This window comes from Bradyrhizobium niftali (genome assembly GCF_004571025.1).
In the GTDB taxonomy this organism is placed as follows: Bacteria; Pseudomonadota; Alphaproteobacteria; order Rhizobiales; family Xanthobacteraceae; genus Bradyrhizobium; species Bradyrhizobium niftali.
In genome coordinates this window covers 110,634-167,238 of record NZ_SPQT01000012.1, presented here as the reverse complement: position 1 = coordinate 167,238, position 56,605 = coordinate 110,634, and the positions used below count along the sequence as shown (strand labels likewise).

Here is a 56,605-nt window from a genome sequence, read left to right as displayed (position 1 = left end):
GCACCCTGTTTCTGAAAGTTTCATCCTGCCTGAAGAGGATCGGATGATGGAGACGCGGCATGGGGAACGTCATCAACCTGAATCGTTTCCGGAAGCGCGCCGAGCGGGAAGCCTCGGCGAAGCAGGCGGACGCCAATCGGGCGAAGTTCGGCCGCACGAAGGCGGAGCGGTCGGCGGAGGAGACGCGCGCGGACAGGGCGAAGGAGCACCTGGATCAGCATCAGATCGATCGCGAGGAGCAGCCATGAAATCGCCCGTCGTGAAACGGTCGATCGTCGTCGCCGGTCACAAGACCAGCGTCAGCCTGGAAGAGGCGTTCTGGAACGGCATGAAGGAGATTTCGGGCCTGCGCAACATGACGCTGTCCGAGCTCGTCGGCGAGATCGACGGCAATCGCCAGCAGGGCAATCTGTCCTCGGCGATCCGCCTGTTCGTGCTGGACTACTTCAAGAGCCGCGCCATGGCCGCCCAGCCGGACAAGGTCCCGGCCCAGTAGCCGACGAGGCGTCTTTTCGACCCGCCAGGGCGGCCGCACTTTAAAATCACTCTAAGGTGCAGCTTCCGCCGACCGGCGCGCTTGACCTCAATGCCCTGCGTTGAAAATACAGGGCATGACCGACACCAATGATACGCGCCCTCACATGCCGCTGGGTCTGGCCCTGCGCGGCTATACCGGCGTCATCCAGCACCTGTCCGCCCGGGACACCGGTTCGGCGCTCTCGGACATCGAGCTCGAGAGCCGGCTGATCGAGCTCGGCTTCGTCGAGGGGGCCCGGGTCGAGGTCCTGCACGAGGGGCTGGTCGGGCGCGACCCCATCGCCGTGCGGGTCGACAGCATCACGATCGCGGTCCGCCGGCGCGAAGCCATGGCCATCATCGTCGCCTAGATAGCGACCGGACGCCGCATCCCGGACCAGTGATCCCATGGAATTACCCCTGCTGCATCTCGCCCTGGTCGGCACGCCAAACAGCGGCAAGACCTCGCTGTTCAATGCCCTGACCGGCAGCCGGCAGAAGGTCGCGAACTATCCGGGCGTCACCGTCGAGCGCAAGGAAGGCTTCTTCGTCACGCCCCAGGGACGCCAGGTCTCGGTGGTCGACCTGCCCGGCACCTATTCGCTGCGCGGCCGCAGCCCGGACGAGGAGATCACCCGCGACTTCGTGCTCGGCAAGGCCTCCGGCGAGACGGTGCCCGACCTCGTGCTGTGCGTGGCCGATTCCACCAATCTGCGCCTGACCATCCGCCTGTTGCTGGAGCTCAAGCGCACCGGCCGGCCGATGATCCTCGTGCTCAACATGTTCGACATCGCCACGCGCCGCGGCATCACTGTCGACGTCGAGCGGCTCGCCAAGGAGCTCGGCGTGCCCGTGGTCACCTCGATCGCGGTGCGCAAAGGCGGCACGGCCGATCTGTTGACGCTGACCGATGAGATCTCGGCCAGGCTCGCCGCCGAGCCGGCCGAGAACAACTGGCGCGCGCTCAGCGTGGCCGAATTGCGCTCCACCCAGCGCGAGGCCGACCGCATCATCGCCGATTGCGTCAGCCTCCCGAGCCGGCCCGACACCTGGACCGCGCGGATCGACGCGGTGGTGCTGCATCCCGTCGGCGGGCTGATCGTGCTGGCGCTGATCCTGTTCGTGATGTTCCAGGCGGTGTTCGCCTGGGCGCAGCCGCTGATGGACCTGCTCAAATCAGGCTTCGACGTGCTCGGCGAACTCGTACACGACACCCTGCCCGCCGGCCTGCTGCAGAGTTTTCTGCAGAACGGCGTAATCTCCGGCGTCGGCAGCGTCATAGTGTTCCTGCCGCAGATCATCCTCATCTTCCTGTTCATCCTGCTGCTGGAAGATTTCGGCTATATGGCGCGCGCCGCCTTCCTGATGGACCGCATCATGGGCGGCGCCGGCCTGCACGGCCGCGCCTTCATTCCGCTGCTGTCGAGCTTTGCCTGCGCCATTCCCGGCATCATGGCGACGCGCGTGATCGACAACAAGCGCGACCGGCTGACCACGATCCTGATCGCGCCGCTGATGACCTGCTCGGCGCGCATCCCGGTCTACACGCTGATCATCTCCGCCTTCATTCCGGCCAGGGACGTCTGGGGCTTCATCAACCTCCAGGGCCTCGTGATGTTCGGCCTCTACGTCGCCGGCATCACCAGCGCGCTTCTCGTCTCGTTCCTGATAAAATTCTTCATGCTGCGCGACTACGCGCCGGCGCCGTTCATGCTGGAGCTGCCGGACTACAAGATGCCGCGCCTGAAATCGATCGCGATCGGCGTCTACACGCGCGCGAAGATGTTTTTGCACCGCGCCGGCACCACGATCTTCTCGATGATGGTGCTGATCTGGTTCCTGGCCTCGTTCCCGCAGCCGCCTGCTGGCGCGACCGAACCCGCCATCAACTTCAGCCTAGCGGCGATCATTGGCAAGGCGCTCGAGCCGCTGCTCGCCCCAGTCGGCTTCAACTGGCAGATCGCGGTCGCGCTGATCCCCGGCATGGCGGCGCGCGAGGTCGCAGTCGCAGCGCTCGGCACCGTCTATGCGATCGAAGGCGGCAAGGAAGCGGCCGAGCAGATCGGCCAGGTGCTGGCGACGAAATGGTCGCTCGCGACCGCGCTGTCGATGCTGGCCTGGTACATCTTCGCCCCGCAATGCGCCTCGACGCTGGCCGTGATCCGGCGCGAGACTGGAAGCTGGCGATGGATGGCGGTGACCTTCACCTACATGCTGGTGCTGGCCTATGCCGCAAGCCTCGTGACCTACAACGTCGCGGTGGCGCTGGGAGCGGGATAGCCCCCTCGAAGCTAAAAACTGAGAAAACAACCCCATGCACAGTAGACCGGGGTCGTGAAATCAATAGCTTACGAATTATCCGAATTCGCTTGAGCCGTCGGGCAAACACCGGCATGATGGCATCATCGGGAAGCGTCCGCTAACGATTGATCGCGGCCCGCATCCTCGAACAAGTCCGCACAATTCACCCGCGCCTGGCCTTGCGACATCGCAGGAATTGATGCCGGACCTCCATCGTTTTCTTCGGCTTCCCATGAAAAGGCCCCGGTCGATGCCGGGGCCTGAGTTCACCGGGAAGACACACACTCAATAGCGAGCAGCGACCGGAGCACCGAAACCACCGAAGCGGTAGTTCAACCGAAGCGTAACCATGTCCACATCCTGGCTGATCCCGCTGCCGGTGAGCGTGAACCCGCCGGGCGTGACCAGGCCTGCGAAGCCGAAATTGTCGCGTCCCATCCAGAGATGGTCGTACTCGATACCGACCGACCAGTTCGGCGCAAAACCATATTCCCAGCCGACACCCAGGGCGCCGCCCCAGCGCGTGTGACCTGCCGAAGCCAGTCCGACGCCGGTGACGTTGTTGAATATATCGAATCGATTGCGGGTCACGGCGGCGCCGCCCTTCACGTAGAACAGCGAAGCGTTCCATGCCCAACCGAGCTGGGCCGTGAACAGCCCAATGCCGTCGGTCTTGCCTGTGGTCGAGATCAACGGATCGATCAGGCTGACGCGCGTGTGCTTGATATCGGCCCAATCGCCCTGAGCTTCCAGACCAAGCACAAACTGATTGGTTTGCCACCGGTACCCGATCTGTCCACCGACGAGACCACCGGAGCGATCGACGCAGCCATCTGCGACCGTCCCAGCAGGCGTTACGAAGTCGACGCAACCATGGCTTTGCCCCCAGCCACCGTTGGCCCCGATGTAGAATCCGCTCCAGTTGTAGATCGCCACCACTGGTGCCGGCGGCGGCGCCTTGACGGCCATGTCGGCCGCCATGGCCGGAGCCGCCATACTCAGTGCTACGAAGCCGATCGCAGCAGTCGAAAACTTCCTCATGGTCTCGTCCCCTTTTTTGCTCTTTCGTTTGAATTCGCCGTCTCGTCCAAAAATGAGCACCCATGCTGGGACTAGGGTGCATAAGGTTCGCGAATGTGAGAAACTTTACGCGGGCAGGAGTCTCGAAACCCGTATCAAAATGGCAACACCCAAGCGCCATCTCTATGCACCGTAGCGTGCTTAGTCGGTGCTCGACGCTTCTGGCGGAAGAGGGCGCCCATCGTCTCCGAGCCACGCATGGATATCTGACGCCGGAATGAGCCGCCTCGGAACGTGAGGATTGATCGTACCTGCAAAAACAGAGAGGCCTTCATCGAGCTTTGCGCGCGCGAACAACTTAGCTTCGTCCTCGGTCGCGAACGTCCGCGTCTCGCGCGGACTGCGCTGCCTCGGCAAAACGCCCCGCTGTCGAATTTCAAAGCTGACGTACCAGGTCGGGATCATCGCACCTGTCAACCTGTGAGCCTCGAAGTCGGGTTGTGGCGCGATCGTCATCCGCGTATTTGATGCAGATCAAACCCCGCGCGTCGCACCGGCGATCGGGAGGTCGAGTAAAACGTCGGCAGGACGGTATCGTCGGCGCAACAATCGATGCTCACTTCGAACGCGGCTAACCTCATTGGATCACTTCCGCACCAACAGACTGACCGCCGAGAAACTGCGCGACGATGATCTCGCAGACCTCGTCGCGCTCCATCTCGATGCCGAGGTGTCGCGCTATCTCGGCGGGGTGCGGGCGCCCGACGTCACGCAGACCTATCTCGCCGCCAACATGGCCCATTGGGACCAGCACGGCTTCGGGCTCTGGGCGCTGCGAACGAAAGACGGAGAATTCGCCGGACGGGCGGGCATCAGGCACATTCTCGTTGACGGCATCGACGAGATCGAGATTGCCTACACGTTCAAACGCGACCTCTGGGGCCAGGGACTTGCGAGCGAGATCGCGGCGGCGCTGACGCATATCGGGCTGTCGCAGCTTGCGCTGCCGTCGCTCATCGGCCTGGTGCTCGTCGGGAACGCTGCCTCCCGCCGCGTGCTGGAGAAATCGAACTACATTCTGGAAAAGAGCACGACGCATCACGGCGAGGACGTCGTGATCTACCGCATCAGGCGGTGAGCGACCCCAACGCTCAGCCGGTGCGCAGCCGAATGACCGATCGCGGCAGTGACGCCAGAAACAACACGGCGCAGACACACAGCAAGACGATGTCCTTGAACAGGAATTCGCCGGCCAAATTCCACGCCATGGGATCGGTTGAAAGGCTCCATGTGACGACGCCCGGCGTCGTGAAGAAGAACGACCATGTGATCGCGAAGGTCACCATGCCCATGAATGAACCGATAGCGGACAAGACCGGACTGAACGCGCCAGCCACCAGCAACGCCGCAATCACGAATTCAGCAACACCGAGAACATAGGCCTCTCCCCTCAGGCCGAATATCGACAGCCAGGAGATGAACGGACTGTTGCTGATGAACTGGGCGATGCCCTGCGCGGATTGCAGTGTGAACTTCTGCATTCCGAACGACACGAATATGATCACCATGACCCAGCGGAGAATGGCGAGCGGACGATAAGAACCGCCGCCATTCTCGGCGACGTTGAATCCCTTCATGCGACGATTTCTCCCCGGCTTGCACAGCATCTGTTGGTGAACGAAACGTTCGCTACAGGCCGTACGGAGGGGAGCGTCGGTCGTTACATTCGGAGCGAGGTTCCGCTCATCACAGCTGCGTGCAATGCGCGTGTCCGTGGCGAGCGAGCACTCTGGCACCGGGTCCGCAACGTTCACTGACAAATCAGTACGGGGGTTTTCGCGTGCGCCAGCACCTTGTTTGTCACACTACCGATGAGAAGCATGGAGAGTCCGCTGCGCCCATGGGATGACATAACGATGAGATCGCAACCTTTATTCTCGGCTGCTGCGATGATGGCTTGATGGGGTTGCCCGTCCTCCACTTGAATCAGTTCGCAGGAGACGCCAGCCTCCCTGGCCGCATTTGCCGCGCGATCCAACGCGCTCGTGGCCTGTTCCTTGCGCAGCTCGGCATATGTTGCGACCGCTTCACGGAACCGCCCTGTCATTTCTGAAAACGGCTCCACAACGAAGATGAGAGATACTTTGGCACCAAGGGATTTCGCCAGCGCCAACCCATGCGCCACTCCATGCTCCGCCAGCTCCGACCCATCTGTCGGAATGAGAATATGCCGGTACATGCTTCACCTCCCGCCGGTCTGGACGTATCGCCGCCTTCCGAAGGCAAGCTTGGCCCGCGTTTTGGATTCGATCTTGAGATAGATCAAACTCTCGGCCCAACGCGCCGTGACCCGGATGTCGGCGTTGGCGCACATCGGACGGGCGATGGCCCGTTGCGTCGTCGCACTATGGGCGAGAAGCCGCCGAGACTGACGCAGGACTCCTGTCGCCCGGCCACGCGGCCATGGCCGCCTTGGCTGCGCCTCTCAACTCCTCAGGCGTGGCGCCGTCCTTGGCCTGGATGGCCATCCCCTGGAAGACGCTGAGGTAGAACCGGCTCAGGGCATCGATGTCCGTCGCAGCGGGCAGCTCGCCATTGGCGACCGCCCCTTCGATCCGAGCGCGCAGATTGGCGAGCATGTCGAGGCGGACCTTTTTGATCGCGCGGGCGATTGTCGCCGGCCATTCGTCGCTGACGGCGCCCAGCACGGCCATGCAGCCGGCCGGCGCCGTGCGCGATTTCGGCAGGGTCTCGGTCGCCCCGATCAAGAGGTTCTCGACGCCGGCACGCGCGGTTTTTCCCTCCGTGAGCTTGTCCCACACGGGAGGTCCCTGGGTCAGCACGTAATGCTCGATCGCCGCAAGATAGAGCGCCTCCTTGCTCTCGAAGGCCGCATAGAGGCTCGGCGAGCGGACCCCCATGGCCTCGCAGAGGTCCTGCATCGAGGCCGCCTCGAACCCCTTGCGCCAGAACAGGAACATGGCGGCTTCGAGTGCCGCCTCGCGGTCAAATTCTCGTGGTCGTCCCGCCATCGCAGCTCTTTCTGTAATGATCAACACATAATTGGCTTGACGCGGCCGATCAAGTCTCCACATATTCTGTGTCGATCGTTACAGAATTGGAGAGATCAGATGACGCTGGCAGGAAAACGGGCCCTGGTGACGGGCGCAAGCAGGGGTATTGGTGCGGCCATTGCGAAAGCCCTCGCCGCCGAAGGCGCGGACGTAGCAATCACCTATGAGAAGTCCGCAGACAGCGCCGCCAGGGTGGTTGACGCCATCAAGGCCGGCGGACGCAAAGCCGTTGCGATCCAGGCCGACAGCGCGGATGTCGCCGCCGTCCAGGCCTCGGTCGAAAAGACCGTCGCGGCGCTGGGCGGGCTCGATATTCTGGTCAACAACGCCGGAATTCTTCGCCTGGGCGGCCTCAACGACATTTCGCTTGGAGATATCGATGCGCTGCTGAACGTCAACGTCCGTTCGCCGATCGTCGCGAGCAAAGCCGCGCTGCGCCACCTTGGCAAGGGCGGCCGCATCATCACCATCGGCAGCGATTTCGCCGACCGTGTGCCTTCGCCGGTGCTCGGCGTCTACGCGGCGTCGAAGTCGGCCCTTGCCGCGTTCACCAAGGCACTGGCGCGCGAGGTCGGCCCGAGGGACGTCACCGTCAACCTCATCCAGCCAGGCTCGATCGACACCGACATGAATCCTGCCAGCGGCCCGACAGCGGAGACGTTGAAGCAGTTCATGGCGCTCGGCCGGTACGGCGCGACGGATGACATCGCCAATGCGGTTGCGTTCCTGGCGAGCGCGAAGGCCAAATACATCACCGGCTCGACATTGACCGTTGACGGCGGTGCGAACGCGTAAAGTATTTTCGAGCTACGTCGCTCTTAGCGCGTCATGTGCCGACCGAAGAAGCAATGACGGCGCCCCAGACTTCGTCATTGCGAGCTTAGCGAAGCAATCCAGGCTCTTTCCGCGAAGTCGGTCTGGATTGCTTCGTCGCAAGGGCTCCTCGAAATGACGACGTGGAAGCAGCTCGTAGGGTAGGCAAAGCCACCGGGTCGCGCGGATGCGCGCCCGATGACAGGCTCCGCGTGCCCACCACGCCTCGCGACGAATGCAGATCGATGGTGGGCACGGCGCAAGTGCGCCTTTGCCCACCTACGAAGGGTTACCTGAAATACCCCAGCACGAGATCGATATCCGAGCTGCCCGCCACGGTGCCGTTCAGCTCGGCGTCGATGACGCGGCGGCAGGCTTCGATGGCGGCGTGGTCGCCGAGATCGTTGGCGGCTTCCAGCACGAGCCAGGCGGCGTCGACCGAGGCCTTGTCCGGAGCTCCGCCGCCGACATCGGGGGCGAAGGCGTTGTTGAGGTTCTTCTTGCGAACGGCGGTGCCGAATTGAGGCAACATTTGCAAATACTCCCCTGCCAATTCCGGGATGATGCTCGGTGAGCCTGCTCAGTGGACCTGCTTAGTGAGCTTGCTCAGTGGACTTGCTCAGTGGACTTTCTCAGTGGACTTGGAGTTCGGGCTGACGGCCCGCATCGGCACCCGCGCCGGTCTTGCGCGACTGGTAGAACTTCAGGATGCTGCGCGAGGTCTCGCTCTTGAGCCGGCCGAACTCGCGCTCATTGTCCTGGAGCTCACGCGCGGTGATCAGATGATCCTTGGCGCCGAGGAACAACAGCGACATCGTCGTGTCCCAGGAGAAGTTCAGCGCCTTGCACAGCACCAGGATCATTTCGCGGTTGCGGTCCATCAGCGCGCGCTCGATCACGTCGACCGGCAGCGCCGACAGCAGCGACAGGCCGATCTGCACCTCGTCGAAGCGGTGCTGGCGGGCATAGTTGGAGATCGAATCCTGGTTGAGGTTGCCCTGGCGGTACTGCGTCGTCACCACGCGCTTGGCGACGAAGTAGCTGCGCGAGGACGGGCCGAACTTGGATTGCAGGTCGCCGGTGACCTCGGTCACCGAGCTCTGGATCTGCGCCATCATCTCGGGGCGCTCGCTCTCGAGCCGGCGGCGGACGTCTTCCGATGCTTTCGAGATCAGCTGCTGGAAGATGTGGCGCGGCACGTCCTTGCGCAGGCCAAGCTGCTCGGCAAGAATCGAATCGCCCTCGGCGCGGCGGACCATGTGCAGCAGGCCCGAGCCAGAGAAGCGCGCGCCCTCGTTCTTGGCGACCGACGTCACGACCTCCTGGTCGCCGCGCTTGACCAGCACGTCGGTCACGGCCTCGCCGATCGACTGGCGCTGGGCAATCGCGAGCAGATGCGACTGGCTCTTGGTCAGGGCGCTCTCGACCAGCATCTTCTCGTCGATGCGGGTGGAGTCACGCAGCACCGGGCCGGCGACCGCGATCTCGTCGTCGAGAGCGAGCTGTTCGATGACGTTGAGCGGGGCGTGATCGCAGGCCGCCATCAATTCGGACAGCTGCGTCCGCGCGGCAACCTCGATCTCGTCGGCGAGCCGGCCGATGACCTCGCCGAACATGCTGATCTCGTCGTCGCTGTAGCGGCCGGTGATCAGGATGTCGGTCGCATGCCACAGCGCGCGTGCCCGGCTCTCGTCGGTGCCGCGCGCGATCGCGTCGTCCAGATCCTGTAGAAGCGATTTCGCCCCGTTCATGTCGATCACCCCAGTTCTTGGTCGTTCTTTGGCGAGCCATCCCGCCTGTGTTGGCGCGACGCCGAATTCCTCTGGCAACCGACACTAGGGATCAAACGCGAGAATCCGGTAAAGTCGGCAGATCAGTTTTGCAGACGAGAATTCATTCAAATGCGAGCGAATGGGTTTACCGGCGGGCAAGCGCTGCCCCGACGCCCGCGGTTGCGGCAGCACACGGGCTTATGGTTCGAGACGCGCCGTGAGGCGGCGCTCCTCACTATGAGGGTCTGGGATTTCACCGCGAAACAAGACCTCATCCTGTGAGGAGCTCGCCAACAGCGGGCGTCTCGAAGGATGCGCCGCGAGGAGACTGCCCGCAGGCTGTTCGAATGCGCGCCCTTACGGGTTCGACGGCGTCAGCACCAGCGGCGGCTTCGGCTTGGGCCTTGCGGGCGCAGGGCCCGGCGCCGGCCTCACCTCGATCGGCGGCGGCAAGGGCGCGACCTGCTGGCTTGCGAGCGGCGGGCTTGGCGCCGCGGGAGCGGCCTGCGGCGGCTTCGGCATCGGCGCGGCCTTTGGCTCGAGCTTGGCCTTGGGCGGCGCGCGGCGCGGATCGCGGCCGGGCATCGGCACGTCCTGCAGCGACGGCTCCGGCGCGGGGTCGGGCGAGACCAGCGTCGGCAGCGCCGCGGTCGCCGGCGGCGGCTCGCCGCGCTCGATGGCATCGAGCCGGCGCGTCTCGCGATCGATCGTGCGCACCGCGAGCCATGAGGACAGCGGCCCAAGATCGACGGTGCGATTGAGCTTGTCGGGGGGGCCCGCCGCGAACAACTGGATTTCCGGCGGTGCACCCGAGAGCCCGGTCATGATCGGCGTCAGGCTGGCGCGGATGTCGGCCTGGTCGGCGGGAATGTCGTAGCCGCCGGAGACGATGGCGCGGGCGTTCTTCGCCTCCAGCGGCGTGGCGCCAACGCGCAGCCGTCCGTCGCGGATCGTGAACGGGATCTGCGCCGAGGCGACCGCAATGGGACCCGCCGCCAGCGCGGGCTCGACGAGCTGCCGCAGCCTGTTGTCGTCGGCGACCTGGCCGCCGTCGCTGGCGCGGATGGCGATCTCGAAGGCACGCGGGTTGAGGCCACTGATTTCCGCAGACTCCAGCGTCACCGTGCCGTTGCCGGCGAGCGCGCCGGTCAACGCCGCGACGCTGCGGCCCTGGCTGGTCAGGGCCATCTGCACCGAGGCCCGTCCCTTGGGCAAAGCGAGATCGCGGTAGCGCAGCGTGGTCGCATCGACATTGCTGAGCTCGATACGGGCGTTCAGCGCAATGCCACCCGCGCCATTGCGCGCGTCAAAGCTCGCCGACATCTCGCCGCCGCCGACGCCGCCCTTCAGCGCATCGAGCGCGAGCGACTGGCCGTCGCTCCGGATCGTCCCGCCGAAGGGACGCAGCTCGACGCCGCCCGGCAGCGTGCCGCGCAACGCCTGAAAGGCGATGCGGCCGCGCCAGCCACCGAGGAGCCCCGCGCTCAGCGGCTCGCCGGCGTCGCGGCCCGCAGCGCCAATGGCCACCGCAAGCGTGGGCACAAGATCGAGCGAGTCGAGGCCGACTTCGCCGTCGACGCTCTTCTCCTGGTCGAGCGTCACCGCCAGACGGCCGCGCAGATGCGAGCCGGCCGCGCTGCTGTCGAGATCGTCGAAGGTCAGTCGATTGCCTGATAGCGCGACGCGGGACGACAGGCTGACGGTCCGCGCCGATTTGTCGGCCGGGCCGGTCCCGAACAGCGGCGCGAGGTTGACGTTGCGCACGCGCAGATTCACGGACGCCTTTGGCTCCGGCGCGGACAATTCGACGCTGCCCTGCGCGTCGGCGTCCAGCCCGCCGCCGCTCAGCTTTGCGTTCAATTGCAGCGGACGGCGCCAGGCGCCGCTTAACCGGCCTTCGAACTGCGAGGTGCCCTCGGCTGCGGCCACCATGCGGTCGAGACCGAGCAGGGCCAGCAGCGCGCCGGCCTGCGGGGTCGACAGTTTCGAATCGAGCGTGAAGTCGCTGTTGCGCAGGCGGTCGATGTCGATGCCGTTGACGGCCGCCACCGGCGTCTGTGCGGCCAGCGTCACGGTGGCCTTGAGCTGCGGCGCGTCGAGATCGAACACGGCGCGGGCGTCGCTGCGATCGGCATGCTCGGCGTTCTTGTCGAGGCTCAAATCGAGCTTCAGGCGGGTCGCACCGGGCAGCGGCGCGATGGCATCGAAGCGTGCGCGCACCGACGGCGCAAACGGCTCGATTAGCGCGGTGAGCTCGCGCAGCGAATTGGCCGAGGATTTCAGCGCGAGCTTGCCGGTGGCTTTGGTGCGGTCGAAGCTGCCGCTCGCCTCGGTGGTCACGCCGCTGGTCTGGCCGAACCGCAACTGCTCCAGCGACAGCGACGCCGGATTGTAGCCGAGCTTCGCCGCAAACGGCCGCAGCTCCTGGCCGGCGGAGATCGCACGGCCGACATCGAGCGAGAGCTTTGCCTCCTCCGGCCATTCGCCTTGCGGCCCGCCGAGCGCGCGGACAAAACTCGCGGCGGCGTCGAGATCGAGACGGTCGGCCTTGAGCTCGGCATCGATCCGCGAGCCCTTGCTCGCGCCGGTCTGAACGAAAGAAATTCGTCCCTCGACGGCGCCGCCTTCGATGTCGGCCTTCAGCCTGTCGATGGCGAGATGGTTGGCGGCAATCGTCACGTCGCCGGCAAGGCGCAGCGGCCGGGTGCTGCGGCGGTTGACCTCGTTGCGGCCCTGGAGCCAGGCCACCAGCGTATCAGGATCGGAGGATTCGACGCTGAGCCGGCCGCTGAAACTGTCGGCGCCGGGCGCCGCACCGTTCAGCGAGAGCTGCGTCATGCCGGGCGCGCGCAGCTCGAGCCGCTGGAACGTCCAGGACCGGCCATCGGTCTTGAGCTCGGCCGCAATGTTCTGGAGCGGACGGCCGCCCAGCATGATCTGGTCGGAGTTGAACTCGATCTGCGCCGGAATCGGCGCCTGCGGGATGACGGCAAGGCCGGCGCGCAGCGCCGGCAGGATGCGCAGCGGCTCGGCATCGTCCTTGCCGGCCAGCTTGTCGGCATCGAACTGGCGCGCCGACAGCACCGCGCGCAGCAGCGGCGAGGCGCCGAACTTGAGGTCGCCGACGCCGCCGGCTTTCAACGCGTTGTCCTCGGCGCCAAAGCTCGCGTCGATCTGGTCGAATTTGGCGCCGGCGGGATCGGCCTTGAGTTTTGCGGTGAGCTTCCAGGGCGTCGGCCCGGCCTCGCCTGCCTTCTTCGCCGCCGGCACCGCGATCGTCAGCGCGCCGTCGAATTTCGGCAGGCGGTTGTCGAAGGCGAGCACGCCTTCGAGATCGGCGAGGATGGCGCGCTGGCCGGGATCGATGTTGAGGTGGAGACGGGTGGCGCTGCCGTCAGCGCTCGGGCCGGAGGAGATGCGGAACGGGTAGCGCACCCCGGAGGCGGTGAAACTGCCGTCGCCCCGCACCGAGCCGGCCAGCGAGCGGACGTCGCCGGAGAAGGCGATGTCGCTCAGCTCCAGCGTCGCGCGGCTTGAGGCATCGTGCAGGGCGATGCGGCCGGTGAGATTGAGGCGCTCGATCGCCAGCGAAGCCAGATTGAAGGTGCCGCTCGCGGTGGAGGGCAAATCGACCCGTCCCCTGGCGTCGAGGCCGAGATCGACCGCCATGCCATTGACGGTCAGCTCGGTGGCGCGCCATTCGCCGCGCATCAGCGAGGAGAGGCTGAATTCGACGTCGAGCTTGTCGGCGCGCAGGCGGCCGGGATCGTTGTTGCCGCCGAGCGTGACCGAACGCAGCCGCAGCGTCGGCGCCGGCAGCAGCCGGGCGTCGAGCTCGCCCGCCACCCGCACCGGCACGCCGATGATCCGGCCTGCCTCCGCCTCGAACTGGGGCCTGAACTGGTTCCAGTCGATGAAGTAGGGCCCGATCAGCGCGGCCAGAAGCGCAATGATGAAGGCAATCGCCAATCCGAGCAGCGTCGTCTGCACGGGTCTCCCCTCGGCCAAATCGGCATCCGGGCCAAACCTTGCCCCTTGGAAGGCTTCAGGCGCGCCGGAACAGCCCCTTATATAGGGGGAAGTGTGGCGAAGTCACAGCGACTGTTGCGCGCGGAGGTTAACGCGTGGCGCCGCCTCACCAGCTCGCCGGCAAGCTCTTCAGGCCGCGCAGCACGAAGGTCGGCCGCCATTCCGGGTTCTCGACGTCGTCGATGCGCAGATCCGGCAGCCGGCGCAGGAGCGTCGCGATGGCGATCTCGGCCTCGATCCGCGCCAATTGGGCCCCCAGGCAGAAGTGGATGCCGCCGCCGAACGACAGCGGCTTGACGTTGGGACGGGTGACGTCGAGCCGGTCGGGGCGATCGGGGTAGACCGCCGGATCGCGGTTGGCCGAGCCGAGCAGGCAGAGCACGGTCTCGCCCTTGGGGATTTTCTTGCCGCCGAGATCGTCGATGTCCTCGAGCGTGACGCGCCCGGTCATCTGCACCGAAGAATCGTAGCGCAGGAACTCCTCGATCGCATTGACGATCAGCTCCGGCCGCGCCTTGAGCAGCGCAAGCTGGTCCGGGTTGCGATGCAGCGCGAGCAGGCCGTTGCCGATCAGATTGACGGTGGTCTCATGGCCGGCGCCGAACAACAGGATGATGTTGGCGGTCAGCTCCTCGTTGGTGAGCTTGTTGCCGTCTTCCTCGGCCTGCACCAGCTGCGTGGTGAGGTCGTCGGCGGGATTTTTGCGGCGCAGCTCGAACAGCTGCTGGAAATACATCTGCGCCATCATGTTGCCGGCGTTGCCCTTCGCGATCTCCTCCGGCGTGAGCGGCACGGGGTCGAGCAGCCGCCCGCCGTCGCGCGAGCTCTTGTAGAAGACCTCGCGATGGTCCTCGGGGATGCCGAGCATGTCGCAGATGATGGTGACGGGCAGGCGGAAGGCGAAATCCTCGATCAGGTCCATGTGGCCGCGGTCGATCACGGCATCGATGGCCTCATCGACGATCTGCTGGATGCGCGGCCGCATGTCCTCGACCCGGCGCGCGGTGAAGGCTTTTACGACGAGGCCGCGCAGGCGGGTGTGATCCGGAGGATCAGACTGCAGCATCCAGTGGCTCATGCTGCGGAACACCGGCTCGTCCATGATCTTTTCGCTGTAACGGCGCTTGGAGCGCTCGACGAAATCCTTGCCGAAGCGCTTGTCGCGCATCACGAGGCTGACATCGGCGTGGCGACTTGCGACGAACTGGCCGAACGGCGTCACGTGGATCGGATCGATCGCGCGCAGCCGTTCGTAATGCGGATAGGGATTGCGGATGAAGTCCGGCGACAGCGGGTTGAACAGCGGATCGCCGCCGGCGGGTTGCGCTTGCTCGTTCATGGTGACCTCAAGTCGGTTGCCGCATGACACGAATACGCCGGCAGCCCCCGGCTTGCGCGGCGTAACCATCCCCTAGAAATTATCAACTCGATACATTGTTGTATCGAGTTGCATTCTGCCCTAAACTGGTCCGATGTCAAGGGTGAGAACCAGGCCGACCAGGGACGATACGCGCGACAAGCTGTTCGAGGCGGCCGCGCGGGTGTTCGAGGCAGACGGCATCGGCGGCGCCAGCATCGAGGCGATCGCGGCCGCCGCCGGCTTCACCCGCGGCGCGTTCTATTCCAACTTCAACAGCAAGGACGAGCTGATCATCGCCATGCTCGAAGACCATGTCGCGCAGTCGATCCGGCGCAACATGGACATCCTCGCACAGCACGACAATCTCGACGATTTCATCGCGGCGCTGCGGACGATGGACCGCAGCCGGCAGGATCCGCTCGGCCGCTCCCCCCTCCTCCACATGGAGATGATCCTCTACGTCGCGCGCGCCGAGAAGCGGCGTCCCGAACTTGCAAAACGCCTGCGCGCGCGGCGCAAGCTGATCGCCGACATCGTCGAGGCGACGTTGAAGGGCAACGGCCGGAACGACAATCTGAACCCGCCCTGGATGGCCTCCGTCGTGCTGGCGCTGGAAGACGGCTTCCGCCTGCACCGGCTGATCGATCCGGAGACGACGCCGGCGGACAGCTTTCTGCGCGCGATCACGGATTTGCGGCGGAGGACGGGGTTGGCGGCGGGGTGAGGTGGCTGGGGAAACGCGGGCGCGTAGAGAAAGCCCTGCACAACGTCGCAACCGAGCTCGGCCAGCCATTTGCGCTGCGCCCCGGTCTCGACGCCTTCGGCGACGACGGTCATGCCGAGGCCCTGCCCCACGCGCACCACGGCGGTGGCGTTCGCGAGCGCGCCGGGCTATACGCGGACTGGTGACGTCCTTTGCTTGCTGGCGACGCGGTCGCGCATGTCACGTGGAAACGTCAGAGGGGGCCAGATTGGACCGAATGAGTCTTCACGATCCCCTTTTCGCCACCTATGCCGTTGCCGCCACCCTGATGATCCTGAAGGCCGTGGCGATGTCATGGCTGACCGTGATCCGGATGGTGCAAGCCAAGGGGGGCTACCGTTCGCCGGAGGATATCAAGAAGACCCCAATGAATCCTGCGCCGGATCCAGCGCAGCTTCTTCCCAACGAACGTGTCGAGCGGATCCGCCGGATCCAGATGAACGATCTCGAGAGCTTGCCGTACTTCCTGGTCGCGGGCCTGCTCTATATCCTCACACAGCCGTCGCTGCGGCTCGCGCAGTGGCTGCTCTACGGCTACGTTGCCTCACGCCTGCTGCATTTTCTGGCCTATCTCACCGGGCAAATCCACGAAATTCGCGCGACGCTGTGGACGGTCGGTTCGCTCATCCTCATCTTCATGACCGGTCGCACGCTTCTCGTTGCACTCGGCGCTTGACGCTCAATCGGCCACACCGGCAACCTGCTGGGCCGAAAGGTAGCGTTCGAGAGCATCGTCTTGCTTGAAGAAGCGCATGGCGCGCAGATCGCGGATCGTTGTCTTTTGTGTTGCATCGCGACGCCGCGTGATCTCGCGAGCTTCTTCCAGGCGGCCGGCGGCGACCAGATTGGCCGCCAACATACGATGGCCGGTGCCATTGCCCGGATTGTGCTGAACCGACTTGCGTGCCCAGGCGATGCCATCCTGATGGCGCCCGAGCGCAAAGCAAGACGCCGTCAATCCTGTCATCCACAAATGCAGCATACTGTCGTAGGGACTGAGGACGAGAGAACGATGAAGGCATGCGAGTGCGTTCTCGTAGTCGCCTGCCATGCTATCGATCATTCCGAGCGTACCCCACGCGAAGGCCGAACTGGGATTGAGCCTCACGGCCTCGATGGCGTGAATACGCCCCTGATCGTTGTCGCCGGCCGGCCCAAAGAGCGTGAAGCCGTAGACCGCATGGGCAAAAGCGTCCGTACCGTCCTGCTCGACGGCGCGGCGCGCCAGACCTAGCGCCTCGGTCGCGGCGTCCGGCGACGTGCGTGCGCCAAGCGGCGAAGCCATGACGAGTCCCCAGGCGAGCGCCGCGAGCGTCGGCGAGCGCGCCTCATCAAGGCTGAGAGACTGTCGAAGCAGATCGATCGCCTTGGTGATATCCTCGCGGGTGCCGCCCCAGAGGTGGTGAAGGGCACGCAAATAGAGGTCGTACGCAGAAAGATTGGTTGGCTGCTTGCGACGTGCTCGTTCGATCTCGGCGCTCCGAACGGCGGGATCGACGACCGCAGCGACGCTGCTGCTGACGTCATCCTGCAGATCGAAGATGTCGGTCAGTGGGCGGTCATAGCGATCGGACCAGACCTGGGCCTCACTGCCGCTATGGGTCAGCTCGGCCGACACGCGAATGCGGTTGCCGGCCTTGCGTATCTGGCCGCTCAAGACGTATTGGACACCGAGTTGTTGCGCAATTTGCTGGCTGGTCATTCCCTTGTCCCGGAGGGCAAAGCTCGTCCCGCGTGCAATCACCACGAGGGCGCGAAAGCGCGACAGGGCCGTGATAATGTCCGCGGTGACGCCGTCGGCGAAATAGTCCTGCTCGGGGTCACCGCTCATGTTGCTGAACGGCAGAACCACCAGGGACGGCTTCTCGTCGTGCATGACGAGCGCCAGCGGGGGTGAGGCCTCCGGCGCGACCTCACCTGCAGCCGGCGCGGCGTTCTGCGCGTGATTGCTGCGCAGTTCCGCGGCCAGCGACCTGGTTGCCAGATCCGGCTCGGTGCTCAGCTCGCGCTTCAGCAAAGCAACGACGTCCCGATAGTATTTGAGCGCCTCGGCGTTACGTCCCGTTGCGGACAAAGCGCGCATGATCAAGCGATGCGAATCTTCGCGCAGGTTATTGAGTGCATTGGCGCGCTGGCCGGTTCGCAGGGCCTGCTCCGCACGACCCTCGGACAGCTCATGCCCACCGAGGGTCACCATCGCGCCCAGAGCGAGCTCCGATAACCGCTCGCGTTCGCCGGCGACCCATTCGCTCCAGCTTTCTTCGCCGACACTGACGTCGTCAGCCAGGCGCCCACGATAGAGGTCCGCCGCCGCACTCAATGCATCACGGCTGCCGTCTTGGACAAGCTTTTCAAATCGGCTCACATCGCAGGCGATCACAGCGGCATTCAGCGATACGAGTTCGCCATCGCTCTTCAGCGCATCCTGACCCAGGATCTGACGCAGCTTGAAGAGCGCTTGTCGCAGATTTTGCTTCGCTTGCGCATCGAGGTGAGATCCCCACAGCAAGGTCGAGAGTTTTTCGCGTGACTGCGAGTCAGGAGCCATGCAGGCCAGGAAGGCCAGCAACCCCGCGAGCTTCTTGTTCGGCAGGCTGACGGCACCATCCGGCCCTGTCAGCACGAAACGCCCCAGAAGCGAGAGATTAAAGTTTGGGCACGCCGCAGATGTAGCTCTGACCACGCCGCCTCCGATTCAATCACACGCACCCGTTGGGTATACACTCTACAGCAATTGCCAGCCTTGCGAACATTATTAACGCGCCAATGACGATTGAATAACGCCTGCGAAGACGGCTGCAGGTTCTGATCCCATTGCGACGGGATGCCGATTGGTGAAACGGCGCTCGGCAATTTCATCCGGAAAGCAGTCATGTGCGCGCGTCACCTCCTCGCAGCGATCGCCGTTCTTTTCATGGTCCTTGCGGGGATCGACGTCGCGCTGACGGCCTTTGCCGCTCCGCATGCCGGGGCGGCTTCGGACTCGGCACCTCCGGTCACACCACTCCTTTTCGGAGGCGACTGATGGACTCCGGCGTCACAACGGCCATCAAACAGGAGATCGCATTGACCCATCTGGACGATCAAATTCTCGATTGGGATGAAGCTGCCAGGCTCAGTCCTCGCGCGTCGTTTCCTGAGGCCGCGAATGCGCCGCGGGCAAAGTCCCAAGTGCGCATCTCCGACACCATTCCCCCCGCAAAGGATTTTCATCTGCGCGGTTTGGCGCCCCTCACGCTGTTCGTCGCCTGGTACCAGCGCGCCCGCTTCAGGGCGGAGCTGCTTGCCGACCTCAGGCACAAGCCCGAATACCTCAGAGACATCGGGATTTGCCTGCACGAGGCGACGTCCGAAACCACCCGATTCTTCTGGGAGCCGGTCCTGCTCACGCGCAGCCCAGCCGGATGCGACCAGCAATCGTCGCCATTTTCGCGGCCCACGCCGGGATCGACGTAAGCGAACCGGGCGAACGCCGCAGTAGTGGGCATGCCGGCAAGCGCGGCGGCAGATTTCGATGCACGTCTCAATCGTCTCAGGCGAGCCCGGCGCACGCACGGACCACCTGCGCCATGCTGCGCAGCATCAGGAGAATAGCCATGAAGATCGACGTCCCCGCCCCACCTCGGAGCTCTCTCGCATCGACGATCCTCGCTGCACTACACGAATCCCGCCGCCGAGAGGCAACCGACGTCATTCATCGCTACCGGCATCTTGGTTCCGATCGAGTCGAAATCAACCTTTGCGACCCGACGCCATCGCCGGACACGAAAACGCACGCTCGTCAGTTGCTGAACAAGCGAAGGAGCAAGAACGTGGGACGATTGAGCGAAACACAGTTGATGGTCCTCATTCTTCTGGAATTCGGCGTCGTTCACGTGATTGGCGGCGTCCTCATTGCGCGCGCGGCACCCGCGCAAGGTGAACCTTCCCTGGTCGTCGCAGCCTGGGGCGACTGACGGTGCCGGCGACGAAAGCTGCTTCATTGGATGTGAAAGATCGAGGGGCCGACGTGACAGCAATCATCAACGCGATTTCCCGGACGGTCGTCTCGGTCTCCCGTGCCGACGTGGCGAAACACGCTCTGCTGCTGGCCGGAGCCTGCGCTTTCGTGTTCGTGCTCTCGCTGACCGATGGCCTGGATTTGAGCGCCGGACTGTTTTGATCGTCGCGGTGGCGAGAACCACGAACGCCGCCGGCGCCGTGCACTGACGCCGGCGACCCGTCTTCGGCGGGTGTCGATTGGTGTCACGCGAATTATGCACCGCGCATTCCGGCCATCAGAGCCTGCAATCCGAAGATTTCACAGCGCCGACACGCACGTAAACGAGGAGCCGATATGTACGTTGGCAGAATATTGTCTACGCTTGGCGGACAAGGACCGACGCTTTTGGTGATCTCACTTTGCGCCGGGCTGTTGATCAGTCCGCTCGCTCATATCGGCTACGATCTTTTGCCTTTGTCGGCATTCCTCCTGACACTCGGCTCGTTTCTCACTGCCGGGCTCGCGCCGTCCGAGGCCAGGATTCGTTTACCGCTGATGGCCGTGGTGCTTGTCTGGGTTGGCCTGGCGCTCCCTTTGGCAGCCGCCGCTCTGCTGTCCTCTCTTCCGCTTGATCCCGCGCTGCGGGCCGGTGTTCTGCTTTCGCTGCTGGCGCCGCCGGTCGGAAGCGCTGCTGCGATTGCGGGGATGCTTGGCTTGCGGCCACGTCTTGCGCTCCTCGTCTCCATCGCACTGACCCTCCTCGCGCCAATTTCGATTCCGTGTTTTGCCACACTGCTCGGACTTGGAGTTGCGTTCGACATGGGCGCCCTGGCTATCCGGCTGTTCAGCATTATCGGAGCAGCAGGCATGGTTGCCTTTCCGGCAATATGGTTCCACCGACATCTGACCCCCGTTCTGCCCGACCAACGCGCGGCCACCGGGATCGCCGTTGTCGGACTCATCATCGTTGGACTAGCCACTTCACAGGGCATCCGGGCCCAATGGACCAGCAATGCCCTGCGTTTCGACATGATGCTCGTCGCGGCAATCGTTGCCAATTTCGGGTTATGCGCGCTCGCTACGCTCACCTTCGCCAGACTGGGGCTGCAGACCGCCGGAACAATAGGCCTCGTGACCGGAAACCGTAACGTCACTCTCGTGTGGGCGGCAGCGAGCTTCGGTCTACCGCCACTCGCGGAGGGCTATGTCGCCGCGTGCGTCATTCCCGTGCTCGCGCTTCCTCTCATCATCAAGCTTTGTCTCAGACTACCTTCCTTCGGCCGTTTCGTGCCGCAAAACTGATGACTGAGAGCGGACACCGCCGGCGGTTTCCATGGATCACGGAGGAAGATGAGCATGGACTCCGTGGCGCCTCGCGGGCCGATTAGCTCTACGCCGAGCGCTTCACCGCGTCGCGCCCCGCCGGCGCAGCATCGAGCCGGCCCGGCATCGCCCTCGCCTGCTCGGCGCAGTGCTCGATCAGCCAGCGCTCGAACGCGACCGGAGGAAGCGCGGGCGCGTAGAGGAAGCCCTGCACGACGTCGCAGCCGAGATCGGCCAGCAATTTGCGCTGCGCCTCGGTCTCGACGCCTTCGGCGACGACGGTCATGCCGAGGCCCTGCCCCACGCGCACCACGGCGGTAGCGATTGCCAATGCGCCGGCGTCCTTCTCGATGTCACGCATGAAACTGCGGTCGATCTTGAGCTCGCGGATCGGCAGGTGCGCGAGGCGGCTGAGGCTGGAATAGCCGGTGCCGAAATCGTCCACCGAGAGCCCGACGCCGAGCTCGCGGATCGCGTTCATCGTCTCGATCGCGGCGACGCTGTCCTGCATGAACGCGCCTTCGGTGATCTCCAGCATCAGCGCATCCGGCGGCAGCCCGTATTCGGCCAGAATGTCGGCCAGCCGCGCCGCCAGCGTGACGTTGCGGAAATTGATCGGCGACAGGTTCACCGACACGCAGGGAATGTTGAGCCCGGCGCGGCGCCAGCTCGCCATCTGCCGGCAGGCCTCGCGCACCGACCACAGGCCGATCTGCTCGATCAGGCCGCATTCCTCGGCAAGCGGAATGAACTTTGCCGGCGAGACGTCGCCGAGTTCGGCATCGTGCCAGCGCGCCAACGCCTCGAGGCCATGGATCGCGCCGTCGCAGCTGCGGATCTGCGGCTGGTAGCTGAGCGTGAGTTCGCCCTCCGCGATGGCACGGCGCAGAGCTGCGATCAGCGCCAGCCGCTGCTCGGTCAACCCGTTCATCTCGGCGCTGAACAACCGATGGGTCGAACGTCCCGCCTGCTTGGCCATGTACATGGCGGCGTCGGCCTGCTGCATCAGCGTGTCGATGTCGGTGGCATGATCGGGATAGAGGCTGATGCCGATGCTGGCCGACATCTGCATCTGCCTGGAGCCGAGCCGCAACGGCGCAGCCAGCGCCTCGGTGATCCCGGTCGCGACACGCCCCGCACTCTCGGCGTTGCGATGCGGCAGCAGCACGACGAATTCATCGCCGCCGAGCCGGCCCAGGATGTCTTCGGGCCCGATCTGCTCGCGCAGCCGCTGCGCGAGCTGGATCAGGAGCTCGTCGCCGGCGGCGTGACCGAGCGTATCGTTGACGTCCTTGAAATGGTCGACGTCGAGGAAGGCCAGCGCGACGTGGCTGCCGGTCGGACAGGCGTCGATCGCGGCGGAGATCAGGTGCCGCAGCTGCGCGCGGTTGGGCAGGCCGGTGAGGATGTCGTGATAGGCGAGCCGCGCGATCTCCGCGCGCGCCTCCTTGCGCTCGATCGCAAACGCGCCGAGGTTGACGCAGGCGTCGACGATGCGCCGGTGCCAGTTGCTCGGCGCGCGCGGTTCCCGGTAGTAGAAGGCGAAGGTGGCGATGACCCTTCCGTCCTTGGCCTTGACCGGTGTCGACCAGCAGGCGCGCAGGCCAATCCCGAGTGGCATCGCCTTGTAGGGCTGCCAGCGCGGATCGGTGTCGAGATCCTCAGCCAGAACCGGCTCGCCATAATAGGCAGCCGTTCCGCAGGAGCCGACATCGGGGCCGATCGCAACGCCGTCCAATGCGCGGGAATAGTCCTCGGGCAGGCTCGGCCCCCCGAGCGGGTGGATCAGGCCCGCGGCATCGACGTGAAGCAGCGAGCAGACCACGTCGGGCGCAATCTCCTCGACGCGGCGACACAGCCGGTCGGCGATCTCGGCGATCGGAACCTCATCGGCCAGCGCGCTCATGATGAGCTGCTGGAGCGAGCGCAGCTGCTTGGTCTCGGTGATGTCCTCGAGCAGCGCGAAGATGTGCCTGACCCTGCCCTTCTTGTCGCGGAAGGCATCGATCCGGGCGCAGACCCAGATCTCCTCGCCGTCCTTGTCGTAGGCGAGCACCTCGGCCTCGCCGCGGCGGCCGCCATGCATCAAACGCTTGACGAATTTGGCGACGGCCTTGCGATCGGTGTGGCGGCCGGCGATGAGCGCGCCCGCGCGGCGCCCTTCGGCCTCCGCGCTGGTATAGCCGAACAGCGAAGTGAACGTCGAATTGACGTAGACGATGTTCTGCTCGGTGTCAGTGATGATCACCACGCGGTTGGTCTGGTCGGAAACGGCGTGGAGAAGCCCGATCCGCACACGGCGCTCGGCCTCCGCGGTGACGTCGCGGGCGAACACGATGTGATGGACCGCGCCATCGATGGTCGCGGAGGACAGCGTGATGGCCGCCTTGATGCGGCTGCCGTCGCGCCGCACGAGGCTGATCTCGTCGCGGAAATCCGTGACCGCATCGGCCTGGAGGCATTTGAGGGTGAGAACGCCGGCATCGCGACCGAGCACCTCGGTGCGCGCGAGCTTCCAGATCCGCTCCGCGGCGGTGTTGAAGTGCGTGATGCGCTGCGCGTCATCGACGATGACGACGCCATCGTCGGCGCGTTCGAGCGCAGCCAGCAGCAGTTCCGGAGTTTCTGTCGCAAGAGGATCGGAGGCAGACATCGTTGGACCCGGAGTGATCGGGAAGAAGCAGAAATCGATCGAGGCTAGCGCTTCGATGGTGTCCAAGATGTTTTTGCAGTCCCGCCGCGTCCCGCCAAGACGCGGCATGCTTAACGGTCCGCGAAAGAGACGAAGGTAATCCGATGCGTGTGGAACCTACTCCGCGCGTGCGCCCTGGAGCTTGTGCAGCCGTCCGGCCACGGCCCGCACCTTGCCGGGCGATGCCCGCCATACCGACAGCGCCGACAACGCGCTCACGACGATGGCGATGGCGAAGGCGAGCGTGTAATCGCCCGTGCGATCATAGAGAAAACCCGTGAGCCAGGGACCGGCTGCGCCGCCGGCCAGGGCCGCCAGCATGATCGTGCCGAAGATGCTGCCCTGGTGCTTGCCCTGGAAGATCTCGAACACCACCGCGCCCATGATCGAGGTGAGGCCGTAGCCAAGCGCGCCTTGCGCGAACACCATGAGATAGACGAGCCAGAGCGAAGGCCCGAACTTCAGCGCCATCAGTGCCGCGAAACAGATCGCAAAACCCGCGCAGCTGATGGCCCAGACCCATTCCCGTCCAATGCGGTCGGAAACGTGGCCCAGCACGATCTGGCCGGGAATGCCGAGCAGGCTGACGATGCCAAGCGCCCACACCGCGACACCGGGGCTGAAGCCGATATCGAGCAGGAACTTGGTCTGGTGCACCTGCACCGCGTACCAGATGTATAGGCCGGAGAAATAGCCGACCGCGATCCACCAGAACCGCGCCGTCCCGACGGCGCGCTTGAGCGTCCACTCGGTGCCGACCCAGACGGGATCGACGATGTTGGAGACCGGCTTTGCGGCGCCGGCGGCCGGCGCGGCATCGCCATCCGGTCGAAGGCCGATATCCTCGGGGCGCTTGTGCAGGAACAGGTTGATCGGCGCCAGCACGATCAGGATGAGCAGACCCATCGCGGTGCAGGCCGTGCGCCAGCCGGTCTGTTCGATCATGTGCTGCACCCATGGCAGCAGCGTCACCGAGCCGATGCCGACGCCGGCGAAGGCGATGCCGATGGCGAAGCCGCGCTTGCGGATGAACCAGTTCGGCAGGAACAGCGACTGGCCGGAATAGCCGAGACAGACGCTGCCGGCGCCGACCATGACACCGATGGTCACGTAGAGATGCCAGGGCTCGCTTGTGAGCGGAGCGAGCAGCAGCCCGCCACCCATCAGCACGACGCCGAGCTCCATCACCCCGCGCGGACCGGCGCGGTCCATCAGGCGGCCGATCAGCGGGCTGACCACGCCCGACACCACGAAGCCGAAGGAGAATGCGCCCGCGGTGATCCCGCGCTCCCAGTCGAATTCGGAGATGATCGGCGGAAAGAACAGCGAAAACGCGGTGCGTGCGTTGACGCCGATGGCCATGGTGACGAAGGTCACCGCGACCACGACCCAGCCGTAGAAGAACGGAAGCCGCATGTTGTGTTTATTTCATCCCTAGACGATCCTACCGACCATCCGGGGACGCCCGGGTCAAGCGCTTTTCGCGGATGCCCGTCCGGCGCAATCGCATTCGAGAGGACGCGGCTGGAGGATTTCTTGCGGCCCATCCTTCGAGACGCCCGCTCTGGCGGGCTCCTCAGGATGAGGACGGAGTGCGCGGTAACAGGTTTGGCAAGCACCGATGCCGCTTAGCCTCATCCCGAGGAGACGAGCGCTCAGGCGGCGTCGAGTTGCGAAGGCCGGACGGACTCGTCGAATGCGATCTGGTCGACCGGCTGCGGACGCCCGAACAGATAGCCTTGCGCGAAATTGACGCCGAGCGCCTTCAGCCGCTCGAACTCCTCGCATGTCTCGACGCCCTCGGCGGTGACCGACATGTCCAGCCCGCGCGCCAGCGTCACGATCGAGGCGATGATGGCGGAACTGCGCGGCTGATGCGTGAGGTTGCGGATGAACGACTTGTCGATCTTGATCTTGTCGAACGGGAACGTGGTCAGATAGCTGAGCGACGAATAGCCGGTGCCGAAATCGTCGAGCGCGAGCTCGATGCCGATACTCTTCAGCCGCTCCATGAAAGCGAGGTTCTCGACGCCGCGTTCGAGCAGGACCGATTCCGTGATCTCGATCTCCAGCCGCTGCGGTGGCAGGCCGGAATCGGCGAGCGCCGCGCAGATCATCTCGAACAGCTCGGCCTCCTTGAACTGGATCGGCGACAAGTTCACCGCGACCGCAAGGCCGGAGGGCCAGCCGGCCGCATCCGCGCAGGCGCGCCGCAGCACAAATTCACCGAGCGGCACGATCAGCCCGGTCTCCTCCGCCAGCGGAATGAACTGGTCCGGTGGGATCAGGCCGCGGCTCGGATGCCGCCAGCGCACCAGAGCCTCGAAGCCGCGCCGCTGGCCGCTGGCCGCATCGACGAACGGCTGGTAGTGCACTTCGAGCTGGCAAAGCGCGATGGCGTCGCGCAGGTCGCCTTCCAGCGTGCTGCGCGCCTCGAGCTCGGCCGACATCGCCTCGTCGTAGATGGTGAAGCAGTTGCGGCCCGCTGATTTCGAGCGATAGAGCGCAAGGTCGGCCTTCTTGAGCAGCTGTTCGTGGTCGCTGCCGTGGTCCGGCGCGATCGCAATGCCGATGCTGGTGCCGATCTCGACGCGATGTCCGGGCAGGAGGAACGGTTCGGCCACGAGCTTGGCGATCCGTCCCGCCAGCTCGGTGGAGCAGACCCGCTGGTCCTCGCAGCCCTCCTGGATGATGGCGAACTCGTCGCCGCCGAGCCGCGCCAAGACGTCGGTGGCGCGCAGCGCGGATTTCAGCCGCTGCGCCACCTGGCGCAGCAGCGCATCGCCGGCGCCGTGACCGAGCGAGTCGTTGACGTTCTTGAAACGGTCGAGATCGAGCATCAGGATCGAGAAGGTCGAACCGCTGTCGTTGAGCTGGCTGTTGAGATCGTCGAGCCGGGCGAGGAAGAAGGCACGGTTCGGCAGGCCGGTCAGGATGTCGGTCTGGGCGAGCTCGAGCACCCGACGGTTCGCCAGCGACAGGCGCCGCGAATTGCGGCTTGCCAGCATAAGATAAGTCGACAGCGACAGCGTCAGCAGCATGCCGACGATGAGGACCGCGACCGCGCGATCGTAGGACGTCTCGAGCGCGCCGCCGGCCGTCGGCATGGCGCGCACCTGCCAGTCGGTGTCGCCGATCTTGAGACTGCCCGACCAGTGCAGGGCCCGCGCGACGTCCCGCATCGACTGCGGCGCCGTGGCGGCCGACGAATAATCCGGCAGGCTTTGTTCGAGGCTCACTATCTGTCCCGTGAAGGGCGGATAGACGTTGACGCTGACCGCGGGGCTTGCGCCGGTGGTCACGCGAATGGACTGGACCAGCACCGGCAGGTCGAACACGCCGATGACGAAGCCGGCCAGATTGCGGCGCCGGTCGGCGACCGTCTCGCGCGACGTCCCTTTGGCGTAGACGGGAATGGCCACGAGGACGTCGGGCAGCCGGCCGCCCTCCTTGGGTTCGAACAGGCGGGTGCGGAGGGCCGCGATCCGATCGTTGTCGCGCGCCCGCTCCAGGACCGCACGACGTTCCGGGACGGTCGCGTAATCCATGCCGTAGACCTGCGAGGTCTTGGGCTGGGTCGAGTAGAACACCGGAAAATATTCGTCGCTCTGCGGCGCGACCGCGAAGGCATCACCCTGGAGCGACTTGATGCGATAGCCGGGCACGCCGTCCGTGATCGCGGCGGCCTCGTATTCGGCGCGCTCCTTGCGGTTGACGCGCGGCAGCCAGGCGATTCGCAGCATGCCGGGATGGCGCTCGAACAGACGGGTGCTGAAGGTCTCGAATTCGCTGCGGGTGATTTCGTCTTTGGTCGATTCGAACAGCGTGCGCAGCGCGACGAGCCTAGAGATATACTCGCTCATGCCGTTCTGCATGACGATCGCTTCGGTTTCGGCCGCGTTCTCGAACTCGAGCTTGTTGACGCGGTTTTCCCATCGCGCAACGGCGGCCGCGCCCGCGACCGAGAACAGCAGGCCGACGGCAACCGCGACCAGCGCAGGGCGATAGAGTCCGAGCAGCGGCGCGGCACGCCACCATCCGGTCAACCGTTTCCGATCCTGATCGTTCTGATCGCGACCGCCCATCTTGATCCGCAAGTCCCCATCGGCACGGCGGCTCGAACTTCTGGTTGAGCCACCGGAGCCACTATCGGACAAGGATCGGGGTTAAGAACTGCGAAATTTCGGAACCCGGTCGTCCGGGATTGCGCGGGTTAGTTAATGATTGCCCCAGCAAGTTGCGGCAGAGTGGTAGTAAGTTGCCGGTTTTACCCGGAGTCTTACGGATCGTCGGCACGGCGCGGGTTAGCGACCTGTTCAGCCCGCAGAACTATCGTTTCCGCAACGCGTCCTGCATCCGACAAGCATCCACATGACACGATCGCGATCCGCGACATACCTCGCCTTGACCGTCGCATTGCTGGCCGCGGCAATGCTGCCTGCGAAAGGCGACGAGGTCGGCGTCAGCGACGATGCGATCCTGTTCGGCCAGGCGGCCGCACTCGAGGGCCCCTCCTCGGCGCTTGGGCAGCGCATGCGGCAAGGCATCGTCGCGGCGTTCACCGAGATCAACGGCAAGGGCGGCGTCCATGGCCGCAAGCTCCAGCTCATCAGCCGCGACGACGGCTACGACCCCGATCGCTCGGTGGCGCAAACGCTGCGGCTGATCGAGGACGACAGGGTGTTCGCGCTGATCGGCGCGGTGGGCACGCCGACCGCGATCGCGACGATCCCGATCACCAGCGCCAGGAACGCCCCCTTCATCGGTCCGTTCACCGGCGCCGAATTCCTGCGCGACCTCGAGCTTCCGAACGTCGTCAACATCCGCGCGAGCTACGGCGCGGAAGCCGAGGCATGGATCAAGCACCTCACCGAGGACCGCCGGTTCACCCGCATCGGCATCTTCTACCAGGATGATTCCTTCGGCCGCGATGGACTTGTCGGCGTGAAGCGCGCGCTTGCCAGGCGCGGCCTCGAGCTCGCCGCCGAAGGCACCTTCGAGCGCAACACCCGCGCCGTCGCCTCGGCCTGGCGGATGATCAAGCGCGCCGAACCCGAGGCGATCGTGATGGTCGGGACCTACGGTCCCTGCGCCGAATTCATCAAGCTCGCACACCGCAGCGGCTCGTATCCGACCTTCGTCAACATCTCCTTCGTCGGCGCCAATGCGCTCGCCAGGGAGCTCGGCCCCGACGGCGAAGGCGTCATCGTCTCGCAGGTGGTGCCGTTTCCCTGGGACCGCTCGCTCAAGCTCGTTGCCGATTACCAGGCGGCGCAGACGGCGTTCGACCCGACGCTGACACCCGACTTCGTGTCGCTCGAAGGCTATCTCTCCGGCCGCCTCGCCGCCGCAGCTCTGGAAAAGGCCGGACCGAAACCGACGCGCGCGAACCTCCTGCGCGCCATTAACGACGTCGGCCGCTTCGACATCAGCGGCAACGTCGTCACCGTCGGCATGCGCATGATCGACGCCCCGCCGAAGGTGTTCCTGACGGTGATCCAGAAGGACGGGACATTCAAGGCGGTGGACCGGCTGTAGGGCGTGCGGTCCTTGCTGCAGCTAGCGATCAGACTTCTTGCCGTTCGCCTGGCCGTAGGGAGGTTTGTTGTCGGCATCGAAGGTGAGGCTGGCGCAGGCGGTCAATGACAGGCCGATTACGATCGCGCACGCCGCCGCAGTCAGAAACTTCATGACTCAACCTGCTCAATGAACCATTGCCCGACAGGCACGGAACTTTGACGTCACGGGCCCGGAGGAGGTTCAAGGCAGGCGTGTGGTCAGGGACGGCGCGTCCAGCGGTCGGCGTTGACGGCGCCCTGCGGGACCGCGCCTTTGACGATCGCTTCCACCTGCCGCACAGTTTCCAGCGACTGGTATTCGATCGCTTGCGGCGTCAACCCGCCGACATGCGGCGTCGCGACGACGTTGGGAAGCTTCGCGAGCTCCGGCGTCGGCATCTGGTCGGGCGCGCGGCCGACGTCCATTGCCGCGCCGGCGATGCGGCCTTCCAGCAGCGCTTTCGCCAGCGCCGCCTCGTCGACGAGATTGCCGCGCGACAGATTGATGAAGACGGCATGCCTTTGCATGCGCGCCAGTGCCGCCTCGCCGATCAGATTCTCGGTCGCTTCGTTGGCAATCGCAAGGCAGACGACATAGTCCGATACGGCGAGGAGCTCGTCGAGGCCGACCTGCCTGATGGCGCTGTCGCTGACATCAGCGAAGGGATCGGCGACCAGCACCTCCATGCGCATCACCTTGGCGATTTCGGCGAGATAACGCCCGATGCTGCCATAGCCGATGATGCCGATCTTGCCGCCGGCGAGCTGGCGGCCCATCCGCGCCTCGGGTTTGCGTCCGGCCTGGTAGTCCGCCGTCGTTCGCGACACGCCGCGGGATAGATCGACCATGAAGCCGAGCGCGAGCTCGGCGACCGCCTGCACGAAGCCGGGGCCGGCGCGGGTCACGAGCACACCCGCCTTCGAGGCCGCATCGACGTCGACGTTGCGGATGTCGACGGCGCAGCGGACGAAGGCGCGCAGATGCGGCAATTGCGGAAAGATCTCGCCGCGTCCCTCGGTCATGCGATCGGCGACGATGATGTCAACGTCCCTGGCCGCGCGGACGAGGCCGGCCGCGTCGAGCGGCTGATCGCCCTCGTGCAGGATCACCTCGGCAGCCGCGCGCAGGCCGTTCAGGCTGCGATCGCCATAGTAATTCCGCCGCATCTCCGGCGTGTGGGCGAGCAGGACTTTCACGGCAAGACTCCTTCAGTAGCCGAATGCCCGCGGCAGCGCCGTCGAGAGCCATGGCACGAAGGCAATGACGAGCAGGCAGAGGAACAAGAGGCCAAGATAACCCATGATCGGCTTCACCGTCTGCTCGATCGGCACGTTGCCGATCAGGCAGGCGCCATAGAGTCCGAGCCCGAGCGGCGGTGCAAACAGGCCGATGCCCATCGCGATGACCAGCACGACGCCGAAATGCAGGGGATCGATGCCGAGCTGCACGGCCACCGGCAGGAGCAGCGGCCCGAAGATGATCAGCGCGGCCGCGCCTTCCAGCACCGAGCCCATCACGATCAGCACGGCGATCGCGAGCAGGATGAACAGCCAGACGCCGCTGGTCTTCGATAATCCGAGCATGAAGTCGCCGACCGCATGCGGCACCTGCTGCAAGGTCAGCGTGAACGCGAGCGACTGCGCGGCGGCGACGATGAACAGCACGAGCCCTGCGCGCGTTGCGGCCTGTACGAAACTGTGCGCGGCCGTTTTGAAAGTGAGCTCGCGGAACACCAGGCTGCCGATGACGAGCGCATAGGCGACCGCGAAGGCCGAGATTTCGGTGGCTGTGGCAAAGCCGCTCTTGAAGCCGAAGAAGATCATGAAGATCAGGCCGAACGAGGCGATCGCGCCGCTCCACAGGCCCGACACCGGCATCTGCGGCGCAACGTCCTCGGCATCCGCCGGCCGCTTGCCGAAGATGATGGACACCGCGATCAGGACCAGCGCCATCAGCGCCGCCGGCAGGAGCCCCGCGACGAACAGGCCGCCGATCGACAGGTTCGCGACGAAGCCGAGGATGATCAGGTTGATGCAGGGCGGGATGGTCTCCGCCATCACCGCGGAGGCCGCGAGCAGCGCCACCGCGCCGCCCGGATTCTGCTTCGAGCGGCGCGCCGCCGGGATCAGCACCGAGCCGACCGCGGCGACGTCAGCCATCTTCGAGCCTGAGATGCCGGAGAACAGCACCATCGAGGCCACCATCACCACGTTCAGCCCACCGCGCATACGGCCGACCCCGCGCTGCAGCAGCTCGATCAGGCGCACCGACATGCCGTTGGCTTCCATGAGGTAGCCGACGAGGATGAAGAAGGGGATCGCCAGCAGCACGAAATTGTCGATGCCGCGCGCCATCTGCTGGGCGAAGATCACGCCGGGCAGCGCGCCCTCGACCCAGATGAAGATCAGCGCGGCCAGCGCCAGCGCAAAGCCGATCGGCAATCCGCCGAACAGCGTCGCAAAGAAGCCGATCAGCATCAGAGTGCCCGCCGACGGCACCGAGGACGGCGACAGATAATCCCAGACGAGATAGAGGCCGGTGACGACGACGATTGCGACGAGCCCCCTGGCGATGTCAGGAAACGGCCGGGCGCAGAGCTGGTCGATCGCGAACACCGTCATGAACAGCGCACCGATGCCCATCGGATAGAAGGTGAGTTCCAGCGGCAATCCTGATCCGGTGGTCTGGCCCGCCGTCAGCGAGCCGAGCTTGATGGCGTGATAGGCGACGTAGCCCGAGATCAGCACGACCAGCAGCGCGCTCGCGGCATCGACCAGCGCCCGCAACCTCGCCGGCAACAGGTCGCGGAAGAAGGACACGCCGACATTCTCGCCGCGCGCCAGCGCGCTCGCCGCGCCGAAGAAGGCCGAGCCGACCATCAATCCGCGCGCGACGTCGTCAGACCATTCGACCGGCGCATTGAAGCAGAAGCGCAGCAGCACCGACGCGCAAACGACCAGGAGATCGGCGGCAAGGAGAATGGCCGCGATCGCGTCGCTGAGGCGAAGCAGCTGGGTGATGCTCCCGTGGCGGCCGCCCGAGAGGGGCACGGCGGCTGTCATCGTCATCTCAAGCTTGCGTCGCGCGGATGATGTCGATCACGGCCTTGGATTCCGGCCGCGCCTTGATGAAGTTCTCGTGCTGCGGCGCGACGCGCTTCTTGAACGCCTCGCGGTCGCATTCGGCCACCGTCACGCCCTTCTCGGTCAAGGCCGCCAGCGCCTCCTTCTCGACCGCAAGCCCATGCGCACGCGTGTCGATTGCGGCCTTCTTCGCAGCATCGAGAAAGCCGTCGCGCAGCTTCGGGTCCATGCGGTTGTAGGTCATGTCGCTGAAGTAGATCGCAAGCGGCGAGAAATTGTGCTGCGTCAGCGCGTAGAATTTTGCCGTTTCGAAGAACTTGCTGGCCAGGATCGTCGGCGGATCGTGCTCCAGCCCGTCGAGCACGCCGGCCTGCAATGCCGTGTAGATTTCGCCGAACGCCAGCGGCGTCGCAGCGGCCCCCATCAGGCGCAGGCATTCCGTGATGACGGGATTTGGCAACGTCCGGATCTTGAGGCCGGCGAGATCCTCCGGCGTCTTCACCGGCTTCCTCGCCAGCACGCTGCGGGAGCCGAAATTGTAGGCCCAGGCGATGATGCGGATGTTGCTGCCCTTGAGCAGCGCGTCCTCGATCGGCTTGGCGGCGCCGGCGTCGAACGCCTTGGTCTGCTGCGGGAAACTCGAGAAGAGAAAGCCGAGGTCGAAGGTGCCGACCAGCGGCGTCAGATTGGCCGAGATCGACGAGCCCGACACCATGAGGTCGATGACGCCGAGCTTCACCGAATTGATGACGTCGATCTCCTGACCGAGCTGATTGTCCGGGAAGAAGGCGACTTCGACCTGCTCACCGAGGCCGTTCGCCTTGAGGTTCTTGACGAGGTTGTCGTAGTAGACGCGGCCGTTGGCGAATTTGGGATCGTTCGGCAGCGAGGAGGAGCATTTCAGCTTCAGCGTCGCAGCTTCAGCGCGGCCGATAATGGCGGGAGAAAGCACGAGGCCGGCGGTGACCGCCGCCGATGACTTGATGAACGCGCGACGGTTCACGGGCACGATGGTCATGGTGCGGTCTCTCCCGGTATTTTTTGTTCGCAGCCGCGATCGTTGCGTGCGGCCTTTGCTCGGACTGTATGGCCAAAGCGACGACACAGGCAAGGGTTGCGGCCGGGGTGCCGCGACGGCGCGAGAGGCAGGCGCGTCGGTAGAGACCGCAGCGAAACGCCTGTGTTTATCGATGTTTTCGATGGTGCCGCACGGCAGCGACGAGGCCCGCCATGCAGGATTGACGCGGATCGATCCAATTCAGGTATGGATCAATGCCGAACGCAGATTGATCGGTGCGAAGCAGAACAAGCCGCGGGATATTGATCCCGCGGCTGTTGCGTTCGAGCGGATGCAGTGATCTCAGCGCGAATGCGCGCCGCTGAGCTGGCCGGTTGCCGCAGCGACATCGCGGGACGGACGCAGCGCGTAGGCGCCGTCGCCGAGCAGGGCCTGCGCCGCGAGCGCGATCGCCCAGAAGGCGGGATATTCCCAGCCGCCCTTCGGATTGGTGAAGAAGAAGCCGGCGGCGCCGTGCACGGTGAAGATCGCACCGAGCAGGATCGGGATGCCGGCCAGCGCCGCATAGCGGGTCCAGACGCCGAGGATCAGCGCGACGCCGCTGAGAACTTCCACCGTCATGATGACGTAGGCGAGTTCGGGCGGGAAGCCGAGGCTGCCGAAGAACTTTGCGGTCCCGGCCGGGGTGAAGACGAACAGCTTCAGGCCGGCGTGGGCGAGGAACAGCGCGCCCAGCGTCACGCGCAGCACGAGCGCGGCATAGGGAGCGGTACGGGAATCGATCATGGCGGTCTCCTTGTTGGAGACAGCTATGATCTATTCTCAATGGAATGATAATCTGCTATATTGGAATGAGACTTCACACCAAGAGAGTGAGATGAATGCTCGACCGGCTGACCAGCCTGGAGGTCTTCGCCAAGGTCGCGGCGATCGGCAGCCTGTCGGGCGCGGCCCGGGCCATGGGCCTGTCGCAGACCATGGTGACCAAGCATGTCGCCGCGCTCGAGGCCCGGCTCGGCACGAAACTGTTCCACCGGACCACGAGGCGGCTGTCCATCACCGAGGCCGGACGGAGCTATCTGGAATCCTCCGAGCGCATCCTCGCCGACATGGAGGCCGCCGACGCCGCGGTCGCGCGCGAGCGCGTCGAGCCGCGCGGGCTGCTGCGGGTCAACGTGCCCGTCGTGTTCGGCACGCGGCAGATCGCGCCGGCGATCGCCGAGTTTTCGGAACGCCATCCCGAGGTCACCGTCGAGCTCGGCCTCAACGACCGCCTCGTCGATCTCGCCGAGGAAGGCTGGGACCTTGCGATCCGCATCGGCAAGCTGCGCGACTCCAGCATGGTGGCGCGAAAGCTCGCGCCTAACCGCCTCGTGGTCTGCGCCGCGCCGTCCTATCTGGCAAAACACGGCACGCCGCGCTGTGTCGCGGACCTCGCCGCGCATAACTGCCTCGGTTACACGCTTTCGCAGCAGGCGAGCGCTGCGGAATGGCTGTTCGGCGCCGACGGCGAGATCCGCGTCCAGGTCAGCGGCACCTTGCGCGCCAACAACGGCGATGCGCTCCGCGCGGCAACATTGGCGGGCCTCGGCCTGGCGCGACAGCCAACCTTCATCATCGCCGACGACCTTCGCGCCGGCACGCTTCTGGCGCTTCCGCTCGACCAGCCGGAGATCCAGACCTCGGCCGTGCATGCGGTCTACCTGCCCGACCGCCGTCCGCCGGCCAAGGTGCGCGCCTTCATCGACTTTCTCGCCGGGCATTTTGCGCCTGACCCGCCCTGGGACCGCGGACTGTTCTGACGGCACACGGCCTGACACGCCAGCTCCGCTGCCCATTTTGCCGCAGCTCGCAACGTGATCCAGTGCACAGACAGGGTCATGGCGGACGACTAGAAACGGTGACATCATCGCGCCCATTGCCGATGGAGGTGACACCATGCGCCGTCCAATCCTCAGTCATTTGTTCCTTGCTTCCAGCCTTCTTGCACTCACGCAGCTGATGACGCCGACGGAGGCCGCAGCCGAAACGCGGCTCGCCCTCGTGATCGGCCAATCCGCCTATCGCACGGTGCCGGAGCTGCCCAACGCCGCCAACGACGCCAAGGGCATGACGGAGCTGCTCGGCAATGCCGGCTTCACCGTCACCGCGGCGGCCAATCTCGGGCAGAACGAGATGCGCTCGGCGATCTCGGATTTCGCCGGCAAGGTCAGTGCCAGCGGCGCCGACACCGTCGCGCTGGTGTTCTATGCGGGCCACGGCCTTCAGATCGACGGCGAGAACTATCTGGTGCCGGTCGATCTCGATCCCAAGCGCGAGGCCGACATTCCGCTCCAGGGCGTGCGGCTGAACGATCTGCTCAACACGCTCGGCGCGCTGCCGACGCGGGCGCGCATCTTCATGCTCGATGCCTGCCGCAACAACCCCTTCCCAGCGCTGAGCGGCGCCGGACACGGGCTTGCGATCGTCGACACCAAGGCCGGCGCGCCCGGCTCCTTCATTTCCTATTCGACCTCGCCCGGCGCCGAGGCCGAGGACGGCTCCGGCATCGACAGCCCCTACACCACCGCGGCGCTCTCGGTCGCAAAGCAACCGAACCTGCCGATCGAGGAAGTGTTCAAGCGCATCCGCATCGCTGTGGCGCAGTCGACCGACGGACGGCAGATCCCGTGGGAAAGCTCGTCGCTGACGACCGACTTCAAGTTCTTCGGCGGCGAGAGTAGCAGCCAGCAGCCCGCCCTTCCCGGCGCATCCGCCATGGCGCTCGCCGGCGGCACGCGCAGTGTCGCGGACTGGCGCAAGGATTTGCAGGGCAGGGAGGCGAAGGTCGCCTATGAGCTCGTGATCGCCGACGACACCGCCGAGGCGTATCAGGCCTATATCGAGCTGTACACGCAGGACGCCCGCACGCCGCGCCTCCGCACGGTGCTGGAGCGCCGGCGCCAGATGCTGGCCTGGGAGCGCGCGGTCGCGATCAACACCCGCGCCTCGTTCGAGGCTTACCTCGCCAACTGGGACAACAGCGACCTCGCTGCAACCGCGCGCAGGCTGCTGCTTCGCGTGCAGAACCGCAACTACGTCCTGCCCGCGACGGTCGCAGCCACACCCGTCCCGGTCGCCGTCGCGATGGCCCCGACCTGCCCGTGCTCGACGCCCACGCCTCCGGCTAGCCCGGTCAACCCGGCCGTGGCGCCTGTGATCAAGAAGCGCGTCGACGACACCCCGCCGAAGCGCAAGGTGGTCGAGACGCCGCCGAAGCCGCGCCGGCCGCCGCCCGACGAAGTGATCTACGAGCGCGCGCCGCCGCCGGATCGTGGCCCGCCGCCCGGCGCCGTCATGCAAGGTATCGGCATCGGGATTGGTATCGGCATGGGAATGGGTGGTGGCGGCCGCGGCGGCGATTACCACAACGACCGCGGCCGGTACTGAAGGAGACTCGCGCGATACGGAGGACGAATATGTCCTCCGTCATTGCGAGCGCAGCGAAGCAATCCAGAATCTTTCCGCGGAGGGACTCTGGATTGCTTCGCTGCGCTCGCAATGACGACGGATGTAGAGAAATTGCGTCTGCCGCTTGCGATACGGAAATGCTGTAGTCTTATCAGCTGACAAGCATTTCCGGGGACCTCGATGCCGCACGATTCTCACGCCAAGCACGCATGGCCGTTGTTCCGATCACTCGCGTCCTATTCCCTGCCCGGCGATCTCATGGCGGGGCTGACGCTGGCGGCGATCGCGATTCCCGAGCAGATGGCCACCGCGCGGCTCGGCGGCTTCGCGCCGCAGATCGGCTTCTTCGCCTTCATGGCGGGCTCGCTCGGCTTTGCGCTGCTCGGCGGCAACCGTTTCCTGTCCTGCGGCGCGGACTCGACGATCACGCCGATCTTCGCCGGCGGGCTTGCGGCACTGGCCGCCACCGGGTCGCCGGACTATCAGGGACTTGCGATTGCACTGGCGCTGATGGTCGGCGCCATGATGCTCGCGGGCGGCGCCTTCCGTCTCGGCGGCATCGCGAACCTGTTGTCGGTGCCGGTCATGGTCGGCTTCCTCGCCGGCATCTCCGTCCACATCATCGTGTCGCAACTGCCGGGCGTGCTCGGGCTTGAATCGCCGAGCGGGCCGATGCTCGATCGCATCGGCGTGCTCGCTGGCCAGCTCGGCCGCACCAATCCCTTCACGCTGTGCATCGGCTTGGGCGTGCTGGCCGTGGTCTTCGTCTCCGAGAAGGTCAGCGCGAAAATTCCGGGCGCACTGATCGGGCTGGTCGCCGCGACACTGGCCACAATCGCGCTCGGCCTCGAGAGCAAGGGCGTCAACGTCGTAGGCAGCGTGCCGGGCACGCTGCCGCGGCTGACCCTGCCCGAGCTTGCGCCGGAGCTGTGGGTGCGTCTCGTCCCGCTCGCCTTCGTGATCACGGTCGTGGTGATGGTGCAGACCGCCGCGACCACGCGGTCGTTCCCGTCCGATCCCGACAAGCCCGCCGACGTCGACCGCGATTTCCTCGGCGCCGGCGCCGGCAGCGTGCTGTCCGGCCTGTTCGGCGCCTTTCCCGTCAATGCCAGCCCGCCGCGGACGGGCATCGTCGCCGAGACCGGCGGACAATCGCAGCTCGCGGGCCTTGCCGCCGGGACAATCGTGCTGGCGCTGCTCGCGTTCGGCACGGGACTGTTGCAGCACGTTCCGGACGCGGCGCTCGGCGGCATCCTGCTGTTCGTCGCGCTGCGCATCGTCCGCGTGAAGCAGATCGTCACGATCTACAGCCAATCCCCAAGCGAGTTCCTGCTGATCGTCGCCACCGCCGCACTGATCATCGTGCTGCCGATCCAGCAGGGCGCATTCCTCGGCATCGTGCTGTCGCTGCTGCACGGCATCTGGAGCACCACGCGCGCACGGCTGGTCGAGTTCGAGCGCGTGCCGGGCACCACGATCTGGTGGCCGGCGCATCCGCACATCACAGGCGAGCGCATCGCAGGCGTCGCCGTGATCGGGCTCCAGGCGCCGCTGTCGTTCCTCAACGCTCCGGGCTTCCGCAGTGACGTGACCAAGGTGCTCACCACAGCGGGACCACAACTGCTGGTGCTGGAGGCGAGCGGCATGGTCGAGATCGACTTCACCGCCGCGCAGATTTTGCTCGAATTGTTCAAGGCGTGCAGCGAACAGGGCGTCACGGTCGCGCTGGCGCGGCTGGAATCGGTGCGCGCCCAGGACGCGTTCGAACGCTTCCGATTGTTCGACTCCCTGCCCCGCGAGCACGTCTTCCACAGCGTGGACGAGGCGGTGCGCAAGCTGGCGAAATAGCGGCGTTCACTGCACCAGCGTGGGGTGATCCCGCTGTATCGTTTCGCGGATCCAGCTGGCGTGGATCGCGCGGAACAGGATCTGCGCCGTCTTGAGATCGTTCGCCTTCATGCAGAGATCGACGATGCGATGGACCGCGTCATCGCGCATCAATCCATCCGAGATCTTCATCGCGATTTCCATCGCGACCTTGGCCGCGCGCTCGTAACGTTCGCTCTCGCGCTTGTCGTTGCGCGCGGAACCTGCCGCGCTCGCGGCCGCGGCGTCACAAATGGCGCGGATACGCGCGGCGGCTTCGATGTCGCCGAGCGGCCCTTCGATCGTCTCGTCCCAGATGTCCGCCACCTTCTGCCTCGCGAACCACTTCATCGCCCCACCACCTGCGGTCTTCCAGCCGCCGTATTACCGCTCTTCAGGCTCGTTCAGCGTAGAGAGGCCTGTCGAGATCGGCGAGGCGATTTTCCACCTCGCGTCCTGGCTCGATACGCATTCAGGACGTCCGACGTGGTCCGATGGCCTCGAACTGTGCCTTCTGCTCGTCAGTCAGCGTCCCGTAGAAATCCTCCAGCGCTGCGCGAACCGACTTGACGCCGTCGAGCATCAGGTCGAGCCGCTTGCGGACCGCGGCCATTCGCGCCGGCGGCGTCATCACGTCGTTGGGCTCGCAGGCCGCCTTGAGCGATGCGCTGACCCTGGCGCTGGTATCCTGGAGCACCTGTAGCGCCGCGCGCTGCGTGTCGTTGGGGCGCAGCCGCGCTTCGATGTCGGCGCCGGGCCAATCGAGCAAGGCAGACGCACCGCAGTTCTGGACCAGCGATCCCCCGGTGTTGTTCGAAGCTGTCGTACGACGCTGGTCCTCGGCCAGTGCATTGAAGCGCGCCTTCTGCTCGTCCGTGAGCGAGCCGTAGAATTTATCCAGGGCGGGCTGAACGAGGTCGACGGCTTTCGCCATCGCCTCGATGCGCTGCTGCATCGCCGTCAGCCGACCGGGCGCCGTCGCGGCGACCTGCACCGGGCAGGAGGTGCGGATCATGCCCGCCGCCAGGATCGAGGCGTTGCCGAGCTCGTCGAGGCTTGCGCCTTGCGCCTCGCTCGGCTGCACCGCGGCGGCGATCTGGTCGATCGGCAGACCGACGATCTCGCGGCGGTCGCTGCCGCAAAGCTGATCCAGCGCAACGCCGCGCGCTTGCCGCCGTCCCTGCGGCCGCTGCGGCAGATAGGCCGAAAGGCCGTCGTAGCCATAGGGCCCGAAGATGCCGGCATAGATGTCCGGATAGCCGTAGCCCCAGAAGCCGAGACCGTCGCCCCAGATCGTGTAGTCATAGAGATCGTTATAGGCGAACGGCCAGAACAGCGGCCCGACCCAGCCATAACCGCCGCCCGCATGTTGCCACCATCCGCTGCTGGCGCCATGCCAGCCGGCGAGTGCGGCCGCCGCCGCGATCTGGGCTCGCGCCGCCGGATTGCCGATCAGACGGCCGTTGCGGAAGGCGCTGGAATGCACGTTGAGGGCGTTGCGGAAATTCGCGGGGCGGATGGCCGCGTTGCGGATCTGACCGAAGTTCGGACCGCCATGGCGGGCGCCGGTTGCAAACCGCATCCCTCGATGATGCCCGCCGCCGTGCGCGTGCCCACCGCCGTGACCGTGGAAATGGCCGCCGCCGTGGTGACCACCGCCATGGTGACCACCGCCGTGCCCGCCTCCATGGCCGCCTCCATGCCCGCCGCCGCCTTTCGCCAGAGCCGCGCCCGCCAGCATGCAGGCAAACGCCACCGCGGCAATTCCAACGACCGGTCGCATCATCGCACCCTCCCGCGCAGAGCCCTGCCATTCAGGCATCGGAACCTGGCGGGAATTGGAACCATCAACGTTGCCGAAAGTTCCCAGTTCCTGGCCGCGCAGAGCCTACGCCTCGGGCACGATCTTGCCGGGGTTGAAGATATTGAGCGGATCGAGCGCCTGTTTCAGCGCCCGCATCGCGTCGAGCGCTTCGGGACCGAGTTCGGCCTTGAGGTATTTCTGCTTGCCCTGGCCGATGCCGTGCTCGCCGGTGCAGGTGCCGTCCATCGCCTGCGCGCGCTCGACGAGGCGATGCATGAACTCCTCGCCGCGCGCCATCTCGTCGGCGTCGTTGGTGTCGCAGACCAGCGAGCAGTGGAAATTGCCGTCGCCGACATGGCCGACGATCGGCGACAGCAGATTGAGGCGCTTGAGATCCTCCTCGGTCTCGCTGACGCAATCGGCAAGCCGCGAGATCGGCACGCAAACGTCGGTGGCGACCACGCCGACACTGTCGCCGGGCCGCAGCGCCTTCACCGACCAATAGGCGTCGTGCCGCGCCTGCCACAGTTTGGTGCGATCCTCCGGCTTCGTCGTCCAGGAGAAGTCGCCGCCGCCGCATTCCTTTGCGATCTCGCCGAAGGCCTTGGACTGCTCGGCGACCTCGATCTCGCTGCCGTGGAATTCCATCAGGAGCAGCGGCGTCTCCGGCAGCGTCAGCTTGGAATAGGCGTTGCAGGCCCTCACCTGCGCGGCATTGAGCAGCTCGATGCGCGCCACGGGAATGCCGGTCTGGATCGCCAGGATCACGGCCTGACACGCCCCGTGAACCGTCTCGAACGACACCGCGCCGGCCGCGATGGTCTCGGGGATGCCGCGCAGGCGGATGGTCAGTTCCGAGATGATGCCGAGCGTGCCCTCGGCGCCGACGAACAGATGCGTCAGGTCGTAGCCGGCGGATGATTTCTTGGCGCGGGTGCCGGTGGTGATGATCTCGCCGTCGCCGCGCACCACCTTCAGCGCCAGCACGCTGTCGCGCATGGTGCCGTAGCGCACCGCGTTGGTGCCGGAGGCGCGCGTCGAGGCCATGCCGCCGAGCGAGGCGTCCGCGCCGGGATCGATCGGGAAGAACAGGCCCTGGTCGCGCAGATGCTCGTTGAGCGCCTTGCGGGTGACGCCGGGCTGGATCACGCAATCGAGGTCCTCGGCGTGCACCGCGAGCACCTTGTTCATGTCGCGCAGGTCGATCGAGATGCCGCCGGCGGGCGCATTGACCTGGCCCTCCAGCGAGGTGCCGGTGCCGAAGGCGATCACGGGCACGCGGCTCCTGGCGCAGATGCGCACCACGTCCTGGATATCGGCGGTCTCCTGCGCCATCACCACGCCATCCGGCGGCTGGTTGGGAATCCACGTCGTGGTATGGCCGTGCTGCTCGCGGACGGCCTGCGAGGTGATGAGGCGGTTGCCGAAGCGTGCGGCAAGCTGCTCCAGTGCGCTCGCGAGGGCTTTCGGCTCCGGCCGCGGCGGATTATTGGTGATAGTCGTACCCACGGGAAATTCCTCCGACAGAAGAACCGTGGCAAAGGACATCTAACCGGTCAAGTCAAGCGACCGGACGCATAGCCAGGGAAGGACACATGCCGGAGACCGCTACTGCGCCCAAGGCCGAGCCGTTCCGCGCCTCGATCATGCAGATCGAGCCGCAATGGATCGACTATAACGGCCATCTCAACATGGCCTATTACAACGTGATGTTCGACCGGGCGATCGACGAGTTCTGGCTCGAGCTCGGCATCGGTCCGGTCTACAAGAAAGAGCGTCACGGTTCGACCTTCACTGCCGAATGCCATGTGCGCTATCTGCGCGAGATCCATCTCGGCGATCCCGTGCGGATCCTGGTGTGGCTGCTGGAGGCCGACGACAAGCGGCTGCACACGTTCGAGGAGATGAGGCACGCCACCGAAGGCTGGTTATCGGCCACCTCGGAGAACATGTCGCTGCACATGGACATGAACGCACGGCGCGTCGCGGCGTTTCCGCCCGATATCCAGCAGCGCATCGCAGGCATCGCCAGGGCCCACAGCGACTTGGCCCGGCCCGAGGGCATCGGCCGGAGCGTGGCGATGCCCTCGAAGCGGTAGCCAAACAGTCCTCTCTAACCCCTCATCCTGAGGTGCCCGCGAAGCGGGCGTCTCGAAGGATGCAAGGCCACAGTCGGGCCTTCATGGTTCGAGACGCGCGTTCCGCGCTCCTCACCATGAGGATAACACCGCTAGATCCTGCGGCCGCGGGCGAGGCCGACCACGGCCGAAACCAGGAACAGCACGACCGCAATGAAGAAGATGATCTTGGCGATTTCGATCGAAGCGCCGGCGATGCCGCCAAAGCCCAGGATACCGGCGATCAGTGCGATAACCAGAAACGTCACAACCCAGCCAAGCATGGTCAAATCCTCGTCTTGATATTTATCTGCGTCGGCGCGGCTGGCCGCGCCACCTGTCCAGACAATCTCGACGCGGGAACGATGGTTCCTGCCCACGCAAGGTGGAAATTAGCAGCTCCCGCAGGAACAAATCGGCCTGCCACGTACGTGGAAAACCTCGCACCGCCGCCCCATATAGGCATCAATCCCTGTTATGAAGGCTCCCTCCCGTCACCCCGCGGTGCCATCGTGGGGCCAAATGATTCGCATGACCGAGCCGAGCAAGATCACCAGCGTCCCCGACCACCAGCCCGCAGCCGGCGGCATCGCCGCGCGTGCGCGCGCCTCGGTGGGCCCGAAATACCTGTCCGGGCTCAATCCCGAGCAGCGCGAGGCGGTGGAGACGCTGGACGGCCCGGTCCTGGTGCTGGCTGGCGCCGGCACCGGCAAGACCCGCGTGCTGACCACGCGCATCGCCCATATCCTGAGCCAGGGCCGCGCCCGCCCCGCCGAGATCCTGTCGGTGACCTTCACCAACAAGGCCGCGCGCGAGATGAAGCACCGGCTCGGCCAGATGCTCGGCCACGCGGTGGAGGGCATGCCGTGGCTCGGCACCTTCCACTCCATCGGCGGCCGCATCCTGCGCACCCATGCCGAGCTGGCGCAGCTCAAGTCGAACTTCACCGTGCTCGACGTCGACGACCAGGTCCGGCTGTTGAAGCAGCTGCTTCAGGCCGACAACATCGACGACAAGCGCTGGCCGGCGCGCATGCTGGCCGGCCTGATCGACGGCTGGAAGAACCGCGGCCTGACGCCGTCGCAGGTGCCCTCGGGCGAAGCCGCTGTCTTCGCCAACGGCAAGGGCGGCAAGCTCTATGCGAGCTATCAGGAGCGGCTGAAGATCCTGAACGCCGCCGATTTCGGCGACCTGCTGCTGGAGAACATCCGCATCTTCCGCGAGCACCCGGATATCCTGCGGCAATACCAGCAGCGCTTCAAATACATCCTGGTGGACGAATATCAGGACACCAACGTCGCGCAGTATCTGTGGCTGCGGCTGCTGTCGCAGGCGCCGGCGAAGCAAACCACGCCCACCGTCATTCCGGGGCGGCTCGAAGAGCCGAACCCGGAATCCAGCAGTGAGTCCGAGGATCGAGATTCCGGGTTCGATGCTGCGCATCGCCCCGGAATGACGGAGCATGTGGCGGTGGCCACGCCCCACGTCAAGAACATCTGCTGCGTCGGCGACGACGATCAGTCGATCTATGGCTGGCGCGGCGCCGAGGTCGACAACATCCTGCGCTTCGACCACGATTTCCCCGGCGCCAAGGTCATTCGCCTCGAACGCAATTACCGTTCGACCGGCCACATCCTCGCCGCCGCCTCGCACCTGATCGCGCACAATGAAGGCCGGCTCGGCAAGACGCTGCGCACCGAGGACCAGGACGGCGAGAAGGTCACGGTGACGGGCTCGTGGGATTCGGAAGAGGAAGCCCGCGGCATCGGCGAGGAGATCGAGCAGATCCAGCGCCAGGGCGAGAAACTGAACGAGATCGCGATCCTGGTGCGCGCCTCCTACCAGATGCGCGAGTTCGAAGACCGTTTCGTCACGCTCGGCCTGCCCTATCGCGTCATCGGCGGCCCGCGCTTCTACGAGCGCGCCGAGATCCGCGACGCGCTGGCCTATCTGCGTGTCATCAATTCACCGGCCGACGATCTCGCCTTCGAGCGTATCGTCAACACGCCCAAGCGCGGCCTCGGCGATGCCACCGTGCAGATGCTGCACGACCACGCCCGCAAGCGCCGCATTCCGCTGTTTGAGGCAGCGCGCGCGGTGGTCGAGACCGACGAGCTGAAGCCGAAGGCGCGCGGGTCCCTGCGCGACCTCGTCGCCCAGTTCGACCGCTGGCGCGCCCAGCGCGAAGTCACCGCGCATACCGACCTCGCCCAGATCGTGCTCGACGAGAGCGGCTACACCGAGATGTGGCAGAAAGACCGTTCGGCGGACGCCGCCGGCCGGCTCGAAAACCTCAAGGAGCTGGTGCGCTCCATGGAGGAGTTCGAGAACCTGCAAGGGTTTTTGGAGCACATCTCGCTGGTGATGGACCGCGACGGCGGTGCCGAGGAAGACGCGGTGTCGCTGATGACGCTGCATTCGGCCAAGGGCCTCGAATTCGACAACGTGTTCCTACCGGGCTGGGAGGAAGGCCTGTTCCCGAGCCAGCGCACGCTGGACGAACAGGGCCGCGCCGGGCTTGAGGAAGAGCGCCGGCTCGGCCATGTCGGCCTGACCCGGGCGCGCCGCCGCGCCATGATCTATTTCGCCACCAACCGCCGGATCCATGGCACCTGGTCGACCACGATCCCGTCGCGCTTCCTCGACGAATTGCCGGCGGCCAATGTCGAGATCACGGAATCCAAGGGCGGCTCGGCCTGGGGCGGCACCGGCGGCTATGGCGCCTCGCGCTTCGACGACATGGAGGCGTTCGGCTCCAGCTATACGACACCGGGCTGGCAGCGGGCGCAGGCCAACCGCAACCGCGGCGGCGGCCGCACCGGCGCCGGCGGCCACGGCAGCTTTGAGGAAGAGGCCGCGACGTTCTCGTCCTCCTCGTCATCCGGACCCGATTTCGGCAGCTTCTCCTCGCGCCGGCGCGGACCGATGACGATCGAGGGCGAGCTGGTCGCCAAATCCACCGGCACGACCTCGGAATTCTCGCTCTCCGACCGCGTCTTCCACCAGAAATTCGGCTACGGCCGCGTCACCAAGATCGACGGCAACAAGCTCACCATCGCCTTCGACAAGGCCGGCGAGAAGAAGGTCGTGGACAGCTTCGTGCAGCGGGCGTGAGGCCCTCCCCTGTTGCGGCGGCGTTACGCCGCCGTCTTTCTTCGCTCTACGCCCCTTGACCACCGCGAACTTCCCCGTATCAGATGCGGCCATGGTCCGGGGCTCCATCACATTGATCGTGCTGGCATTGGTTATGCCGTCGCTTGCGGCGGCGGAGACCATGAGCTTTGGCGATTCGATCGGAAAGCTGGCGGCGAGCTGCGGTGCGGAAATCGTCGCCAATTGCCGCGGCGTCAATCCGGATTCGACCCGGCTGAAGGAGTGCCTGTCCCGCAACCGCGACGTGCTCTCGCCGCAGTGCCAGAGCGATTATCTCGGCGTCTTCGACGCCATCCAGAAGCGCGTCGCCGCGCGCATCACGGTGGCGAACGCCTGCCAGCGCGAGATCGTCAAGGTCTGCGGCGGCTCGACCAAGGAGACCAGCAAGTCGATCCCCTGCCTGGTCTCGACGCCCAAGGGCATCAGCAACAACTGCCTGAAGGCCGTGGACGACGCGGGGTATCGATGATGCGCGCGAAGGGGCTCTCCACTGCCGGAATCGGCATCGCGCTCGGCCTCGCCTTGCTCGCGGGCGCAGCCAGCGCACAGACGGCGCCGCCGACCCGCGACGACATCGTCGGCAAGCTGAACCATGTCGAAGAGGCCGCCGAAATCGACCTTCCCGCGCTGAAGCAGCAGGTGATGGAGCGCGCCAAGGCCAGGATCAAGAACGATCCGGGGCCGGTGAACCGGCCGCCGATCGCGCCTGATCTCGCCAAGCTGCCCGCCTTCAACGCGCAGATCCAGTTCGACGCCGACACGCCGATCATCCAGCCGGCGTCCTACCAGACCGTCGGCCGCATCGCGGACGCGCTGGTTCATTCCTCGCTGCTGCCCTACACCTTCCTGATCGTCGGCCACGTCGAATCCAATTCGAAGACGCGCGAGGCCAATGCGATCCTGAGCCAGCGCCGGGCCGACGCGATCCGCGACGTGCTGGTGAACACGTTCAAGATCTCGACCAAGCGGCTGCACCCGATCGGCCTCGGCGAGGAGCAGTTTCTCGACCGGGCGAAGCCGACCGCGGCCGTCAACGGCCAGTTGCAAATCCTGACCTTTGCCAAGGTACCGGAGGAGGCACCCGCGCATCCGGCTGCGGCACCTGCGCCTGCGACGAAAAAGCCCGCCAAGAAGCGCTGAACGAGCGCGCCTCGGCGCCAGACGGAACCCCTTGAAGTCCTGATTGTTTTGTGACCTGTTTCACAGCGCGACAGCACGGTCTTGCGCGACAATAGTGCCGGTTTGTGCACTGCCCTATCAGGTGCTATAGGCTCTGGTTCGTCCTTCCCCAACCCTGTGCTGCATGAGACCAAGATGGGTGGCTTGTTTCAACGCCAACTTGCCGTTTATGTCGAGTACCATCGCGATCCCCGGAATACGGCGATGCATGTGGTCGGTATCCTCTTGCTGTTCACGGGCGCCGTGCTGCCGCTGACGTTGGTGAAGGTGCCGCTATTCGGAACTGAACTCAGTCTGGCAGTCATCCTGGCCTTGCCGGTTCTGATCTATTGGCTGCTGCTCGACGTTGCGCTCGGGGTCGGCATTCTGGCCGTCTCCGTCGTGCTGTTTTCGATCGCCACGACCATTTCGGCGCAAGCTAGCACCATGACGATGTGGGCGATTTTCGCCGCGCTGGTCGGGCTCGGCCTTGCCGCGCAGGCCATCGGCCACAAGGTTTTTGAGGGGCGCGAAGCCTCGTTATTCACGTTTCCGTCGCATCTTTTGCTGGGACCGATGTTTGTCATGGCAAAATTATTCATTGCACTGGGCTTCCGTCGCGACCTTGCCGCGATTCTGGCGCCTCTTCCGACCAATTCCCTTTCAACCCGATAGCTCTAGAAGCAAAACAGCAAACCTTCTTCATGGCTCTCGTACTGGTTACCGGTGGCAGCGGCTTCATCGGACATCATCTCGTAGAATCGCTCCGCGCCCGTGGGCAGCGGGTGCGTGTTCTCGACGTCCGGCCGCCGGCCGCCGCCAATACCGACGTCGACTATGTTCACGGCTCGGTGCTGGACGGCGCCGCGGTCGATGCCGCGCTGGCCGGCGTCGATCAGGTCTATCACCTCGCCGGCCTGCCCGGCATGTGGGTTGCCAACAAGCAGGACTTTCACGACGTCAATTTCCGCGGCACCGAGGTCGTGCTGGCAGCTGCGATGAAGCGCGGCGTGTCGCGCTTCCTGCACTGCTCGACGGAATCGATCCTGTTCCCCTATACCGACCTCAACGGCGCGCCCGCCGAGGAGGCGCTGCAGCCGGCCGACGCGATGCCCGGTGCCTATACGCGGTCGAAGTCGCTGGCCGAGCATCATGCCGCGAAGGCCGCGGCCAATGGCTTTCCGCTCGTGATCGGCACGCCGACCATGCCGATCGGTGCCGCCGACCACAATCTGACGCCGCCGACCGCGATGCTCTGGTACTTCCTCCAGAAGAAGGTGCAGCCGCATCTCAACTTCCTGGTCAATCTCGTCGATGTCCGCGACGTCGCCATGGGCCTCGTGCTGACGATGGAGCGCGGCCGCATTGGCCAGCGCTACATCCTCGGCGGCGACTGCGTCCCGCTCGGCCGCATCCTGCGAATGATGTCGGCGATGAGCGGCCGCCGGCAGTTCCCGATCGTCGTGCCCGGCAAGATCGCCGAACTTTCCGCCGTTATGCTCGAGAAGATCTCCGATCACATCACGCGCCGGCCGCCCAACGGCACTGGCGAAGGCGTGCGCATCGCGCTTGCCGCGAGCGACCTCTCGATCGGCAAAGCCCGTAATGAGCTTGGCTACGCGCCGCGCCCGATCGAGCCGGTGCTACGCGAAACCATCACCCATCTGCTCGCCCGCAACGGCCAGCAGCCCTCCGGCGCCATCAAGCATCACGCGCTCTCCTCGCGCGTGGGCTAAGGCCGCCGCCCAAACCAAAGAACCTTTCCTCATGTCCTTCGATTTCAGCAAGCTTCTCTCCGTGGCCTGGGGTGGCTGGACCACGACCTGGCCGACCGAACTCCTGGCCCTGATCTGGCTCGCCTTTCTCGCCAGTTGGGTGGGCGCCTCGTTCTGGCAGGGGCGGACCAAGAAGCAGGTGATGACGCTGGAGTCGCAGCGCTATCGCCTGCCGATCCTGGTCGGCGGCATCCTGTACACGCCGTGGATTGCGGAAGTCATGGGCTGGAAGCCGCTCTGGGTGCTCGGCAACACCGGCATCACCATCGCCGCGGTCCTCTCGGTCGCCGGCATCGCCTTCGCCTGGTGGGGGCGGCTGCATCTCGGAAAGTTCTGGTCCAACACCATCACCCACAAGGAAGACCACCACGTCATCGACACCGGCCCCTACGGTATCGTGCGCCACCCGATTTACACCGGGCTGATCTTCGGCATGCTCGTCACCGGCATCGCGATCGGCGCCGTGACGACGATCCTCGGCGCGATCCTGATCTCGCTCGGCATGTGGCAGAAGGGACGGATGGAAGAGGTGTTCCTGTCCAAGGAGCTCGGCGAAGACGCCTACGGCGCCTATTGCCGCCGCGTGCCGATGATCATCCCGTTCCTGTCGCCGCGGTGATAGCGGAGCCCGCGCCACACATTCGGTGTCGTCCCGGCGAAGGCCGGGACCCATAACCACAGGCCGGGGTTTGGCGAAGACTCGTCGTTCGGTACGTCTACCATCCGCAAACGATGGATTCCGCGGTATGGGTCCCGGCCTTCGCCGGGACGACAGCGAGAGGAACCGCCCTTCCGCTCGCTCGTTACCCCCGCGACACATGCACTGACCACAGAGCATCGCGCCATGTCGGACGCCTACGATTATTTTCGCGAGCACGCCATTGCCGCCGCGCGAAAGGCGCGGGCGCTGCCCCCGGGGCGGCCGAAGCAGAAGCAGCGCACGGTGGCGCGGGTCTATCATCTCCTGTCCAAGGAGGCCGCGCTGGCGCCGAACATCCATCACCTCAACGATTTTCGCGCGGCACGGCGGCTGGAGCGGCAGATCGGCCGCTGATCCGCGGCCAGTTCACCCTGCCATGCAAATTCGATCGGCTGCCATTCCACGGGAATAGGCCCGGCCGGTGCGCCGCACAGGTTGACGTCTGCCCCTTCAGCCAGTTGGATGCGCGCGCACACAGGGGCCTCTCATGACTTTTTCCAGCATCTTTGCGCAGTTCGTCGCGCTGCTCGGCGGCATCGCGCTGCAATGGCGCAAGCTCTCGGGCACGGAGCCCGCACCGGCCTGGGGTCAGACGCCCGCCATTCCCGAGGCGAAACCGCAAGGCGCGATCCCGACACTGAAGATGCCGACCGCACGCGGCTGGAGCGAGGGCCAGAAGCCGGCCGTCGCGCCGGGGCTCAAGGTCAACGCGTTCGCGACCGGCCTCGACCATCCGCGCTGGATCGAGGTGCTGCCCAATGGCGATGTGCTGATCGCGGAAGCGACGCAGATCGCAGGCCCTCCGCGCAGCGTGTTTCACTACGCGATGCAGGCAACGATGCGGCGCGCCGCCGCGCTCGGCGTTTCCGCCAACCGCATCACGCTGCTGCGCGACAAGGACGGCGACGGCGTCGCCGAAGTTCGCGGCGCGTTCATGGAGAACCTCAGCCAGCCGTTCGGCATGGCGTTGGTCGGCGACACCTTCTATGTCGGCAATACGGACGGCGTGATGGCCTTCCCCTATGTCGCCAATGCCGACCGCATCACCGCACCGGGCAAGCGGCTCACGACGTTCAAGCCGAGCGGCCACTGGACGCGCAGCCTGCTCGCCAGCCCCGACGGCAAGAAGCTGTATGCCGGCGTCGGCTCGCTCAGCAACATCGCCGAGATGGGCATGGAGGTCGAGGAAGGCCGCGCCGCGGTGTACGAGCTCGACCTCATCGCCGGCACGCATCGCATCTTCGGCGCCGGCTTGCGCAACCCGGTGGGCCTTGCCTGGGAGCCGAACACGAACGTGCTCTGGACCGTCGTCAACGAGCGCGACGGCCTCGGCGACGAGACGCCGCCGGACTATCTCACCTCGGTACGCGACGGCGGCTTCTATGGCTGGCCCTATTGCTACTGGGGCAAGACGGTGGATGACCGCGTGCCGCAGGATCCGGCGATGGTCGCCAAGGCGCTTCAACCGGACTATGCGCTCGGCGGCCACACCGCTTCGCTCGGCCTGTGCTGGATGCCGGCGGGCACGTTGCCTGGTTTCCCCGACGGCATGGTGATCGGCCAGCACGGCTCGTGGAATCGCAGCACGCTGTCCGGCTACAAGCTGGTGTTCATCCCGTTCGAGAACGGCCGCCCGTCCGGCCCCGGTCGCGACATCCTGTCGGGCTTCCTGTCCCCGGACGAGAAGGAATCCTACGGCCGTCCGGTTGGCGTCGTGATCGGCCCCGACAAGAAGTCGCTGCTGATGGCCGACGACGTCGGCAATGCGATCTGGCGCGTGACGGGCGCGTAATTTCGAGGGAGGTGCGTTCCCTCCCCCGCAAGGGGGGAGGGAACGCAGCGCTGTTCTCGACTCGACCTCAACCCATCACGCTCTAGAACTCACGTCCCCACACACAACGCGGCGCGCTGCTTGCGCAGCAGCGCGATCACGGACAGCGCCGTGATCAACCCGGTCTTGGGGTTCTCGGACGGGATGTTCTCGATCGACATCGAGAAGCGCGCCGAATCCGCCTCGACCTCGATGCGGTGAACGTTGCGCGTCACGGTCGGATCGGCCCAGATCTGCACGGAGGTGCGATCAGGCCCGACGCCCGCGAGCGACAGCGCCACCGCGACGTTGAGATTGGCCGGAAAGCCTTTTGCGGCCTCGCGCGCGGTACCCTCGAACAGCTTCAGCGGCTCGCGCAGATTGTCGATGTCGATGTTGTTCTGGACGATAAAGGGCGCGCCCTTCAGCCCGTCGATCGGCTTGCGCGTGACCATCTTCACCGAATGAATGGTGCCGATGGCAGCGGCGTTGACGGCATCGAGCCCGATCAGCGCGCCGGTCGGCACGATGATGCGGCCGCCATTGGCACGGGCAAGATCGACCAGATCAAAATTGTCGAGCAGCCCGCCGACGCTGACGACGACCGCGGCCTTGCCGCGCTTCACTGCCGGCTCGACGATCGCGCGCAGCTGGCTGCTCGGTGCGCACTCGACCACGATGTCGGCGGCCTCACCGAGCTGGTCGATCGGCAAAACCTGCGGCGCGCGACGCAGGTCGTTGAGGAATGTTTGATGCTTGGCGGGATCCCGCACGGCGACGGCGGACAGTGTCAGCCCCTCGATGCCCTGATCGAGCGCGGTCGCGATCTTGGTGCCGATCGAGCCCAGGCCTGCGATGGCCACCCGCAATTCGCGCGAAGCTTTCTGATCCGTCATCACCTTCCACCTTCTATCCACGTCAATGTCATAGTCCCTCAGGCCTCGCGCGCATAGCTGCGCAGGCGCGTCTCGAGCACCGCCAGCATGGCATCGCGGGCCGGATCGCGCGAGCCGCGCAACCAGGCCGCCGCAAGCGGCAGCCGGCCGACCGGACCGCTCTGCTTCGGCCTGAGCGGCACGAAGCGCACGCCCGACACCGCCATTCGCGTGGTCCAGCGCGGCACGATCGCGACCCCGAGCTTCGTTGCCACCAGCTGGATGATGGTCTGCTTCTCGTCGGCGACCTGCACGATGCGCGGCGTCAATCCGGCCTGCTCGAACAGTTTGATGGTGAGGTCATGGCTGTGCGGCCGCGAGCGGCGGTCCGGCACCAGCATGGCCTCGTCGGCGATCTGCGCCAGCGTGATCGACTTGCGCTCGGCGAGCGCGTGGCGCTGCGGGAACGCGACGATGGCGGTCTCCTGGAGCAGATCGCGGAATTCGAGCCGCTTGTCCGCGCTGTGAGGCGGGCGGACGAAAGCGAGATCGAGCGCGCCGGTCAGGATCTTGGGCAGCAGCCGGACGGTCTTGTCCTCGAGGAGCTGCACCGCGATGTCAGGATGCCTGTCGCGGAAATCGCGCAGCAGCGGCGGCAGCAATCCCGCCGCCGCGCTGTCGATGGCGCCGACCCGCAGCCGGCGCGCGGCCCCCGCACGCGAGCGGTTGCGTAAGTTATTCTCGACCGCCTCGACCTTGGCCAGGATGGCACGGGCATCGCGCAACAGCGTGGCGCCGTCCTCGGTGAGCGACACCGCGCGCGTGGTCCGCGCGAACAGCCGCGTGCCCAGATCCTCTTCCAGCAGCCTGATCTGGCGCCCGAGCGCGGACGGCAGCATCTGGAGCTGCTGCGCCGCATGGCCGAAATGCAGCTGCTCGGCCGCCGCCACGAAGCATCGCAACTGATGCAATTCCATCCCGGATCCCCCTCGCCCCGTGCGCTTCACCTAGCGAGGATTATATCATTTTTTTGTATAAACCAGTGCCGATTGAGTGTGCCTCCTCCCCCGCCTACGCTCATGGCCGGCGTAGACCTCCGGGTCCGCCGCACAACAACAATCGGAACTCGAGGGGAGGCCAGGGTGGCGAGCGAGATTCAGACGCGCGTGCTGCGCAAGATCACCTGGCGCATCGTTCCCTTCATCATGCTGCTCTACTTCGTGGCCTTCATCGACCGCGTCAATATCGGCTTCGCCTCGCTGACGATGAACAAGGACATCGGCCTGTCGCCCGCGGTCTACGGCTTCGGCGCCGGCATCTTCTTCTGGGGCTATTTCCTGTTCGAGGTGCCCTCCAACATCATCCTGCACAAGATCGGCGCGCGGATCTGGATCGCGCGGGTGATGATCACCTGGGGCCTCGTCTCGGCGGCAATGGCATTCGTGCAAGGGCCGACCGGCTTCTACGTGCTGCGCTTCCTGCTCGGCGTCGCCGAAGCCGGCTTCTTTCCCGGCATCATCCTCTACCTCTCCTACTGGTTCCCCGCGCGCCAGCGCGCCGCGGTGACCGCGCTGTTCATGGCGGCTGCGCCGCTCTCCACCGTGCTGGGATCGCCGATATCAGGCGCGCTGCTGGAGATGGACGGCCTGCTCGGCTTCAAGGGCTGGCAATGGCTGTTCGTGCTGGAGGCGCTGCCGGCCGTGCTGCTCGGCTTCGTCGTGCTCGGCTTCCTCACCGATCGTCCCGAGAAAGCGAAATGGCTCGCCGATGACGAGCGCCGCTGGCTGATTGAGACCATGAACGCGGAGACCACCAGCAAGGCCGCAACCGCGAGCCACAGCATCTGGCGCGGGCTTGCCGATCCGCGTGTTCTGGCGCTGGCGCTGATCTATTTCGGCACCTCGGCCGGCCTCTACACGCTCGGCGTCTGGGCGCCGCAGATCATCAAGCAGTTCGGCCTGTCCTCGCTTCAGGTCGGCTTCCTCAACGCATTGCCGGCAACCGCCGCGGTGGTCGCCATGATCCTGTGGGCACGACACTCGGACCGCACCGGCGAGCGCACCTGGCACGTCGTGTGGGCCTGCCTGATCGCCGCGGCCGGGCTCGCCTATGCCGGCCTTGCGACCGGCGTCGTCGCGGTGCTGGTTGCGCTTGCGCTCGTCAACATCGGCATCTCCTCGGCAAAACCGCCGCTCTGGAGCATGCCGACGCTGTTCCTGTCCGGTCCCGCGGCCGCAGCCGGCATCGCCACCATCAACTCGATCGGCAATCTCGGCGGCTTCGTCGGGCCTGCCATGATCGGTTGGATCAAGGACCAAACCGGCAGCTTCAATGGCGGGCTTTACTTCGTCGCCGGCCTGCTCGTTCTCTCCGCGGTCCTCACCCTGCTATTGTCGCGTGCGCAGACCGCGCCCGTCGAACCCGTCCCGCAATCCCACTGATCTCTCAAACGGAGCATTTTCATGCGCACCCATTCGATCGCAGCAATTCCCGCCGATGGCATCGGCCCCGAGGTCATCTCGGCCGGTGTCCGCGTGCTGGAGGCGCTGGCCAAGCGCAGCGGCGACCTTGCCTTCAACGTCAAGACCTTCGACTGGGGCTCGGACTATTACAAGAAGCACGGCGTGATGATGCCGGCCGATGGCCTCACGGAGCTGAAGAAGTTCGACGCGATCTATTTCGGCGCGGTCGGCGCGCCCGACGTGCCCGACCACATCACGCTGTGGGGCCTGCGGCTGCCGATCTGCCAGGGCTTTGACCAATACGCCAATGTGCGGCCGACCAAGATCCTGCCGGGCGTCGCCTCGCCGCTGCGCAATGTCGGCGTCGGCGATCTCGACTGGGTGATCGTGCGCGAGAACTCCGAAGGCGAATATGCCGGCATGGGCGGCCGCGCCCACAAGGGCCTGCCCGAAGAAGTCGGCACTGAAGTTGCGGTCTTCACCCGCGTCGGCGTGACGCGGATCATGCGCTACGCGTTCCAGCTCGCGCAGTCGCGTCCGCGCAAGTTCCTGACCGTCGTGACCAAGTCGAACGCGCAGCGCCACGGCATGGTGATGTGGGACGAGATCGCGGCCGAGGTCGCCGGCGAATTCCCCGATGTGACCTGGGACAGGATGCTGGTCGACGCCATGACGGTGCGCATGACCCTGCATCCGAAGAGCCTCGACACCATCGTGGCGACCAACCTGCACGCCGACATCCTCTCCGACCTTGCCGGCGCGCTCGCGGGCAGCCTCGGCGTCGCGCCGACCGGCAACATCGATCCGCAGCGCCGCTTCCCCTCGATGTTCGAGCCGATCCACGGCTCGGCCTTCGATATCACCGGCAAGGGCATCGCCAACCCGGTCGCGACCTTCTGGACCGGCGCGCAGATGCTCGAACATCTCGGCGAGAAGGACGCCGCGGTGCGGCTGATGACGGCCGTCGAACGCGTCTGCGCAGCCGGCGTGCTGACGCCCGATGTCGGCGGCAAGGCGACGACGAAGGAGGTCACCGACGCTGTCATCGACGCGATCCACGGGTCGAATGTTTGATCGTCTCCTCTCCCCGCTTGCGGGGAGAGGCGAAGAACAACTACTTCCGCCCCGCCGGCGCGGGCGGCGGCGCTGCCATCGCTGCCGTCGGCTCCGGCGGCGTCAGATGGCGCGGGACGATGATGGACTGGCCGGGCGTGAGCTGTGCGTTCTCTGCCAGCGAGTTGCTCTGCGCGATCGACCACAGCGGCACGCGATTGGCTGCGGCGATGCTCTCCATGGTGTCGCCGCGGCGTACCGGCACCCGCATGCCGGAGTCCCACAATTCCACCAAGCTGTTCGCCGGCACGAGATAGCGCAGCGGCACGGCATCGGCATGGGGCTGCGCGGGGATACGCGGCAGCTGCGTCACCATCTCGACGATCTGGCGATGGATGTCGTCGGACTTCTCGATGTTGATATGCGAGACGCGGCTGTTCTCCTTGAGATCGTAGCTCGCGTAATGGCCGCGATAGCCGGGCACGGCCACGACATCGCCGCCGCCGAGCACGCTGTCGGACAGGAAGATGTTGATGAAGCGCTCGACATTGAGCGGCACGTCGCCGGTCGCATGCGCGGGATCGATGGCGATGACGAGGCTGATCGGGATGTTCTCCTTGGCCGCCATCTCGGAGATGACGATCGAGCACAGCCCGCCCATGGAGTGACCGATCAGCACGATCGGCGCCGGGCTCTCCTTGTAGCTGGTGATGGCGCGATCGCCGATCCATCGGCAGATGGTGAATTCGTAGACGTCGGCGGAGAAGCCGGCCTTGGTCAGCTTCTCGCTGAGCCGGTCCATGCCGGTCGAGAAGATCGGCCCCATGGCGCCGCGGAACAGGTAGATTTTTGGCGGCGGCAGCGGTTCGGCCGGCGGAGGTGGCGGCGGAGCGACGGGTGCGACCGCGGCGGGCTTTGACTTGGGGGGCGAGGCAACGGCCGCACCGGTGCTCAAGGCGAGCAGCGCAACCGCTGCCAGCACGAAGATTCGCCTTGGATCAAGCATCAGCCGAGCAGTCCCACCACGGGAGGCCGCAGCCTCCCCCTGGGGCTTAGTGACCACCGATTGGGTGGAAT

General features: G+C 65.6%; 53 protein-coding genes and 1 pseudogene. 28 read left to right on the top strand and 26 right to left on the bottom strand.

Annotated elements, in window-relative coordinates; all coding sequences use genetic code 11:
- Window positions 1–59: 59 nt before the first annotated feature.
- The 4 genes from E4K65_RS21735 to feoB all read left to right on the top strand — a co-directional run bounded on the left by E4K65_RS21735 (window position 60) and on the right by feoB (window position 2,796).
- The gene (locus tag E4K65_RS21735) at window positions 60–248 is read left to right on the top strand and encodes a DUF4169 family protein (protein ID WP_092185375.1); all 189 of its coding nucleotides are present in this window, start codon (window positions 60–62) and stop codon (window positions 246–248) included.
- Entirely contained in the window at window positions 245–496 is a 252-nt protein-coding gene (locus tag E4K65_RS21730; RefSeq protein WP_018640860.1) for a ribbon-helix-helix domain-containing protein, read from the top strand. The genes E4K65_RS21735 and E4K65_RS21730 overlap by 4 nt, the downstream gene beginning before the upstream one ends.
- A gap of 115 nt (window positions 497–611) precedes the next feature.
- Window positions 612–887: a FeoA family protein gene (locus tag E4K65_RS21725; protein WP_011089262.1), complete on the top strand. Its 276-nt coding sequence runs from the start codon at window positions 612–614 to the stop codon at window positions 885–887.
- A gap of 37 nt (window positions 888–924) precedes the next feature.
- Complete coding sequence (gene feoB / locus E4K65_RS21720) at window positions 925–2,796, top strand: ferrous iron transporter B (protein WP_135175914.1); 1,872 nt, start codon at window positions 925–927, stop codon at window positions 2,794–2,796.
- A gap of 306 nt (window positions 2,797–3,102) precedes the next feature.
- Here the strand turns inward: feoB and E4K65_RS21715 are convergent, their stop codons facing one another.
- Window positions 3,103–3,858, bottom strand: a complete 756-nt coding sequence (locus E4K65_RS21715) for an outer membrane protein (protein ID WP_167771027.1) — start codon at window positions 3,856–3,858, stop codon at window positions 3,103–3,105.
- 619 nt (window positions 3,859–4,477) lie between these two features.
- Here E4K65_RS21715 and E4K65_RS21705 point away from each other — a divergent pair.
- Window positions 4,478–4,975 (top strand): GNAT family N-acetyltransferase, encoded by a 498-nt coding sequence (locus E4K65_RS21705; RefSeq protein WP_135175911.1) that lies wholly within the window; start codon window positions 4,478–4,480, stop codon window positions 4,973–4,975.
- Window positions 4,976–4,988: 13 nt separating this feature from the next.
- Here the strand turns inward: E4K65_RS21705 and E4K65_RS21700 are convergent, their stop codons facing one another.
- The 3 genes from E4K65_RS21700 to E4K65_RS21690 all read right to left on the bottom strand — a co-directional run bounded on the left by E4K65_RS21700 (window position 4,989) and on the right by E4K65_RS21690 (window position 6,869).
- Complete coding sequence (locus E4K65_RS21700) at window positions 4,989–5,474, bottom strand: YkgB family protein (RefSeq protein WP_135175956.1); 486 nt, start codon at window positions 5,472–5,474, stop codon at window positions 4,989–4,991.
- Window positions 5,475–5,647: 173 nt separating this feature from the next.
- On the bottom strand, window positions 5,648–6,076 hold the full coding sequence (locus E4K65_RS21695; RefSeq protein ID WP_135175910.1) for a universal stress protein: 429 nt from the start codon (window positions 6,074–6,076) through the stop codon (window positions 5,648–5,650).
- A 166-nt stretch (window positions 6,077–6,242) separates the two neighbouring features.
- Window positions 6,243–6,869, bottom strand: a complete 627-nt coding sequence (locus E4K65_RS21690) for a TetR/AcrR family transcriptional regulator (RefSeq protein WP_135175909.1) — start codon at window positions 6,867–6,869, stop codon at window positions 6,243–6,245.
- 99 nt (window positions 6,870–6,968) lie between these two features.
- Between E4K65_RS21690 and E4K65_RS21685 the strand changes: the two genes are divergently transcribed.
- Complete coding sequence (locus tag E4K65_RS21685) at window positions 6,969–7,706, top strand: SDR family oxidoreductase (RefSeq protein WP_135175908.1); 738 nt, start codon at window positions 6,969–6,971, stop codon at window positions 7,704–7,706.
- Between the two features lie 307 nt (window positions 7,707–8,013).
- Here E4K65_RS21685 and E4K65_RS21675 read toward each other — a convergent pair whose 3' ends face one another.
- From E4K65_RS21675 to E4K65_RS21660, 4 genes are all read right to left on the bottom strand, one after another.
- Window positions 8,014–8,256 carry a hypothetical protein gene (locus E4K65_RS21675; protein ID WP_135175906.1) on the bottom strand — a complete coding sequence of 81 codons (243 nt, stop codon included), beginning with the start codon at window positions 8,254–8,256 and terminating at the stop codon, window positions 8,014–8,016.
- A 100-nt stretch (window positions 8,257–8,356) separates the two neighbouring features.
- On the bottom strand, window positions 8,357–9,475 hold the full coding sequence (locus E4K65_RS21670) for a DUF2336 domain-containing protein (protein ID WP_167771017.1): 1,119 nt from the start codon (window positions 9,473–9,475) through the stop codon (window positions 8,357–8,359).
- Window positions 9,476–9,853: 378 nt separating this feature from the next.
- Entirely contained in the window at window positions 9,854–13,486 is a 3,633-nt protein-coding gene (locus E4K65_RS21665) for an AsmA family protein (RefSeq protein ID WP_135175904.1), read from the bottom strand.
- A 145-nt stretch (window positions 13,487–13,631) separates the two neighbouring features.
- Window positions 13,632–14,864 (bottom strand): cytochrome P450, encoded by a 1,233-nt coding sequence (locus E4K65_RS21660; protein ID WP_167771016.1) that lies wholly within the window; start codon window positions 14,862–14,864, stop codon window positions 13,632–13,634.
- A gap of 133 nt (window positions 14,865–14,997) precedes the next feature.
- On the opposite strand from E4K65_RS21660, the gene E4K65_RS21655 reads away from it, so the two are divergent.
- Complete coding sequence (locus E4K65_RS21655) at window positions 14,998–15,609, top strand: TetR/AcrR family transcriptional regulator (RefSeq protein ID WP_135175902.1); 612 nt, start codon at window positions 14,998–15,000, stop codon at window positions 15,607–15,609.
- Between the two features lie 14 nt (window positions 15,610–15,623).
- On the opposite strand, the pseudogene E4K65_RS49520 reads toward E4K65_RS21655, so the two are convergent.
- A pseudogene (locus E4K65_RS49520) lies at window positions 15,624–15,773 on the bottom strand (EAL domain-containing protein); the annotation flags it as partial.
- 92 nt (window positions 15,774–15,865) lie between these two features.
- Between E4K65_RS49520 and E4K65_RS21645 the strand changes: the two are divergent.
- Window positions 15,866–16,324 (top strand): MAPEG family protein, encoded by a 459-nt coding sequence (locus E4K65_RS21645; RefSeq protein ID WP_283813859.1) that lies wholly within the window; start codon window positions 15,866–15,868, stop codon window positions 16,322–16,324.
- 3 nt (window positions 16,325–16,327) lie between these two features.
- On the opposite strand, the gene E4K65_RS21640 is transcribed toward E4K65_RS21645, so the two are convergent.
- Both E4K65_RS21640 and E4K65_RS47405 read right to left on the bottom strand, forming a co-directional pair.
- A complete protein-coding gene (locus E4K65_RS21640; RefSeq protein WP_235885692.1) occupies window positions 16,328–18,271 on the bottom strand; it encodes a BTAD domain-containing putative transcriptional regulator in 1,944 nt (647 codons plus the stop codon).
- A gap of 132 nt (window positions 18,272–18,403) precedes the next feature.
- A complete protein-coding gene (locus E4K65_RS47405; protein WP_167771015.1) occupies window positions 18,404–18,613 on the bottom strand; it encodes a hypothetical protein in 210 nt (69 codons plus the stop codon).
- Window positions 18,614–18,672: 59 nt separating this feature from the next.
- On the opposite strand from E4K65_RS47405, the gene E4K65_RS21635 reads away from it, so the two are divergent.
- The 4 genes from E4K65_RS21635 (at window position 18,673) to E4K65_RS21625 (ending at window position 20,932) form a co-directional block, all read left to right on the top strand.
- Window positions 18,673–19,104 (top strand): hypothetical protein, encoded by a 432-nt coding sequence (locus E4K65_RS21635; protein ID WP_135175899.1) that lies wholly within the window; start codon window positions 18,673–18,675, stop codon window positions 19,102–19,104.
- 140 nt (window positions 19,105–19,244) lie between these two features.
- On the top strand, window positions 19,245–19,604 hold the full coding sequence (locus tag E4K65_RS21630; RefSeq protein ID WP_135175898.1) for a hypothetical protein: 360 nt from the start codon (window positions 19,245–19,247) through the stop codon (window positions 19,602–19,604).
- Window positions 19,605–19,657: 53 nt separating this feature from the next.
- Window positions 19,658–19,810, top strand: a complete 153-nt coding sequence (locus tag E4K65_RS47400) for a hypothetical protein (protein WP_167770997.1) — start codon at window positions 19,658–19,660, stop codon at window positions 19,808–19,810.
- Between the two features lie 228 nt (window positions 19,811–20,038).
- Window positions 20,039–20,932 carry a hypothetical protein gene (locus E4K65_RS21625; RefSeq protein ID WP_235885698.1) on the top strand — a complete coding sequence of 298 codons (894 nt, stop codon included), beginning with the start codon at window positions 20,039–20,041 and terminating at the stop codon, window positions 20,930–20,932.
- Between the two features lie 88 nt (window positions 20,933–21,020).
- On the opposite strand, the gene E4K65_RS21620 is transcribed toward E4K65_RS21625, so the two are convergent.
- The 3 genes from E4K65_RS21620 to E4K65_RS21610 form a co-directional block, all read right to left on the bottom strand.
- Entirely contained in the window at window positions 21,021–23,606 is a 2,586-nt protein-coding gene (locus E4K65_RS21620) for an EAL domain-containing protein (protein WP_135175896.1), read from the bottom strand.
- 156 nt (window positions 23,607–23,762) lie between these two features.
- On the bottom strand, window positions 23,763–25,061 hold the full coding sequence (locus tag E4K65_RS21615; protein ID WP_135175895.1) for an MFS transporter: 1,299 nt from the start codon (window positions 25,059–25,061) through the stop codon (window positions 23,763–23,765).
- A 239-nt stretch (window positions 25,062–25,300) separates the two neighbouring features.
- The gene (locus tag E4K65_RS21610; RefSeq protein WP_167771024.1) at window positions 25,301–27,730 is read right to left on the bottom strand and encodes a bifunctional diguanylate cyclase/phosphodiesterase; all 2,430 of its coding nucleotides are present in this window, start codon (window positions 27,728–27,730) and stop codon (window positions 25,301–25,303) included.
- A gap of 286 nt (window positions 27,731–28,016) precedes the next feature.
- On the opposite strand from E4K65_RS21610, the gene E4K65_RS21605 reads away from it, so the two are divergent.
- Complete coding sequence (locus E4K65_RS21605; protein WP_135175893.1) at window positions 28,017–29,183, top strand: ABC transporter substrate-binding protein; 1,167 nt, start codon at window positions 28,017–28,019, stop codon at window positions 29,181–29,183.
- Window positions 29,184–29,204: 21 nt separating this feature from the next.
- Here E4K65_RS21605 and E4K65_RS49515 read toward each other — a convergent pair whose 3' ends face one another.
- The 4 genes from E4K65_RS49515 to E4K65_RS21590 all read right to left on the bottom strand — a co-directional run bounded on the left by E4K65_RS49515 (window position 29,205) and on the right by E4K65_RS21590 (window position 33,305).
- Window positions 29,205–29,336, bottom strand: a complete 132-nt coding sequence (locus E4K65_RS49515; protein WP_283813858.1) for a hypothetical protein — start codon at window positions 29,334–29,336, stop codon at window positions 29,205–29,207.
- An 86-nt stretch (window positions 29,337–29,422) separates the two neighbouring features.
- Window positions 29,423–30,400, bottom strand: a complete 978-nt coding sequence (locus E4K65_RS21600) for an NAD(P)-dependent oxidoreductase (RefSeq protein ID WP_135175892.1) — start codon at window positions 30,398–30,400, stop codon at window positions 29,423–29,425.
- Between the two features lie 12 nt (window positions 30,401–30,412).
- Window positions 30,413–32,266, bottom strand: coding sequence for a TRAP transporter large permease (locus tag E4K65_RS21595; protein WP_167771014.1), 1,854 nt, complete (start codon window positions 32,264–32,266; stop codon window positions 30,413–30,415).
- A gap of 7 nt (window positions 32,267–32,273) precedes the next feature.
- Window positions 32,274–33,305 carry a TRAP transporter substrate-binding protein gene (locus tag E4K65_RS21590; protein WP_027544715.1) on the bottom strand — a complete coding sequence of 344 codons (1,032 nt, stop codon included), beginning with the start codon at window positions 33,303–33,305 and terminating at the stop codon, window positions 32,274–32,276.
- Here E4K65_RS21590 and E4K65_RS47395 point away from each other — a divergent pair.
- Window positions 33,304–33,645 (top strand): hypothetical protein, encoded by a 342-nt coding sequence (locus E4K65_RS47395; RefSeq protein WP_167771013.1) that lies wholly within the window; start codon window positions 33,304–33,306, stop codon window positions 33,643–33,645. The two genes, E4K65_RS21590 and E4K65_RS47395, sit on opposite strands and share 2 nt — an antisense overlap.
- 2 nt (window positions 33,646–33,647) lie before the next feature.
- On the opposite strand, the gene E4K65_RS21585 is transcribed toward E4K65_RS47395, so the two are convergent.
- Window positions 33,648–34,091 (bottom strand): DoxX family protein, encoded by a 444-nt coding sequence (locus tag E4K65_RS21585; protein ID WP_092185312.1) that lies wholly within the window; start codon window positions 34,089–34,091, stop codon window positions 33,648–33,650.
- 95 nt (window positions 34,092–34,186) lie between these two features.
- Between E4K65_RS21585 and E4K65_RS21580 the strand changes: the two genes are divergently transcribed.
- The 3 genes from E4K65_RS21580 (at window position 34,187) to E4K65_RS21570 (ending at window position 38,603) form a co-directional block, all read left to right on the top strand.
- On the top strand, window positions 34,187–35,107 hold the full coding sequence (locus E4K65_RS21580; protein WP_135175889.1) for a LysR family transcriptional regulator: 921 nt from the start codon (window positions 34,187–34,189) through the stop codon (window positions 35,105–35,107).
- Between the two features lie 136 nt (window positions 35,108–35,243).
- The gene (locus E4K65_RS21575; RefSeq protein WP_135175888.1) at window positions 35,244–36,734 is read left to right on the top strand and encodes a caspase family protein; all 1,491 of its coding nucleotides are present in this window, start codon (window positions 35,244–35,246) and stop codon (window positions 36,732–36,734) included.
- 201 nt (window positions 36,735–36,935) lie between these two features.
- On the top strand, window positions 36,936–38,603 hold the full coding sequence (locus E4K65_RS21570; RefSeq protein ID WP_135175887.1) for a SulP family inorganic anion transporter: 1,668 nt from the start codon (window positions 36,936–36,938) through the stop codon (window positions 38,601–38,603).
- A gap of 6 nt (window positions 38,604–38,609) precedes the next feature.
- On the opposite strand, the gene E4K65_RS21565 is transcribed toward E4K65_RS21570, so the two are convergent.
- The 3 genes from E4K65_RS21565 to E4K65_RS21555 form a co-directional block, all read right to left on the bottom strand.
- Window positions 38,610–38,972, bottom strand: a complete 363-nt coding sequence (locus E4K65_RS21565; RefSeq protein ID WP_092185301.1) for a hypothetical protein — start codon at window positions 38,970–38,972, stop codon at window positions 38,610–38,612.
- 121 nt (window positions 38,973–39,093) lie between these two features.
- Entirely contained in the window at window positions 39,094–40,407 is a 1,314-nt protein-coding gene (locus tag E4K65_RS21560; RefSeq protein WP_167771012.1) for a Spy/CpxP family protein refolding chaperone, read from the bottom strand.
- A 102-nt stretch (window positions 40,408–40,509) separates the two neighbouring features.
- The gene (locus tag E4K65_RS21555) at window positions 40,510–41,934 is read right to left on the bottom strand and encodes an FAD-binding oxidoreductase (RefSeq protein ID WP_135175885.1); all 1,425 of its coding nucleotides are present in this window, start codon (window positions 41,932–41,934) and stop codon (window positions 40,510–40,512) included.
- An 86-nt stretch (window positions 41,935–42,020) separates the two neighbouring features.
- On the opposite strand from E4K65_RS21555, the gene E4K65_RS21550 reads away from it, so the two are divergent.
- Entirely contained in the window at window positions 42,021–42,524 is a 504-nt protein-coding gene (locus tag E4K65_RS21550) for a thioesterase family protein (protein WP_167771011.1), read from the top strand.
- 131 nt (window positions 42,525–42,655) lie between these two features.
- On the opposite strand, the gene E4K65_RS21545 is transcribed toward E4K65_RS21550, so the two are convergent.
- Window positions 42,656–42,826, bottom strand: coding sequence for a DUF1328 domain-containing protein (locus tag E4K65_RS21545; protein ID WP_014493008.1), 171 nt, complete (start codon window positions 42,824–42,826; stop codon window positions 42,656–42,658).
- 238 nt (window positions 42,827–43,064) lie between these two features.
- Between E4K65_RS21545 and E4K65_RS21540 the strand changes: the two genes are divergently transcribed.
- From E4K65_RS21540 to E4K65_RS21505, 8 genes are all read left to right on the top strand, one after another.
- A complete protein-coding gene (locus tag E4K65_RS21540) occupies window positions 43,065–45,656 on the top strand; it encodes an ATP-dependent helicase (RefSeq protein ID WP_167771010.1) in 2,592 nt (863 codons plus the stop codon).
- Between the two features lie 91 nt (window positions 45,657–45,747).
- A complete protein-coding gene (locus E4K65_RS47390; protein ID WP_167771009.1) occupies window positions 45,748–46,164 on the top strand; it encodes a hypothetical protein in 417 nt (138 codons plus the stop codon).
- Window positions 46,164–46,835, top strand: a complete 672-nt coding sequence (locus E4K65_RS47385) for an OmpA family protein (protein WP_167771023.1) — start codon at window positions 46,164–46,166, stop codon at window positions 46,833–46,835. Before E4K65_RS47390 ends, E4K65_RS47385 begins: the two co-directional genes overlap by 1 nt.
- Before the next feature lie 174 nt (window positions 46,836–47,009).
- Entirely contained in the window at window positions 47,010–47,528 is a 519-nt protein-coding gene (locus E4K65_RS21530) for an Mpo1 family 2-hydroxy fatty acid dioxygenase (RefSeq protein WP_167771008.1), read from the top strand.
- A 29-nt stretch (window positions 47,529–47,557) separates the two neighbouring features.
- The gene (locus E4K65_RS21525; protein WP_135175881.1) at window positions 47,558–48,589 is read left to right on the top strand and encodes an NAD-dependent epimerase/dehydratase family protein; all 1,032 of its coding nucleotides are present in this window, start codon (window positions 47,558–47,560) and stop codon (window positions 48,587–48,589) included.
- A gap of 31 nt (window positions 48,590–48,620) precedes the next feature.
- A complete protein-coding gene (locus E4K65_RS21520) occupies window positions 48,621–49,247 on the top strand; it encodes a methyltransferase family protein (RefSeq protein ID WP_135175880.1) in 627 nt (208 codons plus the stop codon).
- 225 nt (window positions 49,248–49,472) lie between these two features.
- Complete coding sequence (locus E4K65_RS21510) at window positions 49,473–49,682, top strand: hypothetical protein (protein WP_135175954.1); 210 nt, start codon at window positions 49,473–49,475, stop codon at window positions 49,680–49,682.
- A 133-nt stretch (window positions 49,683–49,815) separates the two neighbouring features.
- Entirely contained in the window at window positions 49,816–51,120 is a 1,305-nt protein-coding gene (locus tag E4K65_RS21505; protein ID WP_135175879.1) for a PQQ-dependent sugar dehydrogenase, read from the top strand.
- Window positions 51,121–51,209: 89 nt separating this feature from the next.
- On the opposite strand, the gene E4K65_RS21500 is transcribed toward E4K65_RS21505, so the two are convergent.
- Together E4K65_RS21500 and E4K65_RS21495 are read right to left on the bottom strand one after the other, a co-directional pair.
- Entirely contained in the window at window positions 51,210–52,034 is an 825-nt protein-coding gene (locus E4K65_RS21500; RefSeq protein WP_167771007.1) for an aspartate dehydrogenase, read from the bottom strand.
- A 38-nt stretch (window positions 52,035–52,072) separates the two neighbouring features.
- Window positions 52,073–52,990, bottom strand: coding sequence for a LysR family transcriptional regulator (locus E4K65_RS21495; RefSeq protein ID WP_135175877.1), 918 nt, complete (start codon window positions 52,988–52,990; stop codon window positions 52,073–52,075).
- A gap of 165 nt (window positions 52,991–53,155) precedes the next feature.
- Here E4K65_RS21495 and E4K65_RS21490 point away from each other — a divergent pair, with 165 nt between their 5' ends.
- Window positions 53,156–54,454, top strand: coding sequence for a D-galactonate transporter (locus E4K65_RS21490; RefSeq protein ID WP_135175876.1), 1,299 nt, complete (start codon window positions 53,156–53,158; stop codon window positions 54,452–54,454).
- 21 nt (window positions 54,455–54,475) lie between these two features.
- Window positions 54,476–55,549, top strand: coding sequence for a tartrate dehydrogenase (locus tag E4K65_RS21485; RefSeq protein WP_135175875.1), 1,074 nt, complete (start codon window positions 54,476–54,478; stop codon window positions 55,547–55,549).
- Between the two features lie 40 nt (window positions 55,550–55,589).
- On the opposite strand, the gene E4K65_RS21480 is transcribed toward E4K65_RS21485, so the two are convergent.
- Window positions 55,590–56,534 (bottom strand): LysM peptidoglycan-binding domain-containing protein, encoded by a 945-nt coding sequence (locus E4K65_RS21480; RefSeq protein ID WP_135175874.1) that lies wholly within the window; start codon window positions 56,532–56,534, stop codon window positions 55,590–55,592.
- Window positions 56,535–56,605 lie beyond the last annotated feature (71 nt).

Coding starts and splice junctions, on each gene's coding strand:
- E4K65_RS21735 (WP_092185375.1), top strand. CDS start 60: ATGGGGAACGTCATCAACCTGAATCGTTTCCGGAAGCGCGCCGAGCGG.
- E4K65_RS21730 (WP_018640860.1), top strand. CDS start 245: ATGAAATCGCCCGTCGTGAAACGGTCGATCGTCGTCGCCGGTCACAAG.
- E4K65_RS21725 (WP_011089262.1), top strand. CDS start 612: ATGACCGACACCAATGATACGCGCCCTCACATGCCGCTGGGTCTGGCC.
- feoB (WP_135175914.1), top strand. CDS start 925: ATGGAATTACCCCTGCTGCATCTCGCCCTGGTCGGCACGCCAAACAGC.
- E4K65_RS21715 (WP_167771027.1), bottom strand. CDS start 3,858: ATGAGGAAGTTTTCGACTGCTGCGATCGGCTTCGTAGCACTGAGTATG.
- E4K65_RS21700 (WP_135175956.1), bottom strand. CDS start 5,474: ATGAAGGGATTCAACGTCGCCGAGAATGGCGGCGGTTCTTATCGTCCG.
- E4K65_RS21695 (WP_135175910.1), bottom strand. CDS start 6,076: ATGTACCGGCATATTCTCATTCCGACAGATGGGTCGGAGCTGGCGGAG.
- E4K65_RS21690 (WP_135175909.1), bottom strand. CDS start 6,869: ATGGCGGGACGACCACGAGAATTTGACCGCGAGGCGGCACTCGAAGCC.
- E4K65_RS21685 (WP_135175908.1), top strand. CDS start 6,969: ATGACGCTGGCAGGAAAACGGGCCCTGGTGACGGGCGCAAGCAGGGGT.
- E4K65_RS21675 (WP_135175906.1), bottom strand. CDS start 8,256: ATGTTGCCTCAATTCGGCACCGCCGTTCGCAAGAAGAACCTCAACAAC.
- E4K65_RS21670 (WP_167771017.1), bottom strand. CDS start 9,475: ATGAACGGGGCGAAATCGCTTCTACAGGATCTGGACGACGCGATCGCG.
- E4K65_RS21660 (WP_167771016.1), bottom strand. CDS start 14,864: ATGAACGAGCAAGCGCAACCCGCCGGCGGCGATCCGCTGTTCAACCCG.
- E4K65_RS21655 (WP_135175902.1), top strand. CDS start 14,998: ATGTCAAGGGTGAGAACCAGGCCGACCAGGGACGATACGCGCGACAAG.
- E4K65_RS21645 (WP_283813859.1), top strand. CDS start 15,866: ATGAGTCTTCACGATCCCCTTTTCGCCACCTATGCCGTTGCCGCCACC.
- E4K65_RS47405 (WP_167771015.1), bottom strand. CDS start 18,613: ATGCGGAGCGGCAAAGGCCGTCAGCGCGACGTCGATCCCCGCAAGGAC.
- E4K65_RS21635 (WP_135175899.1), top strand. CDS start 18,673: ATGGACTCCGGCGTCACAACGGCCATCAAACAGGAGATCGCATTGACC.
- E4K65_RS21630 (WP_135175898.1), top strand. CDS start 19,245: ATGAAGATCGACGTCCCCGCCCCACCTCGGAGCTCTCTCGCATCGACG.
- E4K65_RS21620 (WP_135175896.1), bottom strand. CDS start 23,606: ATGTCTGCCTCCGATCCTCTTGCGACAGAAACTCCGGAACTGCTGCTG.
- E4K65_RS21615 (WP_135175895.1), bottom strand. CDS start 25,061: ATGCGGCTTCCGTTCTTCTACGGCTGGGTCGTGGTCGCGGTGACCTTC.
- E4K65_RS21610 (WP_167771024.1), bottom strand. CDS start 27,730: ATGGGCGGTCGCGATCAGAACGATCAGGATCGGAAACGGTTGACCGGA.
- E4K65_RS21605 (WP_135175893.1), top strand. CDS start 28,017: ATGACACGATCGCGATCCGCGACATACCTCGCCTTGACCGTCGCATTG.
- E4K65_RS49515 (WP_283813858.1), bottom strand. CDS start 29,336: ATGAAGTTTCTGACTGCGGCGGCGTGCGCGATCGTAATCGGCCTGTCA.
- E4K65_RS21595 (WP_167771014.1), bottom strand. CDS start 32,266: ATGACAGCCGCCGTGCCCCTCTCGGGCGGCCGCCACGGGAGCATCACC.
- E4K65_RS47395 (WP_167771013.1), top strand. CDS start 33,304: ATGGTGCGGTCTCTCCCGGTATTTTTTGTTCGCAGCCGCGATCGTTGC.
- E4K65_RS21590 (WP_027544715.1), bottom strand. CDS start 33,305: ATGACCATCGTGCCCGTGAACCGTCGCGCGTTCATCAAGTCATCGGCG.
- E4K65_RS21585 (WP_092185312.1), bottom strand. CDS start 34,091: ATGATCGATTCCCGTACCGCTCCCTATGCCGCGCTCGTGCTGCGCGTG.
- E4K65_RS21580 (WP_135175889.1), top strand. CDS start 34,187: ATGCTCGACCGGCTGACCAGCCTGGAGGTCTTCGCCAAGGTCGCGGCG.
- E4K65_RS21575 (WP_135175888.1), top strand. CDS start 35,244: ATGCGCCGTCCAATCCTCAGTCATTTGTTCCTTGCTTCCAGCCTTCTT.
- E4K65_RS21570 (WP_135175887.1), top strand. CDS start 36,936: ATGCCGCACGATTCTCACGCCAAGCACGCATGGCCGTTGTTCCGATCA.
- E4K65_RS21565 (WP_092185301.1), bottom strand. CDS start 38,972: ATGAAGTGGTTCGCGAGGCAGAAGGTGGCGGACATCTGGGACGAGACG.
- E4K65_RS21560 (WP_167771012.1), bottom strand. CDS start 40,407: ATGATGCGACCGGTCGTTGGAATTGCCGCGGTGGCGTTTGCCTGCATG.
- E4K65_RS21550 (WP_167771011.1), top strand. CDS start 42,021: ATGCCGGAGACCGCTACTGCGCCCAAGGCCGAGCCGTTCCGCGCCTCG.
- E4K65_RS21545 (WP_014493008.1), bottom strand. CDS start 42,826: ATGCTTGGCTGGGTTGTGACGTTTCTGGTTATCGCACTGATCGCCGGT.
- E4K65_RS21540 (WP_167771010.1), top strand. CDS start 43,065: ATGATTCGCATGACCGAGCCGAGCAAGATCACCAGCGTCCCCGACCAC.
- E4K65_RS47390 (WP_167771009.1), top strand. CDS start 45,748: ATGGTCCGGGGCTCCATCACATTGATCGTGCTGGCATTGGTTATGCCG.
- E4K65_RS47385 (WP_167771023.1), top strand. CDS start 46,164: ATGCGCGCGAAGGGGCTCTCCACTGCCGGAATCGGCATCGCGCTCGGC.
- E4K65_RS21530 (WP_167771008.1), top strand. CDS start 47,010: ATGGGTGGCTTGTTTCAACGCCAACTTGCCGTTTATGTCGAGTACCAT.
- E4K65_RS21525 (WP_135175881.1), top strand. CDS start 47,558: ATGGCTCTCGTACTGGTTACCGGTGGCAGCGGCTTCATCGGACATCAT.
- E4K65_RS21520 (WP_135175880.1), top strand. CDS start 48,621: ATGTCCTTCGATTTCAGCAAGCTTCTCTCCGTGGCCTGGGGTGGCTGG.
- E4K65_RS21510 (WP_135175954.1), top strand. CDS start 49,473: ATGTCGGACGCCTACGATTATTTTCGCGAGCACGCCATTGCCGCCGCG.
- E4K65_RS21505 (WP_135175879.1), top strand. CDS start 49,816: ATGACTTTTTCCAGCATCTTTGCGCAGTTCGTCGCGCTGCTCGGCGGC.
- E4K65_RS21500 (WP_167771007.1), bottom strand. CDS start 52,034: ATGACGGATCAGAAAGCTTCGCGCGAATTGCGGGTGGCCATCGCAGGC.
- E4K65_RS21495 (WP_135175877.1), bottom strand. CDS start 52,990: ATGGAATTGCATCAGTTGCGATGCTTCGTGGCGGCGGCCGAGCAGCTG.
- E4K65_RS21485 (WP_135175875.1), top strand. CDS start 54,476: ATGCGCACCCATTCGATCGCAGCAATTCCCGCCGATGGCATCGGCCCC.
- E4K65_RS21480 (WP_135175874.1), bottom strand. CDS start 56,534: ATGCTTGATCCAAGGCGAATCTTCGTGCTGGCAGCGGTTGCGCTGCTC.